Source organism: Flavobacteriales bacterium (assembly GCA_025210295.1).
GTDB lineage: Bacteria > Bacteroidota > Bacteroidia > Flavobacteriales_D > Parvicellaceae > S010-51.
Genome location: JAOASC010000042.1, coordinates 1 through 54,897, shown reverse-complemented (window position 1 = coordinate 54,897; position 54,897 = coordinate 1). Strand labels below are relative to the sequence as shown.

The following is a 54,897-nucleotide window of genomic DNA, read 5'->3' as shown; positions in this document are numbered from 1 at the left end:
TTGATTTATAATGACCTCTTTAGTCGAATTGTTAAAGCTAGCTGGTATAACAGTTCCATTATGTGTTACTGTAATTTGATTAGCAGATGTTACATTCAACACTTTAGCTTTTACTGTAAAGTTACTCATGCTAACAGTATAAGGCGAAACCATAGGATTAATAAAACTAACTACTGGTGGCAACATTGCTACTGGCTTTTTATACACAATAGTTGTTGACTTAGTATCTACTCCTGCAATATTTGTTGCTGTTATCGAGACAACATTTGACCCAAGATTTAAGTTCGCTGTAAAACTTATTTTCTTAGTACTTGTATTGTACACAAAGTTATTCAACAACATTCCATTTACTGTTACTTGAATTTGACTTGAACTGTTCACATTGTAAACCATTCCATTCACAACTGAGTTATTGACACTAACTGAGTAAGGGCTTGTAGCTGGGTAGCTAATGGTAACCACTGGTGGTGGAGTTTGCTCTAATTGTTTTCGAACAATTACAGTTGTTTTAGTATCCATTCCATAAGGGTTTGTCGCCTTTATTTCAACAACATTATTCCCATTTTGTAAATTAATTGAGGCATTCAAAACCTTTGTATTCACATTATAAGAAAATGCATTAGTAGCTACCCCATTTAATTTAAATTGAATTTGAGAAGCTCCATCCACATAAAGTACAGTTGCACCCAAATTATATGAGCTAGCAGTTGTTGTATACGGAGACGTATTCGGATTGGTTATTGTTACGATTGGAGGAGGTGTATTTTTAATTGGCTCATTAAAAACAATTGTTCTACTATTACTTTTTTCCCCACATTCATTTCTAGCTTCAATTTCAAAGACATTACTGCCCTCTACACAATTAACTGTAGCAACAAAAGCCTTGGTTGATGTATTAAATGTAAAGTTATTATTCATAACTCCATTGTGCTTAAACACTAACATATTCCTATTCGATACATTAAGAATTTTAGCTTTTATAGTTGTTGAAGCAACACTAATCACCTTACCATTATTCAATGGTTGAGTGTATGTAATTGTTGGCTTATTACAGATTTTGTTATAATTGATCGTCTTAGTATCTGTATCAGAACCATAAGCATTAGTTCCTGTAACTACAAATGTATTTGCACCAGGCGTTAGAATCACATTCACTTCTAGAACTTTAGAAGATGGACTATAATTAAAGCTGTTAACGATGACTCCATTATGCTTAAATACAATATCGTTTCGACCGTCGACATAATAAACTTTAGCTTTTACATTATAATTCATTGTATAAACGCTCCCGCCATTACTTGCTGGTCGTGTAATATTAACAAGTGGTTTATTCCCTTGTGGTACATCAGTAGATGGGTTTGTTGAATAATCATCCACATTTCCATTACTAGATGGATTGGGATTTCCTCCTTGATTAGGCAATGGTCGTTCTTCTGGTATATAAGAACCATTTCCTGTTCCATTTCCTCTAAACAAGTTCCATCTTAAATTAAAGTTGGTATAGTGATAACGATCATTTTTACCATCTATATATCCATCTAAATTATCGTTTAATCCAAATGTTACTTTATGTTCAACACCTAAAGAAAATTGTGGCGTCACTTGATACCCCAACCCAAGTCCTAAAGAGGGCATCACTAATGTTTGATTCCCTGAGAAAAACGCATTATCAGTTTCCCATTTTTTATCATTGAAAAAGCTTTTCAAGTTAAATGCAACAAGATCTTTATTAGCTGTTGAATCAACCAACGAATAATCATACCAATCAGCACCATCTTTGTAATTATGCTTGATAGAATGCGAGACTAGCCCTACACCTCCAAATCCGTATAGCAAGATTCCTGTTCGTTCTCTTAAACGATGTGCATTTACGACTAATTCTAATGACCCCTCTCCATATTCAAAGCGATAATTTTTATAGCCAACCCCATCTGGATGATTTGAAAACAAAGTAGAGTCATATGATGGTACAGTACTCCATCCTGAAGTTTGTCCTGCCAACAATCTCCCTCTCAAATCAAAAGACAACAACCTTCCCTCTTTTTCGTAGATAGATCGACCTAATGTAAGCCCACCACTAAAGCCAGGATAATTTACAAAATCCAATTCTTTTTCTTGCCAAGTTCCCCCAGCATTTAATCCAAAATTCCACTTCGTATCTCGGTCATAATCAACTCGATTTCGTTGCCCAAATAGAGCAGAAAAAGAAGCGGTTAATAAAAGTGTTAAAAAGTAATGTTTCGTTTTCATAAGCAATCGTTTTGGTGGTTTAACACGCTTAGGAAAGATTCCCAAATCTATAAAGTCTTTCAACATTGAATTACTCAATTAAAATCAATTTTATTTTTCTTTCAACTTTAGACTATTTCATCATTAAAATCTCTTAATAACATGAATCATGCCACAGCAAAAAATTATACCTCGACAAAGGTAAACTATTAGGAGTATTAAGAAAGTTTTTTTATAAAAAATGAAATTCTATTCTTTTTCAAATGAATTCTAAAATATTTCGGTATTTTAACTCCGTGATTTTCAATAAATCCATTACTTTTGCAACAACAACTAAATCTTACTATAAAAATGAAGTTTGGAGTAATTACTTTCCCAGGATCTAACTGTGACAAAGACATGGTTTATGTTTTAAGAGAAAAAATGGGATTAGAGGTAGAAGAATTATGGCATAAAGATCACGATTTAAAAGGGTGTGATGCCATTGTATTACCAGGTGGTTTTTCTTATGGTGATTACTTAAGATCTGGTGCCATTGCAAAGTTTTCTCCTGTAATGAAAGAGGTGATTCAACATGCTGATAAAGGAGGACATGTTTTAGGAGTATGTAATGGTTTTCAAATCTTGTGTGAGTCTGGACTATTAGAAGGAGCTCTATTACACAACAACAATCAGAAGTTCATTTGCAAAAACACCTATTTAAAGCCTGTTTCTAAGACTGCTAGTATTACAAAAGATTTAGATTTCAATAAGACTTATAAAATTCCAATTGCACATGGTGAAGGGCGTTTCTTCGCAAATGATGACACGCTAAAATCGCTAGAAGACAATGATCAAATACTTTTTCAATATTGTGATGAAAATGGAGAAGTAAATGCAGCGGCTAATCCTAACGGATCTTTATTGAATATTGCTGGAATTAGCAACAAAGGTAAAAATGTCTTTGGAATGATGCCACACCCAGAACGTGCTGCTGATCAAGAATTAAACAATATTGATGGTCAAAAAATATTTGAATCTTGGTTAGGACTAATCCAATAACTTTCCAAAAATACTAGTCTATAGTCACTATTGTTACATATTAGTTGAAAACTTATACTGATATTTGCATAGTAAATGTCAGTAAAGTAAATTTTACTCGACTAAAGAAATAAAAATAAAGACAATGGCAACTATACAGTTAACAACTCAAATGTTTAAAGATGAAGTGTTTGATTATACCACTTCAAAAGAATGGAACTTTAAAGGAGATACTCCTGCATTAATTGATTTTTATGCAGATTGGTGTGGACCTTGTAAAATGGTTGCTCCCATTTTAGAAGAGCTCTCTGATGAATATGCTGGTCAATTAAAAATTTACAAGGTAGACACTGAAGTAGAGCAAGAATTAGCAGCTGTATTCCAAATAAGAAGTATTCCTAGCATGTTATTTATTCCTGTTGGAAAACAGCCAATGATGCAAGCAGGAGCTTTACCAAAAGGAGCTTTAAAAGAAGCCATAGAGGGTGAATTACTCAAATAAATGATTAACTAATTTTTATTAAAAATGTCAAAGTTTAATGATTTGATCAATGGTGAACAGCCTGTATTGGTCGACTTTTCGGCAGAATGGTGTGGGCCATGTAAAGCTATGGCTCCAATCTTAAAGGACGTCAAAAAAGCTATGGACAGTAGCGTTAAGATAATTAAAGTTGATGTGGATAAAAACCCACAGGCCGCTCAAAAATTTCAAGTTAGAGGCGTTCCTACATTAATTCTTTTTAAAGCTGGTAAATTATTATGGCGACAATCAGGAGTTGTTCCTGCGAATCAACTCACTAGCATCATTCAAAACAACATCTAACATGTCTGGTATTCCTATATATAAAAATGTCCAATTTTGGATTTTACCATCATTAACATTGGGATTAATGCCTTTTTTCCCTGAACCACACCTTTGGGGAAAAATAAAATGGATTGCTGGAGGTGGTGCTTTCTCAGGAGAGCATCCAATGGGACCTATGGATTGGTTTGATGTTGTTTTGCATGGAACTCCTTGGGTCTTTTTAATCATTGCATTAATCTTTAAAGCAATAGACCTTGTCAAAAAGTAAACTTATCACTCAACTTTTTCCAGAATTAGCAAAGCAACCTTTATTAAAAGAACGAATTGCTGAGCTATGTGAAATTCAACACCTTCCTAAAGGGACTGTCTTTTTAAAAGAAGGGGCTTATATTAAAGTTATTCCTTTGTTAATTTCTGGGCTAGTTAAGGTTTACAAAGAAGATGAAGAGGGACATGAAGTTTTACTTTATTACATTCAGCCTGGTGAAAGCTGTATCATGTCGCTAACAGCTAGTCTAAACAATGAGTCTAGCAAAGTTAAAGGGGTTATAGAAGAAGATAGCGAAGCTTTGTTATTACCTGCCTCTCAGGTTTCAACGTTGGGTAAAGAATTTCCACTATGGAACGAATTTGTCTACAACTTGTACAACACGCGGTTTGACGAACTCCTTTCCTTTGTCAAGCTTATTACGTTCTCTAACAAAGACAAGTTATTGTTGGAATACTTGCATAAAGAATCAAGTGTAAAAAACACCTATTCTCTAGCGATAACCCATCAAAAAATTGCTAATGAGCTGGGAACATCTAGAGAAGTTATTTCTCGACTTCTCAAAAAACTAGAACAAGAAGGCATTGTTCAATTAGGTTCTGGAAAGATTAACCTCCTTAAGTAATTGATCTAATCAACACTGCTCCTTTCATAAATAAGCGACTTCCTTTTGATCAATAAACTGGTAATCATCTATCTTTGATAGCTTATGAAGCCAATACTTAAAAACCATTCTTTACAACCTTTCAATACTTTTGGGTTGGAAGCTCATGCGAAGTTTTTTACCTCGTTTCATTCTATTGACGATTTACAAGAACTTCGTTTAACTCCTGAATACCAAAAAGAACTGAAGTTAATTTTAGGAGGAGGGAGTAACATTCTTCTGACTCAAGATCAAAATGCTTTTGCTTTACTGAATCAAATTAAGGGAATTGCCATCGAAGAAGAGGATGCCAAAAGTTATGTAATCACTGGTGGAGGTGGAGAGAACTGGCATGACTTTGTTTTACATTGTATCCAAAAGGGTTATGCAGGAATAGAAAACATGAGTTTGATTCCTGGAAGTGTTGGAGCAAGTCCTATGCAAAATATAGGAGCATACGGGACAGAAATAAAAGATGTATTTGAATGGCTTGAAGCTTTTCATATTGAAACAGGAGAAGTGCATAAATTTTATAAAAATGATTGTGACTTTGGATATCGAGAAAGCGTGTTTAAAAACAAACACCAAGGGGAATATATCATTACAAAAGTTGCTTATCGATTACAAAAAGAGCCAACAATCAACACTTCGTACGGGGCAATTAATCAACAATTGGAGTCAATGGAAATCAACAACCCTACGATAAAAGATGTGAGCGATGCTGTCATTGCTATTCGTCAATCAAAACTTCCTGACCCTAATGAAATAGGCAACAGTGGAAGCTTTTTTAAAAATCCTATTATCAATAATCAAATAGTGGAGCTGTTAAAAGCTAACCACCCTAATATCCCAATATACCCAGTTGATTCTGCCCATTCAAAAGTTGCTGCTGGTTGGTTAATAGATCAAGCTGGTTGGAAAGGGAAAACAATTGATGAACGCTATGGCGTACACAAAAAGCAAGCACTTGTTTTAGTCAACTATGGTGGTGCTACTGGAAAAGAAATTTATAACCTTAGTGAGGAAATCATCCAATCTATTCAAGCAAAATTTAACATCACACTAGAAAGAGAAGTGAATATTCTTTAGGGTTAACCAATACATTAGGATTTGAAAACCTAGTATAAATATCAAGCTGCCAACATCTCTATTGGCAATTATTTAGACATATTAAAACCAAAAGGGGTATCAATAAAAAACTAAAAAACAGCAAATAAGCCTCCCTTTTTTATCGTTTTCTTCGTTTTTTAAGCTATATTTCGAGTATAGAAAACGTACCAAATGAAAGCATTAAAAATAAGCGCACTACTTCTTATAGTTTCTCTTCTGATTGGCTGTTCGGAATCAACACCAAAAACAGATAATTTATTTCAATTTAGAGACTACATTGCCCAAACAACTTCAGGCAGACAGTCTATTGCTAACCCTATTATAGTAGAACTAAGCAAAAACGTAGATGATTGGGAGATAAACACGGAACTATCTAATTCTTTGCTTTCTATTACACCATCAATTTCAGGAACGTTAACTGCTCATAACAGCAGAACACTTGTTTTTCAACCTTCTGAACATTTACAACCTAACACTGAATATACTGTTACACTTCAGTTAGGAGAAATTATGGAAGTTGAAGAAGCTTTTAAGACTTACAGTTTTAGCTTTAAAACTATTGAACCCAACTTTTCTATTATCACCAATAACATTCAATCGTATAGTAAAGAGTGGCAATACTTAGAAGGTAGTTTAACCGCTGCTGACATCGTTGATTTAGAAGCAGTCGAAAACATTTTAACTGCTCAACAAAAAGGAAATCAGATTAGCGTAAAATGGGAAGAGCTAAATCCTCAAGAATTCCTTTTTACAGTAGATAGTATTGTGCGGTATGAAGAAGACTCTGACTTAGAACTAACCTGGACTGGGTCACACATGAATATTGACAACGAGGGGACTCATCAGGTAACCATTCCTGGAAAAAGTAATTTTTCTATTATCAAAGTAGATGTTGTTCAACATCCTGACCAACATTTAATTCTCAACTTTTCTGACCCTCTAAAAAAAGATCAAAACTTTGATGGTTTAGTTACCATTGAGAATGTAAGATCTCTTCGATATGTTGTAGATGGAAATATTTTATCGGTATATCCTTCAGAAAGGATTACTGGTTCGGCCAACATTTTTGTACATCAAGGAATAGAGAGTTTTGATGGCTATAAATTAAAAAAGACACGGGAAGAACTGGTCGCTTTTGAACAAATAAAACCTGCTGTACGATTGATTAAAAACGGTGTGATACTGCCAAACTCTGATCATCTAAAATTTAATTTTGAAGCCGTTAACCTAAGAGCGGTTGATGTACGTATTATCAAAATATATGAGGATAATATTTTGCAATTTTTACAAAGCAACTCTTTAAGCAGTCAAAACAATGTTAAAAGGGTGGGTAGAAGAATTGCCAAAAAAACGATTGAGTTAATCAAAAACCCTAAAAGCAACACAGGAAAGTGGAGGACTTACGCCTTAGATTTAAAAGATCTTATAAAGACTGATCCAGGCGCAATTTATCGACTTGAATTTAGCTTTAAGCAAGCATACTCTTTATACAATTGCGATGGAACCACATCCGAAGACTCAGAAGAAGAATACGATGATTATTACTATGAAGATGACTACTATTACGAAGATGATGACTACACTCAATCTGCTGAAGATGAAGATGAAAAGGAAGAGCAATATTGGGATAATATTATTTATAGTTATCGAAATAATTATTATCGTTGGAGAGACCGCAACAACCCTTGTAAAGAAGCGTATTACAACAATGAACGTAACTTTACAACAGCTAATGTCTTAGCTTCTGACATTGGCTTAATTGCTAAAAGAGGAAATAATAAATCGTATTATTTTGTTGCTACTGATCTTTTAACTGCACAACCTTTATCTGGAGCAAAAATAACAGTGTACAACTATCAACAGCAACCCATCGAAACCTTAACTACTAATGGTGATGGAATTGCAATTTATGATGGTAAAAAGCACCTTTCTTTTGCTATTGCACAACAAGGAAACAGCAAGACCTACTTAAAACTTTCAGATGGCGAAGCGCTTCCTTTGAGCAATTTTAATGTTTCTGGGCAACGTTTACAAAAGGGAATTAAAGGATACATTTACGGTGAACGTGGAGTATGGAGACCAGGTGACACTATTCACTTGGCTTTTGTATTAAATGATATGGAAAATCCTCTTCCTGAAAATCACCCTGTAAAACTAAAATTAACAGATGTAAATGGCCAATTAGCTTATCAAAAAGTGACCAAAGATCATGTTGATGGTTTTTACCGTTTTGATATTCCTACCCAACAAGATGACGCAACAGGAAACTGGTCTGCTACTGTAAGTGTTGGAGGGGCCAATTTTTACAAAAATGTAAAAGTGGAAACAATAAAGCCTAATCGTTTAAAATTGGCAATAGATTTTGAACAAGAGGTTTTAAATGCGAATGACTATATCAATGGAAAACTAAGTGCAAAATGGCTCCATGGAGCTATTGCCAAAAACCTTAAAGCAGAAATTAACATCAATTTTTCTGAGAACAGCCAAGGTTTTGAAAAATTCCCTAAATATATTTTTAACGACCCTATATGTAATTTCTATTCTGATGAAAAAACGTTTTTTACAGGAACTTTAAACGATTTAGGAGAAGCTAGTTTTTCAAAATATCTTCCACAAAATAGTAAAGCGCCAGGAATGTTAAAAGCCTCTTTCCTCACTAAAGTTTATGAGCAAGGCGGTAGTTTTTCTATTGACGTTATTACCAAAGATTTCGCACCTTTCTCTAGTTTTGTTGGACTTAAAAAACCAGCATCAAAAGCCTATGGTTCTTATTATACAGACGAGAATGTTACTTTCCAATTAGCAACTGTTGATACCAAAGGAAATCCAATCGCTAGAAACAACTTAGAAGTAGAGGTCTATAAAGTAGAATGGCGATGGTGGTGGAGTTCAAGTTACGACAACCTTGCTCAATATGTTGGAAGCAGTAATCATAGACCTTTCCAATCTACTAAAGTCTCTACTAACAATAAAGGTCAAGCTTCTTTTAGTGTGAATATTCCTGAAGATGAAAGTGGACGTTACTTAATCCGAATTAAAGACCCTGTTAGTGGTCATGCCACAGGAATAACAACTTACTTCTATAGAGATTGGTGGAGAAACAATTCTGATGAAAATCAAGAAACTGCGAGTATGTTAATCTTCACGGCAGACAAAGACAACTACAATGTAGGTGAAACAGCTAAAATTACTTTCCCATCTAGTAGCAATGGTAATGCGCTTATTAGCATTGAAAATGGAAGTTCTGTACTAAAAACGCAATGGATTAAAACAGCAAAAGGAGAAACAACATTTGAACTTCCTATAACTGAAGAAATGGCTCCAAATGTTTTTGTGAATATTTCTTTATTGCAACCACACAGCTCTACTGCCAATGATCTTCCATTACGTCTATATGGTGTTATTCCTTTATTGGTTGAAAATCCTGATACCAAATTGCATCCAATTATCAAAATGAAAAAAGAGCTTCAACCTGAAAAATCTTTTGATATTACAGTTTCTGAAAAAGATGGAAAAGCGATGACTTATACTATTGCTGTGGTAGATGAAGGATTATTGGACTTAACGCGTTTTAAAACACCAAATGCATGGGATGAGTTTTACAAAAGAGAAGCATTAGGAGTAACAACTTGGGATGTATTTGATGATGTAATTGGAGCGTATAGTGGAAGTGTGGACCAAGTTTACGGTATTGGTGGAGATGGTGATTTAGATAAAAACAAAGCTAAAAAAGCAGATCGTTTTAAACCTGTCGCTATGGTTAAAGGACCTTTTAAATTGGCTGCAGGAGCTAGTCAAACAAGAGAGTTTATGATGCCTAAATATGTTGGGTCGGTAAGAACCATGGTTATTGTTGGAGATAGAGCTACTGAAGCGTATGGAAACGCGGAAGAAACCACGCCTGTAAAAACACCATTAATGGTATTGGCTTCATTACCTCGTAAATTAAGTCCTGGGGAACAAGTTACCTTACCTGTTTCTGTATTTGCTATGGACAAAAAAGTAAAGAGTGCTTCTGTTTCTTTAAAAATGAGTAAAGGAATCCAAATTGTTGGGGAACAAACCAAGACACTTTCTTTCTCTCAACCTGATGAAAAGATGGTCTATTTTAATTTAGATGTTTCTAAAGCTGAAGGCATTGCAAAAATAGAAGTCATTGCGAGTGGAAGTGGGGAGAAATCATCGTATGAAGTTGAAATTGATGTAGAAAACACCAATCCTGAATCTAGTGTATTTAAAGATGTTGTATTAGAAAATAGCGGTTCTAAAACGGTTGACTTTAGCACATTTGGTGTTGCAGGAAGTAATAAAGCCGAAATTGAATTCTCTACATTACCACCTATGAACTTTACCAAAAGAATGCAGTACTTAATTCAATATCCTCATGGATGTGTTGAACAAACAACTTCTAGCGTATTTCCGCAGTTATTCTTAGCCGATATTTTTGATTTAACTATTCAAAAGAAACAAGAAATACACAAGAATGTTCAAGCAGGAATTGATCGCTTAGGACGTTTCCAAACTGCTGATGGAGGAATGGGCTATTGGATTGGCGATCGTAACCCTAACGATTGGGGAACAAGTTACGCTGGACACTTTTTATTAGAAGCTGAGAAAAAAGGTTATGCGCTTCCTTTAACGTTTAAAAACAACTGGATTAAATACCAACAAAAACAAGCTAGAGCTTGGCGTCCAAGTTACCAGCATTACAACAGTGATTTAGCTCAGGCTTACCGCTTATACACCTTAGCTTTAGCTGGTAAACCTGATTTATCTTCTATGAACCGATTAAAAGAATTTACAGAGATTTCTAATGAGGCCAAGTGGCGATTAGCTGCTGCTTATGCAATTGCTCGTCAAAGTGATGCTGCTCAGCAAATAGGAAGAACAGCTAATATTCACTTTAAACCATCCAACTACAGCTATTATACTTATGGTTCTGTTGATCGAAATAGAGCAATGGCTTTAGAAACAATGGTCTTAACCAACAACAAACAAAAACGTGAACTTGCCGAATACATTGCTAAGGACTTATCTTCTGATAGTTGGATGAGCACCCAAACAACTGCCTACAGCTTGTTAGCTATGGCGAAAATGGTAGAAAAAGGGGGAGGAAAATCATTGGCTATTTCTTACAGTACTAATGGTGGAAAATCAGTTAAGATTACAACTAAAAATGCAATTGCTGTTCGAGACTTAGCCATTCATGAAGGAGCAAACGCTATTACAATCAACAACAGTAAAGACAATACTGTTTATGCGCGTATCATTACTTCTGGAATTCTTCCATTAGGTGAGGAATTAGCTGAATCAAGAGGTTTTGATGTTAGTATTCATTATGAAGATAAAGATGGTAATGCAATTGCTGTAGATGAATTAACTCAAGGAACAACGGTTATTGCTAACGTAACGATTACTAATTTGAAGTATGAATATGTAAGGGATATTGCCTTAACGCAAACGTTCCCATCTGGTTGGGAAATCATCAATACTAGATTCACTGATTATGGCAGTAGCGCTGGACAAAATAACAGTGTTGCCTATACAGATATCCGAGATGATCGCGTACATTATTACTTTGATTTAGGTAGCAAAAAGTCGAAAACATTTAAAATTCAGTTGAATGCTTCTTACCTCGGTAAATATTATTTATCTGGTGTACAAGCTGAAGCAATGTACGACAACGACTTCTTCGTTAGAACTAAAGGTCAATGGGTAGAAGTTGTAAAATAATTGATCGTTAATATAATTGATAAGCCTCAATGAGTTTAATGCTTATTGAGGCTTTTTATTGAGCTATCTTACAACAATTTCTTTTTACTCGGAATAGCGATAAATTCTTTTAGATAGTAAGGTTCAAAATAGGCGACATCTTCAAAATCTTTATCTAAATACTTCTGATAAGAAATAGCTTCCATTCCTCTTGCACTGGTTTCAATACCTCCTAAAACTTTAATATTGGGCTGTTTAAAGGTTTCAGCAAGCTTATTGGCTCCATCACCAAAAAGATAAACAGGTTCGGAATATTCAGTAAAAGAGTTTTCGTCGATAATCTTGGCTTCTATTGGCGTTATTACTTGTAAATCGGCTTGCATTTTTTGAGTAAACACCTCCATTCTTCTAGCATCGATCATGGGGTATAATATGACATTTTGCTTGACAGCACTTAACTGAACAAAACGCGCTCCCAATACTGTTAACGAATCTACTGCTAACAATGGTATTTTTAAAGCATAGCACAATCCTTTTGCACTTGAAACTCCAATTCTTAACCCTGTATATGAACCTGGCCCTTTGCTAACGCAAACAGCATCTAAATCTTGAAGACTATATGCTGATTCTGCTATTAACTCCTCTATAAAAACAGTCAATTTTTCTGAATGGATATACTGAACCCCTAATGCTTCTTTTACTCCAATTGTTTTACCTTCTTTTGCTAATGCAACTGAACAGACTTTAGTTGCTGTTTCTATATTTAAAATTAACGCCATATTAGTCGTTTAACTCGTATATTTATCAATATATATTTCTATCGAAATTCACTCGAACTGACAGAATATATCGTAAAAAAACTTCAATAATAATTAATCTTCAAACACCTTTTTCTTTAGTTCAAAATGTTGACCTAAATACACTTTTTTAACTTGTTCATCCACTGCTAGTTCTTCAGCTGTTCCAGACTTTAATATCGCTCCTTCGAACATCAAATAAGCTCTATCAACAATCGACAATGTTTCTTGTACATTATGGTCAGTAATTAATATCCCTATATTCTTTTTTCTAAGTTTTAACACAATACTTTGAATATCCTCTACTGCAATAGGATCTACTCCAGCGAAAGGTTCATCTAACAATACAAAATTTGGATTTACGGCCAATCCTCTAGCAATCTCTGTACGTCGTTTTTCTCCTCCTGAAAGTTTTTCTCCTAAGTTTTTTCTTACGTGACCTAAACTAAATTCTTCTATTAATTCCTCCAAACGTTCTTTTTGTTGTTTTTTGGTTAGGTCAGTCATTTGAAGAATTGACAGAATATTATCTTCTACACTTAATTTTCTAAAAACAGAAACCTCTTGCGGCAAGTATCCAATTCCCATTTTTGCACGCTTATACATCGGAACTTTGGTAATCTCTGTATCGTCTAAAAAAACTTTTCCGGTATCTGGTTTAACCAACCCTACAATCATATAAAAAGAAGTGGTTTTACCTGCTCCATTTGGGCCGAGAAGACCAATAATCTCTCCTTGATTAACTTCAACTGTTATTCCTTTTACAACTTGTCGTCCTTTATAGGCTTTTTTAATTTCTTCTGTTCTTAATTTCATAATACAAGTTTCTTTAAAAAGTGAATTGTAGTTTACTTCTTATCCCAAGTCGATTAACCTTTATTCCATTGAATTCATTATCCAAATAATTCAATCGCCACATTAAGTCAACCCTCATGACTTTAAAGATATTTTCAACACCTGCAAAAGCTTCTAAGTAAGGTTTTGTTTGTAAGGTCGAAGTATAAGCTGGTAAATCCATTTCCATTAAGCTGGCATTATTTAATTTACCCCAGATTCCTTTTACTCCTCCTACTTCTCTCCACTTTAACTTTCTAAGCAATGGAACTTTATTAAAAATTAGTCCATTCAAGTGATGTTCAATATTTCCACTTACATATTCATCACTCACAAACTCTAGAATATTCATCATGTTGTAAGCCATATTATTTGCAACAAAACTTTCATTTCCTTGATGCACCTCTAACAAAGGATAAGGTGCTGCGCCAAAAACTTTACCGATTTCACCAGAGTAATTTAGTACTCCTAAAAATCCTAATCTTAGCTTATGCTTATAGCCTAAAATCAATTTATGATATTCATAATCACTTTTAAGCACGCCTTTCATTCCATAGGTATAGTTTAATGTAAATGTTGGGTGTTTAGTTCCTAAACTTATTCGGTCAAATTCTCCTGCCAAAAACTCTTCATTACGTGCAAAACGGGTATACAATGTAACTTCTGACGTTGTAATATCTTTTATTTGATTGACCTCACCTGTTTGCGGGTTTGTCTTCTGAAAGTTAATAATACCTAGCGGTTCTATTCTGTTGTTTCTTAATAATAGTGTAGTAGAAAACCCTTTCAACCATTCACGTTCATAGCTTACTCTATAATCTTCATTAAAGACCAAACGGTTAATTGGATTACGAACAATAAACGTGGTAATAGCGTTTGAACTGTTAAATGCGTTTGAACTTAATCCAATTTGTTCGATATCATTTTTATACACCAGGCGCATCATTTGCCGGGGTTTTTTGGTAATAAAAAAACGTGTTCCTACTCCGTATTTAATCTTTTCATCTCTTAATCCATAAGCCACAAAACCTGAAAGCTCAATCATTTTACTGAAATTATTACTTGTTCTTACGCCTAATCGCAATCTTGAACCTTCCACTTCATTATAACTGTACATACTTGAGTAAGGACCAATTTCAAAGTTACCTATGACTTTATAGCCCGAAACCAGGGTTTGAATAATATCTACATAGGTTGTAATAATTGGGAGGTTAGACAACGTATCTATCATCTGATAAATCCCTTTTTGATTGTCTGTTAAAGAATCATGACGGTGTGTATCCCAATATTTTTCAGAGCGGTCATCAGCACTATCCAATAAGGTTATACGCTCTAACCCTTCATAAAAATTGTCTTCTTTAACTTCATTCACTACTATATTTTTATAGCTTGCATGCTTTTGACCATAAAACCCCATTTGTTTATCTGCGATAACAAAATCAATAAACAGATCATCGTCTTTAAGCATCCAAGCTTCATTATTGACTTTTGTATACAACTGTTTAAACTGGAGATCTTTTACAAAGTTTATATTGGCATCTGGTGAAATTTTCCCTTGTATTTTTTTAATGGCGTATGTTGTATCGTTAATCCACATGGTACCCTCTAGTGTCATTTCCCTTTTTCGACGTGGGACAAACTGGATTTCGTAGCACCAATTATTATCTATAAACAAACTATCTATCAAGTAATAACGATAGGATAACAATCCTTGATTGGCTATGGGGCTGATAAAGTTTTTACCAAAAATTGAAACAAAATTTTCGTACAAGTTTACTTGCTGATACATATCCCCTGTAAACTGAGCAACACTTTGATTGCTAACTCCAGATACTCGAGAGGCCTTGATGTATTCTTTTTCTGCTTTAGGTTTTCTTCGGTAATATAAATCGGAAATACTTTCAGTGATAAAAACAGGTAAATAATCTTTTTCTTTGGTCGTATCAATATTGTCAAAAATAAAATCGAATTTTTTAAACATTTTTCGATTCTTAAACTTTTCAGACATATTGTTAATATCAAATTCTAGCTTATTATAAACTTCGTATTGATAGGCATCTAACTTCTCTCTATTGTTTGCTTCTTTATACTGGATAACATTTCTTAGTATTGGGTGGGCTGGATTACCGGTAGGGTTGATTACAACTTCTGGCAGTGCTTCTATTGCAGACTCTAGGCGAAACACTACTTCTTGTTTGGTATCTTTTTTTATCTTGATTTTAGCGGTTTTATATCCAACAAAGGATGCTGCTAAAGTATCAGAAGCATAATATGTATCAATACTAAAATGACCCGAAAAATCTGTTGTTGTACCAATTTTTGTTCCAACAAAATAAACGTTAACAAAAGGGAGGGTATCTCCGTTTTCAGCATCTAGAACAATTCCTGACACCTCAGTCTTTTGAGCATACAATACTGCAGTTAGTAAGCACAACTGAAGTAAAATCAAGTATTTCAAACGAGTATTCAAGTTATTTTGATTGTTTTTCGACACGTCTAGCTACTAATATCCCAATTTCATACATAATAAGGATTGGAAAGGTTACGATAACCTGGCTAATGATATCTGGTGGGGTAATTATTGCTGATAAAATTAAGATTCCTATCAGCGCATGTTTTCTATAGGTCTTTAAGAGTTTTGATCCTATCACGCCTATACGCGTAAGGATATAAATGACAATGGGCAATTCAAAGAACACTCCACTAAATAAAGTTGTTGTGGTAATTAAAGATAAATAGCTATTAATGGTAATAATATTCTTCACTTCATCTGTCATTTGAAAGCTACCAAAAAACTGCACTGTTAATGGACTAACAACGTAATAGCCAAATAGAACTCCAAAGAAAAATAATAAAGAACTCCAAAAAACAATTCCTTTAGAAACTTTTAACTCTGATTCTTTTAATGCTGGCTTAAAAAATTGCCATAACTGATAAAAAGTAAAAGGAAAGGTTATAATAATTCCCCCTACAATTGCGAAATACATATTGGTTGAAAACTGGGCTGTCATTTCTGTTGACTGCCATTGTATAGGGATATCTACACCACACAAGGTATCTCCCATTCCTACTAAGTTAGATAACCAGCAGAAAAAGCGATAAGTTGGAAAATTAGAATCGGCCATTTTGATATAAACAGCACTAACTATTGGCTTGGTAAATATAAACAGTAAAATAGCTACTGCAACTATACCTATTGCTGACTTTACCAAACGCCACCTTAGCTCTTCCAAGTGTCCTAAGAAGGACATTTCTTTATCATTTTCTAACTCCTCCATTTGATTTCATGTTCTACTGTAGTAACTAGAACCTTATTTCAATAATTTTGTCACTAACAAAACTAAACAAAAATGCTCTAACCAAAAGGCTAGAGCATTAGATTTATATAAAACTTATTGTTGATTATCGTGCTTCGTTTACCGAATAAATTACTTTTAGAGCGTCTTGCTCACGCAATTCGTCTTGTACACCTTTCACAACTCTCATTTCTGTTTCAACATCTACTTTAAAGTTATTATAGGCTCTTGAATTCCAGATTTCTTTATTCCCTTCTCTTTTATCTTTCAGGTATGTTCTGATATAAGACATATTCGGAACAAATTGATCATCTAAGAATACCCTTGTAGATGTTCCTTTATTTTTATCTAATGGTTTTCCTATCCAATAGTTAAAAATAAGGTTATCTGCTTTTTGCAACTTTGTTACTGCTGAAGCTGTCGCTTTTTTTACAATAATTGGTCTTTCTGGCTCCTTACTTGTAGTGGTTACCATAAAGAAAAACAGTAACATAAATACAATATCAGGAAGAGACGCTGTTGAAATAGCAGGTTCTTTACGCTTTTTACCTTTCGAAAATTTTGACATAATCTACTATTTTTTATTGTGTATTAACATTCTTAGCTTTCATTATCTTCTTAGGATAAACAGTTCGCAAAGCTTTTAACTTCTCTCTATCCTCTTCGTTGGCCTCATTTAACTTATCATACGGAATGTTAAACTTCTCTCTACTTAGCTCATCTCTTAACTCATTTAGACCTAACATAATTTGATCCAATACTTTTAAGTAAGTTTCGAATTTTGTAGAGTTATCCAACTGAATCGTTACCATTCCTTCTTTAGCCAACTCATCATACTCTCCAACCAATTCAATGGTCTTCAATTTCCCTTCCATCTTTTCAAGCTCGTCGTCGTATTGATCTTCTCCTTGAGCAATATATGCTTTTAGTTTAGCAATACTATCCTTTACACCAGCTTGAGTGATTCTTGTTAAAGTAGGCCAATTTGCTGAAGATTTAGGGTGTACATAAAACTCACGTACTTTCTCTTTTATATCTTCAATTTCAGCAAGTTCTCTTTCCAATAAGATCTGATCCTTTCTATTGGCTACAATTTCCAATACATCTTTAGGCATCACCTTTGGAGGAATTTGATTCTCAGGAACACGCTGAGGCAAACGTTCTTCTAGAACTTTTTCCCTTAATAATGTTTGCGTTACAATGAAAAAGATTAGCAACAAAAATGCTATATCTGCCATTGAACTCGCATTTATTTCTTCGATTTCTCTTGCCATTCTTCTCTAATTATTTAACGATTTTCATCACTGCTCCTGCTATCCATGCTAAAATGGCTACACCAATTAGCAATACAGATGTAGTATATGCAGCACTTACCATTTTCCAATTTCCTTCAGTAAACATTTTTACATAAGCAGGATCGTCGGCAGCTCTTACATTTTCCATAGCAACGTACGCTTCAGGAACTTCTGAACCAGTACTAGCATAAATTGCATACAATAAAATTAGGAACGCAACTGTACTGATAATTCCCACCAAATACTTTTTAAAGTCTCCTGCAACTGAAAGTAATGTTCCTAATAATAACACCACGACTACTGCTCCTAACAGGTAGAATGTAAAGTTCATAATTGAATCAACACTCTCTTGTACTTCTTTTTCTCTTTGTTCTTTTATCTTAAGCCCTTCTTCTAAGATAAAACGGTCTAATTCTGCTTGTGTCAACTCATCGCTTTTTCCTTGCTCAATCGCAACTTCTTGTCCAAGCTTTTGAATATCTTGATCGTCGTATGCAGAAGGGTTACCTCCTTGAACAATACCTACTGTCATAACAGAACCAATAAGTATGATGATTGCAACGACAACCTTTAGACCTATGTTAAAAATATTATTATTCATCTTTTATCTATTTAATTAATAAAAACAATTATTGAACGAATTAACCCACTTAAGGCTAATTACTTCTTAGATAAATCGTGTTTTACTAATAAATCAATTAACGAAATAGAAGCATCTTCCATTTGGTTAACTAAAGCATCAATTTTTGATACGATGTAGTTGTAAAAGATTTGAAGGATAATCGCTACGATCAAACCTGATACTGTTGTAATTAAGGCTACTTTAATACCTCCTGCTAAATCAGATGGATTAACTTCTCCTTGTGCACTTTGAATTTTATCAAACGTTTGAATCATCCCGATTACCGTTCCCATAAATCCAAGCATTGGTGCAAGTGCGATAAATAGTCCAATCCATGACAACCCTTTTTCTAACAATCCCATTTGAACACTTCCGTAAGAAACAACTGCTTTTTCAGCCATCTCAACTCCTTCAGAAGAACGTTCTAATCCTTGGTAAAAGATACTTGCTACTGGACCTCTTGTATTTCTACAAACTTCCTTAGCTTCTTCAACACCTCCAGAAGCTAAAGCTCCTTCGATTTTTTGTAATAATTTTGTTGAGTTTGTTGTTGCCAAGTTTAAGTAAATAATTCTCTCGATAGCAAATGCCAATCCTAGAATTAAACAAATTAAAACAAATGCCATAAACTCAGGTCCACCCTCAATAAACTTTTGTTTAATCATTTGTGTAATCGGAACTGCTTTTTCTTCTACTTCCGCTGCTTTTTCTGCTGCATCTTGAGCTAATGCTACTGAAACATTTGTAATCGAAAATACCCCTACGGCTAAAAATCCAAATAGTTTTTTCATCGTTTTAATTTTTGTTCTCTCCTGCGTTTTTAAACGCCTGATTTTTGTTTTTATTATTACTTTACTAATTAAAATTTCCTGTAAAAATAAGGCTTAACCCTTATCTTGTTTTTTACAGTGAGCCAAAATACGAAAAATATTTAAATCAACTGTGCAAGAAATAAGGAAAGGTTGATTTTTATTTATTAACGGTTAAACGCTTGGAGTTGTAAAAAAGAAATTCTGCAATAAGCTGTAAGTCATGATAGATGACGTTGACAAGATTGACAGGGGAATAAATTATTGAAACCAGCAATGCAAAAGTATTTTTAGAACTCATCACTTTTTTCGAAAGAGCCTCTATTAAAAAACTTATTGTTTGACGCTTATCTACTTCTTAAGCAACGGTTATTTCACCACAAAATGAGCGCAATAAGGCGGTTTTTATTTGATTGCTATCAGTCATTTCTCCTAAAACCACCATCATTTTGGTTATTGCTGCCTCTATCGTCATATCACCACCTCCAATTACGCCTATTTTTTCTAAGCCCTCACTGGTTTCATAACGCCCTTGAATGACCTCTCCCATTTTACATTGCGTAATATTCAAAATTGTTATCTTTTTTCTAATTGCTCGTAGCAACTCATCCAAAAACCATTGCTTACTCAATGCATTTCCTGAACCAAAAGTTTGCAACACGACCCCTCTTAAATTAGGCGTATTAAAGAAATGCCTTACAAACTCTTGTGAGATACCTGGAAACAAAGTTAAAATCGCCACATTTGTATCGAAGTTACGATAGATTTGAAGCGCAGCTTCTCTTGACTTTAAAATTTTATTCTCGTTATAATCAATCTTTATTCCTGCATTTGCCAAAATTGGATAATCAAACGAAGCAAATGCTTCAAAATGCTCAGCGTTTAATTTTGTTGTTCGATTTCCTCTGTACAGTTTATATTCGAAGTAAACAGAAACTTCTGGAACAATAGGTTTTCCATTTTTTTTCGCTCCTGCAATCTCTATTGCGGTAACCAAATTTTCTTTTCCATCTGTTCGAATTACCCCAATAGGTAGTTGAGACCCTGTAAAAACAACAGGTTTATTCAAGTTCCTGAGCATAAAACTCAAAGCACTTGCAGAATACGCCATAGTATCTGAACCATGCAATACAACGAAACCATCATAACTCTCGTAATTTTCCTCTATAAGACCAGCAATCTTAACCCAAGTTTCTGGTGTTACATTAGAGGAGTCGATGGGTTCCTTAAAAAATAAGGTTTCCAGTTGATAGGGGATTTTTTTCAATTCAGGAACCTCTTCTGATATTTGATTAAAATCAAAAGGCTTGAGTGCTCCCGTTTCTACATCGGTAATCATCCCAATGGTTCCCCCTGTATAAATAATCAATATTTTAGTTTGGTTTGGCATTGTTTACTCCACCAATGATTTTTTCTTTCTTTTAAAGATTTCAAAATCACTTGCATTCTCTCCTAAAAATCGCTTATTAAACAAGATGATAACTACAATACCGATTGAAATTGCAGAGTCGGCAATATTAAAAACTGGAGGAAACACTTCCTCTCCTGCTAACCCGAATGGCATCCATGATGGGTAATAAAACTCTGCATGTATCATATCGACTACACAACCTTGAAGAATTCCAGCATAACCTTGAAAATTAGCTTGAGCTACTCCTGCATAACCAGACCAATCCTGTAACATAGGGTCCCATACTGTTCCTTTATCAAATAAGTAACCGTATAAAACACCATCAATAATATTCCCCAAAGCTCCAGCAAAGATTAAAGAAATAGACAACACTAATCCTTTATGCGCCTTGTTTTCTATTAAGTTTCTAATGATTAATCCCAAACCAACAATGGCAAGAACTCTAAATACACCGAGTACAATCTTTCCCCAGTCTCCTCCAAATGCCATTCCAAATGCCATTCCAGGGTTTTCTATAAAGTGAAACTTAATAAAACCAAAACTCCCCACAACTTCATGTAGCAAAGCATGTGTTTTGATCCAAATCTTGACAAACTGGTCAATAAATATGACTGAAATTATTGTTATTAAAGCTGTACGCACAATCTTTTATTAAAAATCAAAATGCTTAGCTAACTGTTTTTCTGTTTTGTAAAACATAAAAAAAACGCCACTAAGCACTATTACTATTGAAACAAGTGCACCCACCATATCCTCTTGCTTAGGAATAAATAGGCTCGTTATTCCCAACACAAAATAAACAAGCCCTAAAACGACCATTATTTTAGAAGAATAACGTTGTGAATAATCCCAAGCTTCCTGAGACTGCATAGATCTAGAAGTTCTATATCCATACAACCCATTTATTTTTTTGGGTGGAAACTTGATTAGAAAAATACTGATCGCCAAAAACACGACCCCTACAATTGTAAGAATAATAAAGATGACGTTTTGGTACTTTTCTAGCTCCATTTTCTTTTACCCTTGTGCTTTCTTAGCTTCTATACTTAATGTAGCGTGCGGAACTAACTTTAAACGCTCTTTTCTAATTAAATTACCCGTAACACGACATACACCATACGTCTTGTTTTCAATTCTAATCAATGCATTCTCTAAGTTCTTCACAAACTTTTCTTGTCTTACAGCTAATTGAGCCATCTCTTCTCTCATCATTGTTTCAGACCCATCCTCCATCATATTGAATGTTCTACTGGTATCGTCTGTCCCGTGATCTCCTTCATGAGACAATGACTCTCTTAACAAAACTAAATCCTCGTTCGCCTCTTTTAATTTACCCTCAATTAATTCTCTAAATTCTTGTAAATCTTCGTCGCTGTATCTATTAATTTTATTTTCTGACATGTTAAATTGGTTTTGTAATCTATGTTATTATATTTTTTCTAATGTTAATGCTGCATTTACACCTTTTTCGACTTCAAAAACTAAAGCATCTTCTTTAATTTTCTCGACCAAGTTTAAAGATTTTGCTAGAGTTTCAGAACAAATATAGTCTAAATTCTTTTCTACAGCTTTATTTATTTCTTTATTCGATTTGATCTCTAATTTAATTTTATCTGTAACTTCTAAGCCACTTTCTTTTCTTAGGTTTTGAATTCTATTGACAAACTCTCTAGCAATCCCTTCTTCTTTTAAACTTTCGGTTATAGTAACATCTAACGCAACGGTAAGGTTGCCTTCTGTTGTCACTAACCATCCAGGAATATCATCGGTTGAAATTTCAAAATCTTCAATTGTCAACTCTACTTCAAGCCCATCAATTTCTCCTTTCCAGCCATTAGCACTTTCTACAGCAACGATATCTTCTTGCTCCCATTGGTTAACCATAGCAATAATTGCTTTCATTTGTTTTCCATACTTTTTACCAATGGTTTTAAAATTAGGTTTAATTTTTTTGACCAATACCCCTGTTGTATCTTTTAACAGCTCTAATTCTTTAACATTTACTTCAGAAAGGATTAAATCTGCCACAGAATTTATTCTACTTTCAAAGGAATGATCTAAAATCGGAACCATTATTTTTTGAAGTGGTTGTCTTACTTTGATTTTCTCCTTTGCTCGGATACTTAATACCATTGACGATACACGTTGAGCTACATCCATTCTTTCTTCTAGCTCTTGATCTATCAATGCTGTATGAACAACTGGGAAATTGGCTAAATGTACAGAGCTCACCTGATGCTTTTTACTTACATCATTTAATTCCGAGAATAATTTATCTGCATAAAAAGGTGCAATTGGCGATGCAAGAACAGCCACAGTCTCTAAACAAGTATACAAAGTTTGATATGCTGAAATTTTATCTTCGGAATAATCTCCTTTCCAAAAACGTCTTCTACATAATCTTACATACCAATTACTCAATTGATCTGTCACAAAATCTTGTATTAACCTTCCTGCTTTGGTTGGCTCGTATGTTTCGAATGCTTGATCCACATCACGAACCAAAGAATTTAATTTCGAAATGATCCAACGGTCTATTTCTGGTTGTTTTTCTTTTGTTATCTGTGGTTCACTGTAATCAAAACCGTCGATATTTGCATATAGCGCAAAGAATCCATAGGTATTGTATAGTGTTCCAAATAATTTACGTTGTACCTCAACAATTCCATCAACATCAAACTTTAAGTTATCCCATGGTTGTGCATTGGTAATCATATACCAACGGGTAGCATCTGGACCATATTGACTTAATGTTTTAAAAGGGTCTACTCCATTACCTAAACGTTTAGACATTTTTTGTCCCTTTTTATCTAAGACCAACCCATTAGAAATCACATTTTTATAGGCTACCTTATCAAACACCATAGTTGATATCGCATGTTGCGTATAGAACCATCCGCGTGTTTGATCAACTCCCTCAGCAATAAAGTCTGCAGTACCAAAACCTTTATCTTCAATCAACTCTTTATTCTCGAAAGGATAGTGATGCTGAGCAATAGGCATCGAACCAGAATCAAACCAAACATCAATGAGGTCTGCCTCTCTTTTCATTGGTACCCCATTAGCAGAAACTAAGGTAATCGCATCTACATAATTTTTGTGTAAATCAAACGTATTATAGTTCTCTTCACTCATATTAGAAGGATCAAATTGAGCAAAAGGGTTTTCCGTCATTAATCCAGCTGCTATTGACTTTTCGACTTCTTCTTTTAATTCTTTAACTGAACCTATACAGATCGATTCACTCCCGTCTTCTGTTCTCCATACTGGTATAGGAATTCCCCAATATCGTGAACGTGATAAGTTCCAATCATTTGCATTTTCTAGCCAATTACCAAAACGTCCCTCTCCAGTTGACTTTGGCTTCCAATTAATGGTTTTATTCAACGCTACCATTCTGTTTTTCACCTCAGAAATCTTGATAAACCAACTATCCAATGGATAATACAAGACTGGCTTATCTGTTCTCCAACAGTGTGGGTAACTGTGTTCGTACTTCTCTACTTTAAATGCCTTATTAGCTTCTTTTAATTGAATCGCTATTTCAACATCAACAGATTTTTCTGGCGCTTCTCCCTCTTCGTAATATTCATTTTTAACATATTTCCCTGCCAATTCTTTCATTTCTGGTCTAAATCGACCTTGCAAATCCACCAAAGGAACTAAATTTTGCTGCTCATCCATCACTAACATTGGAGGAACACCGGCTTCTTTAGCAACTAAAGCATCATCTGCTCCGAAAGTTGGGGCAATATGTACAATACCTGTCCCATCTTCTGTTGTTACAAAGCTACCTGTAATGACTTGAAATGCTTTTTCTGGCGTTTCATGTGGCAATGCATAAGGCAAGAGTTGTTCATAGGCTATCCCCTCTAAATCTGTGCCAACAAACTCTTGAATAAGCTCATAAGGAATTTTTTTATCTCCATGTTGATAGCTTTCAATCGACACCTCTTCATTGGCCTTTATATATTTACCAGACAACTGTTTACCAACCAACGGTTTGGCCAACACTAAGTTTACAGCATCGCCAGTATATTGGTTAAAAGTTTTAACCAATACATATTCTATTTTTGGTCCAACACACAATGCGGTATTTGATGGCAAAGTCCAAGGGGTAGTTGTCCAAGCTAAGAAATAAGTATTTTCTGGTAAGACATTATTTTCTTTAGCTTTAAACTGAGCTACAATGGTTGTATCTTTTACATCTTTATAGCATCCTGGTTGATTAATTTCATGGGAACTCAAACCTGTTCCTGCCTTGGGAGAATAGGGCTGTATAGTGTAACCTTTATACATTAAATCCTTATTGTAGATTTGCTGTAACAACCACCATACAGACTCCATGTATTTGTTATCATAAGTAATATATGGGTTTTCCATATCTACCCAATACCCCATTTTTTCTGTAAGATCATTCCAAACATCGGTATAACGCATTACTGCTTCTCGACAAGCCTTGTTATAATCATCTACTGAAATCTTAACACCAATATCCTCTTTGGTTATCCCTAATTCTTTTTCAACTTTTAATTCTACTGGCAGTCCATGTGTATCCCAACCAGCTTTTCGGTTAACGCGATACCCTTTCAATGTTTTATAACGACAGAAAATATCTTTTACTGTTCGCCCTATCACATGATGAATACCTGGTAATCCATTTGCAGAAGGTGGCCCCTCAAAAAACACAAATGGTTTGTTTTCATCTTTGGAAAGAATACTCTCTTGAAACGTATTTTCTCTTTTCCATTTTTCTAAAACTTCTTCTGCTACGTTAGGTAAATTCAACCCTGTATTTTCAGTATATTTCGTGCTCATTCTGCTATTCTGTATGATTCTACTCAAGATTTCACACGAAAGTAATCAAAAAATAACTGAGAGCAAATAAGAAAAGAAAGATTGTGACCTTATTAACTTTCTTATCATAAAATCTTTATTTCTAGATTAAAAGACCACAATTAAAAACAGACCTTTTCTACTCTGAAAAGATTAACGATAGTTCATTGTCGTTTGGAACATCATACTCTTTACAGCTGCTTTTTTTATACTGATAACAACTAGAAGGAATGCTTACCCAATATGCATCGCCAAACAACTTAAAGAAATAACGATTATCGACATATTTTTGGAACTCTTCTACGACTTCATAATGACTTTCATAAGCTAATGTTGAATCTATTTTTCTCAACGAATCATTGGTAAACAACATTTCTTTATACGACAGCAAAAACAATGAATCTTTACAGAAAACAAGCTTCTTAGGCTCTCCGCTCTTCCCCTCCCATACGGCATCCAGCTCTTCCACAATCACTTTATATGAATAACTATGGGTTGTTCCGTAATTATGCTTCGTAAACATCCCTATCTGTGTATTCTCAGTATTCGTTTTTTCTACCGACAACAATATACCGTTAGGCAGTTCTTTATTGGTAACATAGGTTTTTGAAACCGTTTCGGTTGCACAGCTATGTACAAAAACTACAAATAATGCACTTAAAAAAACAACCCGAATTAAATACATTAGATCTCAACCCTATTTAAAACTTCTTCTAAGCAAATTTTAAACCACTCTGTATAATTTTGAGGGTTATTCTCTACATCCTTTACAAGTTCTGGAACTGGCACATACTGATAACTTTCCACTTCTTCTGGATTGGGAACAATAGCCCCTTCATATTGACCAATAAAAACATGATCTAACTCATGCTCTGTAAGGTTATTATCCAACGCACTTTTATAAATAAAATGAAACGCTTTTTTGATTTCACAATCAAACCCCATTTCTTCTTCCAGCCTCCTATGAGCTGCAGCAATCGTGTCTTCCCCATCTCTTGGATGACTACAACAAGCATTGGTCCACAACCCTCCTGAATGATACTTAGAAAATGCTCGTTGTTGCAATAACATTTCTCCTTTAGAATTGAATAAAAAAACTGAAAATGCACGATGTAAAAGCCCCTTCTCATGCGCTTCCATCTTTTCCATCAAACCCAACTGATTATCATCTCTATCTACTAAAACTACCAATTCCATCTTTAGTTTATTCTTTTATGATTTTTGAAGTAATTACTGCTCCTCTTTCACTCGATGACTTTATAAAATAAACCCCACTTGGATAGTTAGCAACATCTATTTGAACAGCCGAGACAAAAGACCCCGCAACAACAATTTGTCCAACAGCATTGTAAATTGTATACGTATGAACTCCAACTTCGTCCGAAACAAGATTTAATTGTTCATCAACTGGGTTAGGGTAAATAATTATACCTTTTCCTTTCTCTTCATTAATGGCTGAGGTTGAGCTTACAGTAAACTCTGTTAATTCATTGGCTCCAAACTCCCCTCCTTGAGAGATGATTGTATTATTATCTGTCTTCAATTCATAGCTCCCACTTCCAAAAAAGCAACAGATTCCATCTGCTTCACTATCGAATATTTCAAACTCATAACACTCATTAACCGAAACATTAAAAGTGTCTAAATAATGTGCATTATCATTGGTATATGGCCCGCCTGTTTGAATGACAGTTCCATTGGCATTCCTAAACTCCCAAGTTGTTTCGTTGGAATAATTATCGGTTAATACATCTAAATAAACTTTAGTTGTTCCAAAACTATTAGCTGATAGCGTATAAGTGCTAGAAACAGTATCGTTATTTGAATTTTCATCAATCCCACCGTTAGGTGAACTTACAGTCGCGACAATAGTATAATCATTATTCCCTGAACTTAAGCTTCCTAAAGAAATATCTTCTGTTTGTCCCTGAGCTAAACTACCTGCCCAATTAATCGTTGAACTTGCTCCACCATTAAACGTCCAAACAATAGTTGCACTGGTTAAAGTCGTTGTCCCAGCATTTCTTAATTTGATAGATGGTGTAAGGCTTGTTTGTGCGCACTCTTCTTCTGGGAACAACACCGAAACGCCAGCATCTAACGCATAGACTTGTAAAGGTGGATAGGCATCCAATATACTTACATTGGAATTTGATGGGTCTAACCAATCTTTTAGCCTTTCGCTAGCTGATGCTCCATCCCAAGAAACACCAAATCTTCCGTAATAATCATGTAGGTCATTATCGACCACTCCACTACAAGCAGCTCCACCACCATACAACTGACCTATTACTCTACCATCTTGGTCAAACAGCGGCGATCCTGAAGAACCTCCCTCAGTTACCCCCATTTCCCATCCATCTCCAGCACTAGTTATTTCCCACGTCTGAGCTCCTGCATTGGCTGCTTTTATTGGTCCAGTATCATCTCTACAAACTTTCATAATATCTCCAGCTGGATGGTGTATCCCAACAACATAAGTCGGAAAATTATCTGTTTTATCCCATCCTGCCCATGTTAAATCCCAGCTTGTTGGAATTGGAGAATTAATTTCAACTAAACAAAAGTCGGTATTTGCACTTTTTGCCCTTAATGTTGCTCCTGAAATTGTTTTTGTTGTAGGCCCATTTGAACTTTGTGTTGTTGTAGCACACACAGGATTTGGACTAATCCACTCAAACCTAAATGACCATAAAGAAGGGTCACTGTAACAGTGATTTGCTGTTAAAAAGTATGGTTTTCCATCATTTGCTGTATTATTGACTAGTGCTCCTGAGCAAAAACTAGATCCACCAGAAAGCAACAATCCTACTGATTTTTTGTTTAAATCTTTATGTGCAGCCCAATCGTTTCCAATAGAACAATCGACATCTAAGTTACAGTTTCCTGAACTGTTTAAATTTTTCTGAGCTTTAAAACTTGCTGCATTTCGGTAACCATGGGTGATTGCTCCTATATGAAGCTCAACTTCCTCACTTACCGTATGGGGCTGGTAATATTCTATAATCATATTATCAGCCTCTAACAACCACGTTCCAAATCGGCGACTTTCTTGATTTTGTTTTGCTGTATATTCACCTAGAACATGTTGGTAGTCTTCATCATAAATTGACAAGGCTGCTCCCTCAGGAATATAAAACCTATCAAATTCAACATTTAAGGACAACGCTCCTTTGGATTCAAACTTAACTCTCCAGACCTGATCTCCATTTTCCAACTCTTCCCAACTTCCATCACTTAAACGGTAATCAACCTCATGTTTATATCCAAACCTCCATGGCATTGGCAACTGATCATTCACCACATCTTCAGCTTTCAACGCTTCCAGATCTATACTAGGCAATTGATAGGTAGGAATACCTTCGCTTTTAAGGACTCTCCAACCTCTTGGTTCTACATTGTTTGACACTTGAGAATACACTACTACACCTATTAAATTAATAAGCATAATTAATACAATTTGTTTCATGTTGGCTCTATTTATTTATTCGGTTAAGAGAAGACTTACGATTAGCTACCTCCCAGGCTGTATAGAACACCAATTTAGTAGTTTTTTCTATCTTTTCAAAATCTATCTTATCTACATCATCTGTAGGTTTATGGTAATCAATATGGGTACCACTAAAATAAAAGATCACAGGAATATCGTTTTTGGCAAAATTATAATGATCAGAACGGTAATAAAAACGATTAGGATCCGCCTCGTCATTATAGGTATAATCGAGTTCCAATTTAACCCTATCTTTGTTCATCTTTTCATTGATATCATGCAAATCTGAACTAATTTTATCTGAACCTATTAAATACACATAATTATTATTGGTATGGTGATCATCTACTCTACCAATCATATCGATATTCAAATTCACCACTGTATTTTCAAGAGGATAAACTGGATTTTCTGTATAATACTGTGAACCAAGTAGTCCTTTTTCTTCTCCAGAAACGGTCATAAACAAAATACTTCTCCTTGGGCTATGCCCCTTAGCTTTTGCTTCAGAAAAAGCCTTTGCCAACGCTAACACAGCCACGGTTCCTGAGCCATCATCATCTGCTCCATTACAAACTTCACCAGCATCATACCCTAAATGATCATAATGTGCTGTGACCACTACCACCTCATCCTTTAGATCTGTTCCCTCTATAAACCCTAGCACATTTTCGGAAGATAAAATTTGATCTATAGCTAAGTTTAACGATACTTTCTCTGGCAATAACATTGGATAGTTCTCTTCTACTATTTTAAACTTATTTTGAGCTACTGCAGGTGAGATAAATAAATTTGGAATCGAAGTTATCTTTTTTTGGTTTCCTTTATTATGTAATTCCATTCGAGGGTTTTGAACATAATATTTAATTCGCTCTACTCGATCTTCAAAATCATTTTTAATTGTAAACAATGCTACCGCTCCATGACTTTCAGCGACTGCAATTTTCTTTCTCCAGTTATTCCAATCCCCTTTCAACTGAACGCCCTCTGGTACTCCTTCTTTTATGACAACAACTTTCCCTTGAACATCAATATCTTTATAATCAGAGTAATTCTCTCCAACAACTCCATAGTTTAAATACACCAACTCCAAATCTTTCATATTGGTATCTGCAAATGACCCAATGTAAAAGAAATCTTCTAAAAAACTGAGTTGATGCTCACCTACTGTTATCTCCACTTTTGAGGGATCCTTAACAACAACTGGAAAACTTTGTTGGTACGAGTCGATTGCACCTGGGGCTAACCCGATACTTTTAAAATAATTGGTAATGTATTCCGCGGCTTTTTTTTGGCCTGGCATTGCCGTTTCTCTTCCCTCATACTCGTCAGAAGCTAAAACAGTTAAATGCTCTTTAAGTTCTTGTGAAGAAATTGTTTTTGCATAAAAATCTGCTTCTTTATACCCAACTGTTTCTACAACACCTTTTTTAGTTATTCCACAACTAAGCATTGACGCTCCCAAACACAAAGCAATGATTTTTCTCATAGACACACCTTAAGAAATCCCTCTCATTATCCCCTTTGTAGAAGACTTAATAAAATCAATAATTTTACTTTTTTCATCTGAATCAGGAAGCTCAGCATCAGCAATTTTGATCCCCGAAGAAACATTACTGTTTTGAACATAAAGAATTCGGTAAGTATCTTCGATATTCTTAACCTGATCATCTGTAAACCCTCTTCTTCTTAGCCCTATTGAATTGACCCCAATATATGACAAAGGCTCTCTTGCTGCTTTGACATAAGGAGGAATATTTTTTCTAACATTAGTACTCCCTGCTACGAACGCATGATCTCCAATATTTACAAATTGTTGAACACCTACCATCCCCTCAATCACGACATTATCTCCAACAACAATATGCCCTGCCAACTGTGTACTGTTGGCGATGATTACATTATTCCCAACAATACAATCGTGCGCAACATGAACATAAGCCATTAACAAACAATTATCTCCTACTACTGTTTTTTCACGATCTGCTGTCCCTTTATGAATCGTAACACATTCTCTAATAACTGTATTATCACCAATATGGGTCGTTGTATACTCCCCTTTATACTTTAGATCTTGTGAAACAGCTGAAATAACAGCACCTGGATAAATTTTACAATTCTTCCCGATTCTGGCTCCATCCATAATAACTACGTTTGGACCAATCCATGTTCCATCACCAATCTCTACATCTCCATATATTGTTGCAAAAGGCTCTATTGTAACATTTTCACCTATTTTGGCATCAGGATGAACAAATCTAAGTGCTTCTTTATTCATGTGTTTATTTTTATTATTTACTACCAGCATTTAGGGAGCAACTGATAGTTCTTTATTGTATTTAGAATTAAATCTTATTTATCTTTAACTACTTGCGCTAACATTTCTGCTTCCATGCAAACCTCTCCATTTACATAGGCTTTACCTCCCATTTCGACCAAACCTCTTCTTATTGGAGAAAGTAAGAACAATTCAAAAACTACAGTATCTCCAGGTATCACTTTTTTCTTAAACTTAACCTTATCTATTTTCATAAAATAAGTTGAATATTTTTCGGGCTCATCTACCTTACTCAACGAAAAAATTCCCCCAACTTGTGCCATAGCCTCTATTTGAAGAACACCAGGCATTACAGGATTGTTAGGAAAATGCCCAGTAAATTGAGGTTCATTCATGGTAATATTCTTAACCCCTACAATTCTATTTTCATCCATTTCCATAATCTTATCCACTAATAAAAACGGATAACGATGTGGCAACATCTTTTCGATGTCATTGATATTATAGATTGGTGTTTTAGCTAAATCAAATTCTCTTGGCTGTTTTGCCTGTTTTTTGATAATTCCTTTAATAATTTTAGCTAGCGAAACATTTCCTGAATGCCCAGGTCTTGCTGCTAAAATATGACCTTTAATAGGTTTTCCTACTAACGCCAAATCTCCCATAATATCTAACAGCTTATGACGAGCTGGTTCATTCAAAAATTTAAGTTCAATATTATTGAGTGTATTCCCTTTTATTTTAATATCCAAATCTTCTTTTCCAAGTAACTTAGCTAATTCATCTAACTCTGATTGTGGAACATTTTCTCTTTCGACAAGGACGATTGCATTATCAATATCCCCTCCTTTAATTAAACCTGCACGCGCTAGTGTTTCCAACTCTCTTAAGAAAACAAAAGTTCTACAAGGAGCAATATTATCTTTAAACTCAGAAATCTCATACATTGAAGCGTGTTGAGTTCCTAAGACTGGCGAGTTATAATCAACCATAACCGTTAAGCGGAAGTCATCGTATGGTATTGCCAACATTTCAACCCCTTTTTCCAAATCTTCAAATGGTTGATTTTCTTTAAACTCAAAGAAATCTCTATCGGCATCTTGTTCTTCTAATCCAACTTGAACAATACCATCAACAAAAGCCTGAGAGCTTCCATCCATTATAGGCATTTCTGGACCATCAATCTTGATTAAAGCATTATCGACTTGCATTCCATATAAAGCGGCCAATAAATGTTCTGTAGTATGGATTCTTACCCCATTTTTTTCAAGGGTAGTTCCTCTTTGTGTATCAACAACCAAATCAGCATCTGCTGGAATAATAGGCTGTCCCTCTACGTCAACTCTTTGAAACTTATATCCATGATTAATTGGAGCTGGTTCAATTACTACATTTACTTTTGCGCCAGTATGCAATCCTACGCTACTATATGTAATTGATGATTTAAGTGTGTGTTGTTTAGTGTACATATATGGTAATGTATTATTCTTCGTCTTGTATTTTGTTTTCTAACTCAATAATTTGTGCTCTTAACTTTGGCAATCCTCTAAAGAGGACATAACTCCTTTTATAATCACCTATAGAAAAAGCTGGAGAACCTTGTACAATCTCTCCTTTTTTAACAATACTTTGTCCTATTCCTGATTGAGCGGCAATTTTAACCTCATCTGCGATTTGAATATGCCCTACTATTCCAACCTGACCTCCAATCATCATATTTTTCCCTAGCTTCGCTGAACCTGCTATTCCAGTTTGTGCCGCAATCACTGTATTTTCTCCAATCTCTACATTATGAGCGACTTGTATCAAGTTATCTAATTTTACTCCTTTTTTGATAATAGTGCTTCCCATTGTTGCTCTATCTATGGTAGAATTAGAACCTATTTCTACATAGTCTTCGAGTATAACATTTCCTATCTGGGGTACTTTTTGGTAATTATTAGCAGCACTTGGAGCAAACCCAAATCCATCAGAGCCTAATATCACCCCTGAATGTAAAGTACAAGCTTTACCAATCACACAGTTATGGTATACTTTTGCTCCAGAATAAATAACCGAGTCATCTCCTATTGTTGTTCCATCTCCAATATAAGCATGAGGGTATACTTTTACATGATTACCTAATACTACATTCTCTCCAATATAAGCAAATGCTCCAACATAACATCCCTCTCCCATTGTTACCGTTTCGCTAATATATGATGGTTGTTCAACACCTGACTTCTGTTGATTCATTTGATCATAATATCCCAACAATGTAGATAAAGCTTGATAAGCATCTTCGACTCTTATCAAAGTCAACCCTTGAGGCAATGTTTTTACGGGTTCAAAACTTTTATTCACTAAAGCTATTGTTGCTTTAGTAGTATAGATAAAATCTTCGTATTTGGGATTTGCTAAGAAAGTAATGGTTCCTGCCTTACCTTCTTCTATTTTAGCCATTCCATTAACTTTGGCATTTTGATCTCCCTCTACTTCTCCCCCTAATAATCCTGCTATTTGTTCTGCTGTAAACTCCATTATCCTAGTATAATCTATTTTTCTACAGATGGTTGCTCAGTTGCTTTACTTTTTTTGTATTCTTGATTCAGCAGCTCTATTACCTTATCAGTAATATCTAACTCTGGATTAGCATATAGCATAGGACCGCCAACTCTGTAACTTAGGACATAGTCATAGCCCAATTCTTTTCCGATAACTTGCATAAAACGATCGGTTTCATAAACATAATCAGACATCACCTCTGCTTCTTTCTTTGCCAAAGACGCTGATAACTCTTGCTCTTTTTGTAGAATACTCTGCTCCAACAAACCTATCTCCTGAGCTTTTCGTTGTAACTCTTGTTGTCCCATAATTGGAGCTTGCTCTTCAAATGATTTTCTTTGCTTCTCATATTTGGAATACAACCCTTTCAACTTACGCTCTGCTGAGGTTTGTTTCTCTTGCAATTTCGCAGTCATTTCCCTAGAAAACTCATAATAAGTCGTAACAGTATCACTGTTTACAAATGCTACATTAAACTTTTTCACAACCTCAACATCTTCTTTAACCTCAAGGCTATCGGTTGCTAATGGATTTTTTACTTCAAGCTCTTTTTCTTGAACATTTTTTCCTCCTGCTAACTGCATTACAAACAAAATAATTACAGCTATAATTAAAACGACATTTGTTATCGTTAGTGTCTTTGTATTCATATTAAATTACCCAAGGTTTATATTTCTGAACGCCTCTGCAAAATCTTTACTCATTTCTACAAATCGCATGTATACTTTATCTAAAAACTCCTTAGAAACTAGTTTTTCCATATCATCCATCCCCATAACATCAGCTTGACTAAGTCGATAAACTTGCTCATACTGATCGAGGACGATCTTAACAATGTACTTATTTTCTCTTAAAAAGATGCTTACATCCAGTTTCGGATGATCTATCTTTGTAACTGTTCTCATAATGACTGCAAATGTAATAATTTATATGTAGTTATACTAGGGCAAGTAAAACTCGTTATTTTTTTTATAGTTTTTTCAATTTATTACCTCTATTTTTGAAAAAAAACATTGAGCTATTCATTCATCTAACCACATACCATTAGCAGAACGTATGCGTCCGAAATCATTGGATGATTATTTTGGACAACAACACTTAGTAGGAAACAATAAGCCTTTAAGAAACGCTATAGAAAGTGGGAGCCTTCCATCGATGTTATTCTGGGGTCCTCCTGGTGTAGGGAAAACAACTTTAGCTCAAATCATTTCAGAAACCTTAGACCGACCTTTTTATACACTTTCTGCCATCAACAGTGGTGTAAAAGATATCAGAGAGGTCATTAACAAAGTGCAAAGCCAAGGGATGTTTGGTGGACAAAGTGCCGTCTTGTTCATTGATGAGATCCATCGCTTTAGTAAATCACAGCAGGATTCTCTTTTAAATGCAGTTGAAAAAGGAATCATTACGTTGATTGGCGCAACAACTGAGAACCCCTCTTTTGAAGTAATATCTGCCCTTCTATCGAGGTGTCAAACCTACATTCTTGAACACCATTCAAAAGAAGACCTTGAAGCCTTATTAAACAAAGCTTTAACTGAAGATTCTTTGCTAAAAAAAGAACGGGTTGAACTTGTCGAAACTGAAGCTCTTCTGAGAATCTCTGGGGGAGATGCCAGAAAATTACTCAATAGTCTAGAGATTGCTATCAACGCACTTCCTGTTCACAATAGAAAAATCACCAATCAATTTGTACTTGAGAATGTACAACAAAGTTTGACCAATTATGATAAAAATGGCGAGCAGCATTACGACATTGTTTCTGCCATGATCAAATCTATTAGAGGTAGCGACCCCAATGCTGCTCTATACTGGATGGCAAGAATGATTGAGGGGGGCGAAGAGCCTAAATTTATTGCTAGACGCTTATTAATACTTGCTTCTGAAGACATTGGAAATGCTAACCCAACAGCTCTAGTAATGGCCAATACTTGCTTTGACGCCGTTAGCAAAATAGGATGGCCTGAAAGCCGTATTATTCTTTCGCAATGCATTATATACTTGGCAAGCTCACCAAAGAGTAATGCCTCCTACATGGCCATTAACAATGCACAACAATTGGTAAAAAGCACTGGAGATTTGCCTGTACCACTTCATTTAAGAAATGCACCAACAAAATTAATGAAAGACATTGGATATGGGGAAAACTACCAGTATTCTCACGAAAACACATCCACACTTCATACTCAAGAGTTTTTACCAGACACAATAGCCAACACAAAACTCTATACACCTAGTGCCAACAAAAGAGAACAAGACTTAAAAAAATACTTAAACTGGGTTTGGAAAGGAAAATATGGGTATTAACCCTCACTCTCTTCCTCTTCCATTACATCTTGTAAATCTGTACTTGTCAACCCTTTCAACCCTTCTGCTAACTTCCTAAAATACTTTGCTAACGAAGTTTCTTCCAAAGGAATATCTACAGGTATTTTCATTGAAATAGGAATCATCGCATCAACAGGCATAGGCCCATTAAAACTAATTTTAGCGGTTTGTTTAATAGGAATCCTAACAGGAACCATTACATCAACAGGAATACTCATCTCTATACCAATAGGCAAAGTATCTACAATCAACATATCGATAGGAATTGTACTTTTTACAGGTAAAGGCTCTTCAAAATCGACCAATAAACTTTGGTTGAGTGGAATTTTAGATTTAATAGGAACTGACGGTCCTTTATCTTTTCCAAAAATCGTCATTTTCATTTTTTGATCCAATGGAATCGTATCATCTACCAAAATAGTAATTTGATCTTTTACCCAAATTAAAGTATCTAAAGCGATATAATCTTTTACCCCCATTCGAATTGGAACCATCATTTCCTCTGAAACAGGTATCATGGCTGTAAATGGAATCTCTGTCGAGATAAACATATCAATATTTACTGTCAAATCATCTGTAACAGATATGGCTGAATTCAAAGGAATATCTTCATTTACTTCTACATCGGTAATAATATGTTGAACGGCCATTTCTTCCATAGTATTTCCAATACCATTCAACCTAAACTCCATAATTTTTAAGGCTGCAAGCAGCACTCCAATTAGTATAAAACTCACAACAAATGCTAATGTTAAAAATAGCATTATTCGCTTTTGAAACTTAGTTAGATTTTTAAACATAGAATACGAATATAAAGAAATATTAGAAAGAATTGATGTTCTTGTAGATTTTACCTCTAATTTCCGCTACCAAGCATTTGGCTTTAACCTTTATAGAAATTCATTTCATCGATATACTTTAAAACGGGCTCAGGAAGTAAATAACGAACATCTTTCCCTTTTTTTATCGACTGCCGAATAAAACTAGCCGAAATATCCATAAAAGGCACATCTTGTAACACTGCTATTTGAGCACTTTTAACTTGTGGTGGTAATAAACTTTCCTCTTGTACCGTTTTATTTCTAGGATAAACAATGATTTTATGATTCTCGATAATTGTTTCAAAATTTTTCCATTTATGCAGCGAACGTAAATTATCCCCCCCCATAATCAAGGTAAATTCTTTGTTGGGGTATTTTTCGTGTAAATAAGCCAATGTTGTAGCTGTATATGATGGCTGTGGCAACTTAAACTCTATATCAGACGCTCTAAAATTTTCGTTATCATCTATTGCTTCTTTTACCAAATTCAACCGATGATAATCGGCCAACAGACTTGCTTTCTTTTTATGAGGATTATGTGGTGAAACAACAAACCAGACCTCATCCAAAGGCGTATTATTAACGATGTGATTCGCAATAATTAAATGCCCAACATGTATGGGGTTAAACGTTCCGAAATAAAGGCCTATTCTCTTTGAAAACATTTTATTTTCTCCCCAAAGCAATTGATTAACGTCTATCGCAAAAGAATCTGCCATATTTTATTTTTCTAGAAAGGATGTCAAAACTTTTTCAGCCTCAGCAAATGCAACTTCTAAGTTATCGTTCAACAATACGTAATCAAAACTATGAGCGGTCTTCAATTCTTGTTCAGCTTTACCTATTCTTCTTGCAATAGAAGCTTCTGTTTCCGTTTCTCTAGTTCGCAATCTTTTTTCTAGATGAGCAATTGAGGGAGGTTTTACAAAAATGGCTAGTGCATTATCTCCAAAATACTTTTTCAAATTAAGTCCTCCTACTACGTCTACATCAAAAATAACCGTCTTGCCTTCTGACCAAATACGTTCTACTTCCGACTTTAACGTTCCATAAAAATTATCCTTGTATACCTCTTCCCATTCTACAAACTCATCATTTGCAATTTTAGCTTTAAAGTCTTCAATAGACAAAAAATGGTAATCTTTACCTTTTCTTTCATTATGTCTTCGAGGACGACTGCATGCTGATATTGAAAACTCTAACGCTTCAAACGTTTTTAACAAATGATGAACGATAGTTGTTTTGCCCGCCCCAGAAGGAGCAGAAAATATTACCGCTTTGTGATTTAAACTCTCCATTATTTACAAAACGTTTAAAATTTGTTCTTTAATTTTTTCTAAAGCATCTTTCATTAAAACCACAATTTTTTGCATTTCTGCGTGGTTAGCTTTAGAACCTAAAGTATTAATCTCTCTTCCTATTTCTTGAGTAATAAACCCTAATTTTTTCCCTTTACCTAGCTCCTCTCCATTTGCCGTTTTTAGAAAATGCTCACAGTGAGCTTTTAAACGAACTTTTTCCTCTGAGATATCTAATTTTTCAATATAATAAATCAACTCTTGGTGGTATCTATTTTCATCGATATTTGGTTTATCAACAAGGGCCTCCAAATTCTTTTTAATACGCTCTTTCACAATTTCTATTCGCTCCTGTTCGTAAGGCTCGACTTTAGTCAACAACTCTGTTATTTTGTGAATATTTGAAAAGATATCATTTTGTAGAGAAACTCCCTCTTCTTTTCTAAATGCAAGAAATTGCTCAATTGCACTTGAGACTAATTCAATATAGCTTTGCGCATTTTCTTTTGATAATGCCTCTTTCTCTGAACGCATTACTTCTGGCATCTTCATCACAATAGATAAAAAATCTATTTTGTCTTTATTGCTCAACTCTGCTTCATTAACAACTTCTAATAAGTCTTGATAATAACGCTGTACAAGTCCTTTGTTTACAAAGTGTTTTTGTTCGGTTTCGAGCGTTGTATAATTTACATTGACTTCTATTTTCCCTCTGATTAATTCCTTAGCCAACAAAGAACGTATTTCCATTTCTTTTTCTCTGAAAAAACTAGGCGTTCTGAGGTTACAGTCAAAAGTTTTACTGTTTACAGATTTTATTTCAACAGTTACTTTTTTTGTTCCGATATTGCTTTCTGCCTTACCGTAACCTGTCATTGAGTAAATCATATAAAAATTAATTTACACGCAAAAGTAAGGATTTTAACGCTAGTATCTGCTAGAGTTCGATATAAATATTTAGAAAACCCTACACACAAGCCTCAAGAATAGAGTTCAACAATCGTCTGATGTATTGAAGCTGCATCAATTCCCACCTCCTGGTAGAGATCTGACACACTACCATGGTCAACAAAAACATCTGAAATCCCTAAACGCTTTACCATCAATTTTGAATTAATAGTACTTAAATACTCTATAATTGCACTCCCCATTCCTCCCGCTAAAACACCATCTTCTACCACAACTAATGCTTGATAGTTTTCTGAAATATGCTTTAACAATAGAGTATCTATAGGTTTAATAAATCGAGCATCATAATGTGATGGGTAGACAGCCCCCTCGTTTAGCATTGCTATTGCTTTTGAAACTTCCTGCGCCATTTTTCCTACAGAAATTACAGCAACACCTTTCCCTTTTACCAATTGTTCTCCCTTTCCTTTTATTAAAGGTTGGGGCTCTTGTAAAACTTCTAACTCCCCTTTTCCTCTCGGGTAACGAATGACAATAGGTTGTTGGGCATGCTCAACAGCCCAATGCAATGCGTTAATTAGCTCTTGCTGATCTCTTGGAGAAAGAATAACTAAATTGGGAACACTCCTTAAAAAAGAAATATCTAACACCCCATGGTGTGTTGTTCCATCTTCACCAACCAAACCTGCACGGTCTACGCAAAAAATAACCGGCAAATTCTGAATGGCAACATCGTGAATTAATTGATCGTAAGCTCGTTGAAGAAATGTAGAATAAATGACACAAAACGGGACCTTTCCATTAGCAGCTAACCCTGCTGCAAAAGTAACTGCGTGTTGCTCTGCTATACCGACGTCAAAAAAACGTTCAGGAAACTGCTTTTTAAAAAAATGCAAAGAAGAACCACTGGTCATCGCAGGTGTTATTGCAACAATATCCTTATTTAACTTTCCTAGCTTAACCAATTCTTCCCCAAAAACATCTTGATATTTCTTTGCTTTAGTTGTTTCACCTTTAAAGCGCTCCCCTGTTTCTGGATGAAATTTTCCTGGTGCATGCCAAGTAGCTGGATCTCCCTCTTCAGCTGGAGCATAACCTTTTCCTTTCACTGTTTTACAATGTAAAACCCTTACTCCTGTATGTGCTTTTTGAGCTAATAAAGCCTCATGAATCGCGGAATAATCATTTCCATCAACCTGACCAAAATAACTTATTCCTAAGTTGGTAAAAACATTCCCCTTTTCATCAATCCCTTTCAAGTGCTTCTCTAAAGCTCCTACATTTTCATCAATAGATTGTTGGTTATCATTGACAATAATCAACACATTCGCCCCTGTCTCAACAGCATTATTCAAAGCCTCATAAGCCATACCTGCTGTTAGTGCTCCATCTCCAATTACGGCTATATGTTGACGATCTAATTGTCCATCTAACTTAGAGGCTATTGCCATGCCCAAAACAGCACTTATTGAAGTCGAGGAATGTCCCGTTCCAAAATCATCAAAATGACTTTCTGATCGTTTAGGAAAACCTGAAAGTCCTTTATACATTCTCAATGAAGCAAAAGCATCTTTCCTTCCCGTTAACATTTTGTGTGCATAAGCCTGATGACCAACATCCCAGACTAATTGATCGTTTGGCGTATCAAAAATTTGATGTATTGCCACTGTTAGCTCCACAACACCTAAGCTAGCGCTGAAGTGGCCTGGTGTTTGGGACAACTGCTCTATAATTAACGCCCTAATCTCTGCACAAACATCAACGCATTCAGCAACAGACAAAGGTTTTAGATCTTTAGGCTCGTTTATTTTGTTTAATATATTCGTCTTTGTTTTCAAGAGCCTACAAAGATAGTCTTACTTTAGATTATTCTATCGTCTTTTGAAAAATTAATCAACACTAAACAACTAATCCTAAAAAAAGGAAGAAAAAAAAATATTCTTCCTTCCTTTTTTTATCAAAATAAAACCTACTCTTTAATTAATGGAATAGATGCTACAACCTCAAAATTAGCATTCAAGATTTTAACAATATACCCTCCAGATTTCAACTGGGTTAAATCCAATTTAGCAGTACAACTTCCATAACAATTAATATTCTCCGAAGATATAAGTTGACCATTAAGCGCATAAACTGAAACAAGACCATCGATCCTTTCATTCTTCGAATTGAGCTCCAACTTTGCAACAGCTTTTGTTGGATTAGGATATAATCGAAAATCGACATTAACCTCCCTATTATTAACAGATGAGAAAGTTGCCTCGGCTTGTTGGTAACCTTGAAGTAAAATAAAGCTCCCTGTAGAATGGGCTTCAACAAGTGACTCCCCAACGGTTGATGAAAGGATCACTCCTCGTCCTTCAATTGTACTTCCTGCATTACCTATCGCATATCGCTCGACATATTGCGCTTTTATGACTAAAGCTCCCAAAGCCATAAAACAGAATAATAGCTCTTTCATATTTAGTTTTTATAAACAATGAATGAAAAATTCTTATCTGCAGCAGCTCCTGAAATATCTTTTGTCAAAACAATCATATTTCCACCACTACTACTCACACTAATAAAACCTGCTACACTCGAGACAATTGATAGAGAAACAGAGTAATTAGGGTAAAAGAAACTTTCTCCTACAATACTGATACTGTAGTTACCTATACTATTTTTTGTTACACTAAAGTTGCCCGTTCCAGAATTAATTGTCCCACTATCATCAACATTCCCATAAGCAATAGGAATTAAGTTAGCACTCCCGGTATTCGATCTATTTACTTCATCATTTACAATAAGGGAGCTATCTGTTTTTATTTGCTTTTTTGAATAAACCGAACCATCTGTATTAACAGAAAACTTAAGCCCTCCTTTATTACACTCTATAAATTGTGAGTTATTAGGGGTCTCTACTCCTGTTTCCAAATTCAGAATATCGTTTCCTACAAACATAGTATCCACCCTAAAATCCATCATTTCTCCCGCAGAAAGTCTCTCCGTCCTAACTGTAAACACTTGAGCATGTGCACTAGAATCACCTATAACTACCGATTTTCCCATCGTATAGTAATCTCCATTCGAATTCTTCGTTTTCCAAATTGAATTTTTTACCTGCTCCGCTGTTTTAGCATGTAGAGCATAAGGTACGCTCATCAATTGAGATGACCCCACATCATTACCGTCAACGTTCACAGTTAAAAAGTATTCATCAACAGACCAATCAATAGATGCAAAAATGCCACTTGTTGCTACACCATGGCCAATAACCGCTGAAAATCCACCATAAGCGTTAGTTACTAATGCTTGAGTCTCACGATATACTACTGTCCCCCCTACAGAAGATTGGCTGACACTAAAAATAACATCAACATTTTGATTGACCATCAGGCTCCCAGAAACATCCCTTAGAACTGCTTGATAGTTGATTCCCTCTGGAGTTTGTGCAACAAGCTTAGTATAAAAAAACACTCCACTTAATACTATAACCAATTTTAATATTGTTTTCATAATTCTTATTTTTTATTGTTTAATTATTTTCTTTGTTAATTGTTGATCATTAATTTGAACTAAATAAACTCCTGGTATTAAATTCGAAACATCGATATACGACACATTTACGTCAATATTTTGAAGTACTACGCTCCCTCTTAAATCAACAATAGAAATTTTATAGACATCTGTTTCAGCATCAACAACAAGTCTATCTTTAACTGGATTAGGGTAGACATTAAAGGCTGCCAACTCATTTTGCTTTATACCAACAGTGTATAAATTTAAATATGGATAACCATTATTAAAACTTTCATTTATCGTCCATACACTATTAAAGTCCCAGTTCGTATAGGTTGATTGTTGTTTCATGTTTGAGGTTGACTCTCCGGTAGCTCCATCAGAAACAGACATTCCACTAGTCATATTATCCCAATAACAATCTGTAACAACTCCTCGATAACTTTGAGGCGCTGAAGTGTTATTATCTCCTACAAAACCTCCTATATCTGTAAAAGAGGTGTGGGGAGCAGAAACGTATCCAGTAGCATAGCAATTGACTAGCTCTCCCTGAAAGTTATTACTTCCTGCAAAACCTCCTAAATAAACATGTCCAGCCCCAGTCGCTGTTACAGCACCTCTACTATAACAATTCTGAATTATTCCCGTTCCTACATTTTCGCCAACAAAACCTCCAACTGTAGCTTTACCTATAACATTGGCAAACACATAACTTTTTGCTATTGTCCCTTCATTATACCCTACAAAACCTCCAACTTCGGTATCTTCACTACTCACAGTTCCTAATGAATAACATAAAGTAATTGTACCCAAATTGTTATACCCTACAAAACCTCCAGACTTCGTTGACGACTGCCCTGTTAATGTAACCAACCCTGTACTATAAGACTCACTTATTGAAGTTTGGTAATTATAACCTATAAAACCTCCAACGTCTTGTTTATCGCTAGAAACATTTACCGAAGTATAAGAATTTTCAATTGCACTATTGCCTGAATAACCAACCAACCCTCCTACATCATCATTTCCAGCAACTACACCAGAAGAATTAGAGTTACTCACTAAAGACCCAGACTTTAATTCCCCAACAAGACCACCAACATAATTATTCACGCTAGGGATATTTACTGTTGCCAAACAATTGTTAATTGTAGTTGCTATTGCACTTCCCACTAGCCCTCCTACTTTTTCTCCTCCATTAACGGTTCCATTAACAGAACAGTTATTGATTGTTGTATTTTGAGCTCTCCCAACTAATAGACCAGCACTAAAATTATCTGATTCAACATGACAATTTTCCAGGTTTAAATTTTGGATAGTGGCATTATTTGTTGTAGAAAACAAACCTACTTGTGTACCTGGCACCTGACTATTGACATATAGACCTGAAATAGAGTAACCTCTACCATCAAAAACCCCATCAAAATTGCTTAAAAATCCCGACCCTATAGGTTTAAAGCCTAAAACATCGTTGTAATAACTCCAACTACTTGTTGCTGAAGCATTGATATCATTATCTAGTTCAAAACTTGAAGACCATGAGCTTCCATTCTCTGAAATCCACCTTAGATGCTCTAAAGTTGAAACATTTCGAAAGCCATTCCCATCAGTATCAGTAGGCTCAATCTGTGCATTCATAGATACCCCTATAAATGCTACACTTAAAAATGTAGTTATTTTTTTCATAAAATTTTAATATTAGTTATTCGTTTTTCTTCACTTATTTCGACTCCACGATTTTAAAGTTTGGCAACTCAAAGTAGTGCTCATCTATTGATTTATTAAACTCCGCAGAAACAGCTATCTTAGTCGTTTTCACCCCCATTATAGAAGCCTCAATTTTCAACACCACTCCTTTATACAACCATTGCTTAGTCCCCATCAACGACCAGATCTCACACTTAAACCCTAAAATATCTTCTTCTCCTATTTTTTCTCCCCCCATTGATGTAAACATCTCTTTTCCAAATTGATTAGCATCGCCATTACCAACAGATTGAATAGACTCCATTGCGAAATCATTTTGAGACCTGATTTCTTTTTTTTCAAAATCAACATAGAATGCTTTACCATGATCTAATTTGCTTAGGTTGTGTATTGTTTCCTCTTGAGAAGATGCTTTACCAAAAAGCTTCGTAACCGTCGTTCTTGACTCTTTCTCTTCAACCAATTCAACAGCCCCCCAATCTTTAAAATATAGCGTCCCTGTTCCTGCCCCTTTTACCGTAGCACCAAACACTTTTCCCTCAATAATAGATTCATATTGAACACTACCTGATTTGATTTCATATCTTTTTAAGGTAGAATCTTTTACGTTTTGGGGTAAACTCCCCAACATAATCTCACTACCATAACAACCAAAAACCCCTAATAGAGCAACTAAAATTCCTATACTTTTTTTCATCTCAATATCTTTATGTCTGTTAATATTTAACTGTCATAAAGGTAGTTTTGGGTAAGCTTAGTTGTTTCACCCTAAAGGGTGATATTGAGTAAAAACAAGGGATTTAAGCGTTTTTTATAATGCTTTTGCTTTATTAGCAGCTTCAATTCGATTTCTCACATCTAATTTTATAAACAAATTTTTGACATGAGTTTTAATGGTATTTATAGAGACAAACATTTCCGCCGCAATTTCAGTATTTGTTAATCCTTTAGAAATAAGAATTAAAACTTCTTCCTCTCTTTCAGTAAGGTTAAATTTTTTGATTTTTAAGGACAACAATTCATTCTGAGACAATTCATTTTCTTGCAATTCCTCTTCAGCTTGATGTAATTGATGAATATAATCGGCAATATCTCTTTGCATTTGCTTAATTAACAAAACAGAATGTTTGTTTTTTAAATAGATAACATACAGAGAAATGGACAAAATAATAAACAAAGCAACTACGATAAAAGCAGTAATCCAGCCCCTCCTAACCATTATCTTTTTACGCAGTTCAAGCATTTGAATTTTATTATCTTTCTCCTGTACATCATACCTTATATTTAGCTGCTCAACTCTTTCTTTCTGTTTTTCTCCTGCCAATTCAGATTCCAATTGATTTTTATGAATGAGTAAATTAAATGCTTTCTCATAATCCCCTTGTTTGACCAAAGACTCTATTAAGATTAGCATTCCTTCTATTTCAATTTCTTTATACGATTCTTGTTGAGCTAATGCAATCGTTTTTTGAGCAAAAGCATCCGCTTCAACGTAGTTCCCTTTTTTTAGTAACAATTCCGCTTTAAAACGATTGATTAAATTAATCGTTCTATTATTATGATTCAATTCACTCTTTAGCAAAGCATTACTCAGCAATGAGTCTGCTTTTTCTAATTCTCCCATTCTAATATAAACATTAGCAATGTTTGCTTCAATAGCAGATATAGTTAAGAAATTAGAATCCAACACAGCTGCTTTATAAGCCTTATGATAATAGACTAAAGCAGAGTCCAATTCACCATCAAACTCTTCGAAAAGAGAAGCTATATTATTGTATTTAGAAGCACTTAAATCTTTTCTTCCTAAATCTAAAACAACCTCCAGCCCTTTTTTATAGTACATTAGAGATTTATCTTTCTCTTTAAGCTGTTGATAAACAATCCCTAAATTATTATAGATATAAGATGTTTTTAGTTCCAGTTTTAGCCGTTTAAAAATGGATAATGCTTCGAAGTAATATGCTATTGAAGCAGTGTAATCTCCTGTAACTTCGTTTAGTACACCAATATTAGTCAGTTGCTCTGCATAAAGTTCCTCTTCCTCCTGCTCTTTATAGATATCAGCAGCATATTTAAAATAATATTGACTTAAATAGAGCTTAGACTTAGCATAGAATAGATTCCCCAATTTAACTGAAACACCCGCTTTATCTTGAGGGAAACGATTCAAAAGCTCCTCCGAAACAAGCATTAACGAATCATTATTCTCCGAATTATTCCTCTTCAATTCACCCAAGTAAAATGAGAGTTCTTTATTTCCTTTTATTTCACCCCTATTCTCTCCACAAGAATAAACCAACAACACTAAACTAAAAGTATAAAAAAACAACCTCATAAGCCTGATTCAAAACTTCTTTAAACTCAGCAAAATTAATCATTAAGAACTGATTATATCTTCAGACAAACAAGATATATATCAGGTTTTACACTGTAAATTATCACTATATCATTAAGGAACGTCCTCCGAATTCGAATTTTGTTTGTTAAAACTTATTAACCTTTTTTAACAGCGGGGGTTGAAACAAAAAAGCTTGGACTCCGTTATCTTTACATCGATAATAATTTTGATTCAAAATAGAACGAATTATGAATAATACAATAAAATTTATAGGAGCAGGGATTATTGGTGGTGTTTTTAGTTTTGGGTTAGCCAATATTTTTGAAACCTCACCTCAAAAGAAACTTACTGAGCACTTGGAAAAAGAGCCTACAACTACTTTTACTGCGGCTCCAGTAAGCTACAACAACCTTATTCCAAACGACGTCAAAGATTTTACATTTGCCGCAGAAAAAACAGTGAACTCAGTTGTACATATTAAAACTGAGTATAACCAAACGTATTCGAATGATCCTTATTTAGATTTCTTTTGGGGACCTAGAGGAAGTCGAGGATCAAGGCCTATGATTGCTACAGGTTCAGGAGTTATTATCTCTAAAGACGGATACATTGTCACGAATAATCATGTGATTGAAGATGCTGATAAGGTTGAAGTATCAATGAATGATGAACGAACTTTTACTGCAAAAGTCATTGGAACAGATCCAAGCACTGATTTAGCATTAATAAAAATTGAAGGAGAAAAAGATTTTCCATTTACAACTTTTGCTAATTCAGACAATGTAAAGGTTGGAGAGTGGGTTTTAGCTGTTGGAAACCCATTTAATTTGACCTCTACTGTTACTGCGGGAATAGTTAGTGCTAAAGCAAGGAATATCAACCTACTTCGAGGAAACTCAAGAGAAGAGGTTTTTCCTCTCGAATCATTTATACAGACAGATGCAGCAGTTAACCCAGGAAACAGTGGAGGTGCTTTAGTCAATCCTAATGGAGAACTTGTGGGAATTAACACTGCCATTGCCTCAAAAACGGGATCATACACAGGGTACTCTTTTGCAGTTCCTTCTAATATCGCTAAAAAAGTAACAGAAGACTTGTTAACTTATGGAATTGTTCAACGTGCTTTTATTGGAGTTAGCATCGAGAACGTAAACCAAAAATTAGTCGATGAATTGGGACTAAAAGATCTAAAAGGAGTAATGGTTAATGGAATTGCTGAAGATGGAGCAGCACAACTAGCAGGGATTCAAGAAAATGACATCATCCTAAAGGTTGGTAACGTTGAAGTCAACAATGTACCTCAATTGCAAGAACAAATTGGTAAATTTAGACCTGGAGACAAAGTCAACTTAACCGTTCGAAGAAATGACACGGAGTCTGTTTACACGCTTGAATTAAGAAACAAAGAGGGAAAAACAAATGTTATCAAAAAAGAAGAAGAAAACAAATACGCTTCATTAGGAGCTTCTTTTAGAAGACTCACTGCTGGAGAGCTAAAAGACTTGAAAATTAAACATGGGGTTAAAGTTGCCAACATTAAACCAGGAAAATTAAGAAGCGCAGGTATAACTGAAGGGTTCATCATTACTCACCTTGATCAAAAACCTGTCAAAAGGCCTGAAGAAGTTGTTGCATTTTTTAACCATCAAAAAGGCGGGGTACTAGTCGAAGGGATCTATCCAAACGGAATGAAAGGTTATTTTGGTTTTGGATTATAAAACCGCTTAACCTATAAATACCTGATTTTAAACAATTTTAATGAACATTGCTCAACAATAACCTAAATATAGTCTAAAAACACTTGACATGGACTTTGTTTTAGCTTATTTTTGCACTCCAAATTAATTTAACTCAACATTAAGTTAATTTTAAAAATACATAAAGTAGATTATGAGACAACTTAAAATAACCAAATCTATTACCAATAGAGAAAGCCAATCTCTAGATAAATACTTACAAGAAATTGGCCGTGAGGATCTGATTACTGCGGAAGAAGAAGTAGAGTTAGCTCAAAGAATAAAACAAGGAGATCAAGCTGCATTAGAAAAATTAACTAAAGCCAATTTAAGATTCGTTGTTTCTGTATCAAAACAATATCAAAACCAAGGGTTAACATTACCTGATTTAATTAATGAAGGAAATTTAGGATTAATCAAAGCTGCTCAACGTTTTGATGAAACGAGAGGTTTTAAATTCATCTCTTACGCCGTATGGTGGATTCGTCAGTCTATTCTACAAGCTTTAGCTGAACAATCTAGAATTGTACGTTTACCTTTAAACCAAGTTGGTTCACTAAACAAGATCAACAAAGCTTTTTCTAGATTAGAACAAGAGTACGAACGTCCTCCAAGTGCTGATGAATTAGCAAAAGCTCTTGACCTTCCAGAAGACAAGGTAAAAGACACGATGAAAGTTAGTGGAAGGCACATCTCAGTAGATGCTCCTTTCGTAGACGGAGAAGACAATTCATTATTAGATGTATTAGTTAATAATGACTCTCCTAATGCTGATAGAGAGTTGATGATGGAATCTTTACAAAGAGAAATTGAACGTTCTTTGTCCACTTTAACAGAAAGAGAGAAAGACGTCATACAACTGTTCTTTGGTATAGGAATGCAACACGGTCTAACGCTTGAAGAAATTGGAGCTAAATTTGACCTAACAAGAGAACGTGTTCGTCAAATAAAGGAAAAAGCTATTCGCAGGCTTAGACACACCTCTAGAAGTAAATTATTAAAAGCATATTTAGGATAATAAACATTGAATCGCCTTGAATTTTCGGGGCGATTTTTTTATTTTTAAACAACACATAATTAAATGGAAAACTTAGCAACAAAATCAGGATACCGAGAAGGTTTAAATGATTATGTAAAACAAAAGCAAGCTGCTGTAGACTTAGTAAACTCAGTAGGAAATTTAATGTTCAACAAAGGGGTTGAATTAGTACTATTCAGAAATCATTTAGTTGATATCAGCTTGTCTGAAGTCATTAATTTATTTTCAAACTATGCCAATAAGGTTTTAAAAACTCCTATTGATGTTCATACTGCCGCTGAAGTAGCTGCTGCAATGATTAAAGTAGATTTAGCACCTTCTAAAATCGATTTAGGAAAATTAACCGCTGAGTATGTTGCTGAAAAATCTAGCTACTCTTCGATCAATGATTTCTTATCGAAAAAATTAGAAAGCTTTATTGGTCAAGACAAACATACATTCGAACCTAAAGATGTTGTTTTATATGGATTTGGAAGAATTGGACGTTTAGTCGTAAGGGAACTAATTAAACAAGCAGGTAAAGGACAACAACTTTTATTAAAAGCAATTGTTTTAAGAACAGTAACAGATGAGCAAATTATCAAAAGAGCTGCTTTATTAAGAAACGATTCTGTACATGGAGCTTTTAAAGGGACAGTTATTGAAGATTTAGAAAACAAAGCGTTAATCATTAATGGGCAAAAAGTCCAATTAATTGAAGCAAAGTCTCCTACATCTGTGCCTTATGGACAATACGGAATCAATAATGCTTTATTAATTGATAGTACTGGAGTATTTAATACAAAAGATGCTTTAGCTCAACATTTAGAAAATGAGGAAATAGCAAAAGTATTATTAACTGCTCCTGGTAAGGAAATCCCTAACATTGTTTACGGAATTAACCAAGATGAATTTGACATTGAAGAACACGACATTTTCTCTGCTGCTTCATGTACAACCAATGCTATAAGCCCTGTTTTAAAAGTTATTGAAGATAATTTTGAAATAGAAAAAGGACATATCGAAACAGTTCATGCATACACCAACGACCAAAACTTATTGGACAATATGCACAAGAAACCACGTAGAGGTCGTTCTGCTGCCATCAATATGGTTATCACATCTACTGGTGCAGGTAAAGCTGTTACAAAAGTTGTTCCTTCGTTATTAGGAAAGTTAACTGCCAATGCCGTTCGTGTACCTACACCTAATGGATCTTTAGCAATTATGCACCTAAACTTAAAAAAGGAAACTTCACTAGAAGAAGTTAACAGTACAATTAAGGAAGCTGCGCTATCAGGTCGTTTGGTTAACCAAATCAACTATCAGGTTAATGAAGAATTGGTAAGTAATGATATTATCGGAAACACTTGTCCGTCTGTTTTTGACAGTAATGCTACAATCGTTTCTGAAGATGGAAAAAGCACAACATTATATACTTGGTACGATAATGAATTTGGATACACTAAACAAGTTATCCGTTTAGCTAAGCACATTGCCAAAGTAAGAAGATTAATCTACTATTAATAGTTTAATTTAAACTAGAATCTATTATTTTTGAATCCGCTAGTAAATTGATACTAGCGGATTTTTTATATTACAGTACAATGAGCAAAGAACTAAAAGAAGCATTAGATAAGGATGGAAAGAAAGCCAGTCCTGTTTTAGCAGAAGAAATAAAAAACTACCTTATCGATATTGATGGAACCATTACGGATGATGTTCCCAACGAACAACCTGAACGAATGGAGACCTGTGAACCATACCCAGATGCTCTAGAAATATTAAACAAATGGTATGACGAGGGTCACATCATTACTTTTTTCACATCGCGTACTGAAGCACACAGAGCAGTCACTGAAAAATGGTTAAAAAAGCATGGCTTTAAATATCATGGCTGCCTATTTGGAAAACCAAGAGGAGGAAACTACCACTGGATAGACAACCACATGGTAAAAGCTACTCGATTCAAAGGGCACTTTACCGATTTAATTACTATGGAAAAAACCATTGAAGTTTTTGACGACAAATAATTCAACACCTTTATTTAATCTCTAGCTGCATTGAAACGAATAGGCTTACTTTCCGATACGCACAGTCACTTTGACCCACGCTTTATAAAATATTTTATGGAGTGTGATGAGATTTGGCATGCAGGTGATATTGGAGATATTGCTGTAATGGATCAACTCAAGAAAATTGCTCCTGTACGTGCAGTTTATGGAAACATTGACAATCATATAGTAAGGGCTGAATATCCAGAACACAATCGATTTACACTTGAAGGTGTAACGGTATGGATAACTCATATAGGAGGAAAACCATACGCTTATGATTATAGACTAAGAGAAGAAATAAACAAAAACCCTCCAAAAATATTTATTTGTGGACATTCTCACATTTGTAAAGTTCAACTCGATAAAAAATTAAAGATGCTCTATATGAACCCTGGGGCAGCAGGAATTCATGGGTTTCATAAAATCAGAACAATGTTAAGGTTTACACTCGACAATGGAGACATTAAGGACTTAGAAGTAATTGAACTGGGGAAACGAGCTTAAATTTTAACTCTTGACATAAAAAAGACAAATAGTTAACGAAGAAATAACATTCAGTCTTAAATCTATTCTTACCTTTGCGCCCAATTTTGAAACCAAGCGTAATGAATTCTACAAAAACAACGAAGACAAAACTAGCTCTATTTGCCTCAGGAACAGGAAGTAACATCTTTAACATTATTACTCATTTTAACAATTCTGAGTCAATAGAAGTTGCTTTAGTATTATCGAATAAAGCTTCAGCTGGAGCATTAAATCATGCACAAAATGCTAATATTCAATCACAGCATTTTAATCGTTATGATTTTTTTGAATCAGACCATGTTCTTGAACTATTAAAAGCTAACAACATTGACTATGTAATATTAGCTGGTTTCCTTTGGAAAGTACCCCAAAATATTTTAGATCATTTTGAAAATAAAATCTTAAATGTTCACCCTTCTTTACTACCAAAGTATGGAGGTAAAGGCATGTATGGACACCACGTTCACAATGCCGTTTTGCTTCATAAAGAAAAAGAAACGGGAATCACGATTCATGTTGTCAATGATAAATATGACGATGGGGCTATTATAGCTCAAGCAAAGTGTAATGTTGTAAAAGATGAAACATTGGAAACACTTCAAAAAAAAATTAGCCAACTCGAAAAAGAGAATTTTCCAATAACAATAGAACAGTTTATAAAAAACAACTAATGTTTTCTGAATTAGGTTTTAGTACAAAAGAAATTGGTGTAGCATCAATGGTTCTTTTTGCGGTAATAGATATTGTAGGGTCTATTCCAATTATCATTAAAATTAAAAAAAATGCGGGTGAAATTAGCCCACTAAAAGCATCTCTTGTTGCATTTTCAATCATGGTTGCCTTTTTATTTCTTGGAGAAAGCCTTCTGGGAGTAATTGGTATTGGTACAAATGAGTTTGCTGTAGCAGGTTCTTTTGTGCTTTTCTTTATGGCATTAGAAATGGTTTTGGGAGTGGAATTATTTAAACATACAACTCCAAACGGAAACAAAAAATCTAAGGTAGCGTCTATTGTCCCCTTAGCCTTTCCTTTGATCGCCGGTGCTGGAACAATGACCTCTATTATTTCTTTACGAGCAGAATTCCACCAACTTAATATTTTTCTTGCGATACTGATTAATATGATTCTAGTATATATCGTTTTGATTATGACCAAACGTATTGAACGCGTATTAGGAGAAGGTGGAATTGCAGTGCTTGAAAAAGTATTTGGAATTATATTACTAGCAATTGCTATTAAACTTTTTAGTAGTAATGCTAAAGTTTTGTTTCAGTAAGACTTTTCTGTGACCAAAATACCATAAAAGTGGTATTGCTCATTTTCAACTTCAACTTTATATTTGCACTCCTTATTTAAATTTAATCTAAATAAAAATAGAATGCAAATAAAAAAAGTAATGCTAATTGCATTAGGAGGAAGTCTAATGTTAGCGACAAGTTGTAAAAAGAAAGGATGTACAGATGCAAACGCCACAAACTATAGCGAAGAAGCTAAAAAAGATGATGGGTCTTGTGAGTATGCAACACCAGAAGAGGAAACATATGATATTCCATCTACTTATGTGTTCAACGATGCCAATGGGAATAGTACCGTTAGCTTCAACGGACAACAACAACGCTTAGAAATGTTAGGTGAACTGACAACTTACATGAAGACAGCTAACACTGCTGGAACTGCTGTAAGTGCTCAGACATTAAAAGATATGTACGCTAACAATGGATACACATGGGCAGATGCTAATTCTTTAGGAATGACGGGGTCATCTAAACAATTAAAGAGTAAAACAGCTAGCGGAGATGCTGGTGTTCAATCAGCTTTTGAAAGCTATATGGATGCTTTGGGTACGGTAAGTGCGACAACTGTAGCCAACCAAGAAAATGGAGCACCAGGAACAGCAGGTGTATGGCCAAATGACGGAGTAAAAGGACCTTACTTAATGTCTGCTGAGGGACAAGAGTATACGCAATTAATTGAAAAAGGATTAATGGGGGCTGTATTTACCAACCAAATGACAATGAATTACCTTGCAAACATTGCTTCAGATGATAACGCTACTGCTGTTGATGCTGCTAATGGCAAGTACTACACAGAAATGGAACACCACTGGGATGAAGCTTATGGTTATTTCACTTCTGAAATAGATTATCCTACAAATGGAACTGATCGTTTCTGGGGTAAATATGCCGATAAAAGAGAAGCTGTTTTAGGATCTAAAACTAAACTAGCTGAAGCTTTTAGAAAAGGTAGAGCTGCAATTTCAAATAAAGATTATGAAACCAGAGATGCTCAAGTAGCTATTATTAACATAGAAATGGAAAAATTAGCCGCTGGTACAGCTATCAACTATTTAAAGTCTACAAAAACAAACATTGCAAACCCAACTGCAAGAAACCATGCGCTTTCTGAAGCAGTTGCTTTCTTAGAAGGTATGAAATATGGATATAGAGCAAGTAACGGAGGTATGACAAGCTCTGAAATTAATGGTGTTTTAGGAACTATTGGAACGAACTTCAACAATGTTACTATTACCAACCTTGATGCTGCAATTAATACAGTTGCTAGTAAAACAGGATTAACGAGCTATGTAAGTAGTCTTTAATTTTTTTATTAATTACGCTTTAATAAAAAGAAACATTGGAATATTCCAATGTTTCTTTTTA

Annotated in this window: 49 protein-coding genes; 16 read left to right on the top strand and 33 right to left on the bottom strand. The window is 34.8% G+C overall.

The window, feature by feature from the left end; translation table 11 throughout:
- A partial coding sequence (locus N4A35_12615; GenBank protein ID MCT4582247.1) for a hypothetical protein occupies positions 1-2,250 on the bottom strand: 2,250 nt, incomplete at its 3' end.
- A gap of 330 nt (positions 2,251-2,580) precedes the next feature.
- On the opposite strand from N4A35_12615, the gene purQ reads away from it, so the two are divergent.
- From purQ to N4A35_12580, 7 genes are all read left to right on the top strand, one after another.
- On the top strand, positions 2,581-3,270 hold the full coding sequence (gene purQ / locus N4A35_12610; protein ID MCT4582246.1) for a phosphoribosylformylglycinamidine synthase I: 690 nt from the start codon (positions 2,581-2,583) through the stop codon (positions 3,268-3,270).
- Between the two features lie 124 nt (positions 3,271-3,394).
- Positions 3,395-3,751 carry a thioredoxin gene (trxA, locus tag N4A35_12605; protein MCT4582245.1) on the top strand — a complete coding sequence of 119 codons (357 nt, stop codon included), beginning with the start codon at positions 3,395-3,397 and terminating at the stop codon, positions 3,749-3,751.
- Between the two features lie 24 nt (positions 3,752-3,775).
- The gene (trxA, locus tag N4A35_12600) at positions 3,776-4,072 is read left to right on the top strand and encodes a thioredoxin (GenBank protein MCT4582244.1); all 297 of its coding nucleotides are present in this window, start codon (positions 3,776-3,778) and stop codon (positions 4,070-4,072) included.
- Between the two features lies 1 nt (position 4,073).
- On the top strand, positions 4,074-4,322 hold the full coding sequence (locus N4A35_12595) for a hypothetical protein (GenBank protein ID MCT4582243.1): 249 nt from the start codon (positions 4,074-4,076) through the stop codon (positions 4,320-4,322).
- Positions 4,309-4,947 (top strand): Crp/Fnr family transcriptional regulator, encoded by a 639-nt coding sequence (locus N4A35_12590; protein ID MCT4582242.1) that lies wholly within the window; start codon positions 4,309-4,311, stop codon positions 4,945-4,947. Before N4A35_12595 ends, N4A35_12590 begins: the two co-directional genes overlap by 14 nt.
- An 84-nt stretch (positions 4,948-5,031) precedes the next feature.
- On the top strand, positions 5,032-6,054 hold the full coding sequence (murB, locus tag N4A35_12585) for a UDP-N-acetylmuramate dehydrogenase (protein MCT4582241.1): 1,023 nt from the start codon (positions 5,032-5,034) through the stop codon (positions 6,052-6,054).
- A 192-nt stretch (positions 6,055-6,246) separates the two neighbouring features.
- The gene (locus N4A35_12580; GenBank protein ID MCT4582240.1) at positions 6,247-11,808 is read left to right on the top strand and encodes an MG2 domain-containing protein; all 5,562 of its coding nucleotides are present in this window, start codon (positions 6,247-6,249) and stop codon (positions 11,806-11,808) included.
- Between the two features lie 68 nt (positions 11,809-11,876).
- Here the strand turns inward: N4A35_12580 and tsaB are convergent, their stop codons facing one another.
- From tsaB to N4A35_12470, 22 genes are all read right to left on the bottom strand, one after another.
- The gene (gene tsaB, locus N4A35_12575) at positions 11,877-12,566 is read right to left on the bottom strand and encodes a tRNA (adenosine(37)-N6)-threonylcarbamoyltransferase complex dimerization subunit type 1 TsaB (GenBank protein ID MCT4582239.1); all 690 of its coding nucleotides are present in this window, start codon (positions 12,564-12,566) and stop codon (positions 11,877-11,879) included.
- 93 nt (positions 12,567-12,659) lie between these two features.
- On the bottom strand, positions 12,660-13,400 hold the full coding sequence (lptB, locus tag N4A35_12570; GenBank protein MCT4582238.1) for an LPS export ABC transporter ATP-binding protein: 741 nt from the start codon (positions 13,398-13,400) through the stop codon (positions 12,660-12,662).
- 13 nt (positions 13,401-13,413) lie between these two features.
- Positions 13,414-15,876, bottom strand: a complete 2,463-nt coding sequence (locus N4A35_12565; protein ID MCT4582237.1) for a DUF5686 and carboxypeptidase regulatory-like domain-containing protein — start codon at positions 15,874-15,876, stop codon at positions 13,414-13,416.
- Between the two features lie 13 nt (positions 15,877-15,889).
- Entirely contained in the window at positions 15,890-16,696 is an 807-nt protein-coding gene (tatC, locus tag N4A35_12560; GenBank protein MCT4582236.1) for a twin-arginine translocase subunit TatC, read from the bottom strand.
- Positions 16,697-16,820: 124 nt separating this feature from the next.
- Positions 16,821-17,282 (bottom strand): biopolymer transporter ExbD, encoded by a 462-nt coding sequence (locus N4A35_12555; protein MCT4582235.1) that lies wholly within the window; start codon positions 17,280-17,282, stop codon positions 16,821-16,823.
- A gap of 13 nt (positions 17,283-17,295) precedes the next feature.
- Positions 17,296-17,988 (bottom strand): biopolymer transporter ExbD, encoded by a 693-nt coding sequence (locus N4A35_12550; GenBank protein MCT4582234.1) that lies wholly within the window; start codon positions 17,986-17,988, stop codon positions 17,296-17,298.
- A gap of 10 nt (positions 17,989-17,998) precedes the next feature.
- Positions 17,999-18,610 carry a hypothetical protein gene (locus N4A35_12545; GenBank protein ID MCT4582233.1) on the bottom strand — a complete coding sequence of 204 codons (612 nt, stop codon included), beginning with the start codon at positions 18,608-18,610 and terminating at the stop codon, positions 17,999-18,001.
- A 59-nt stretch (positions 18,611-18,669) separates the two neighbouring features.
- The gene (locus N4A35_12540) at positions 18,670-19,422 is read right to left on the bottom strand and encodes a MotA/TolQ/ExbB proton channel family protein (GenBank protein ID MCT4582232.1); all 753 of its coding nucleotides are present in this window, start codon (positions 19,420-19,422) and stop codon (positions 18,670-18,672) included.
- A 376-nt stretch (positions 19,423-19,798) separates the two neighbouring features.
- Complete coding sequence (locus N4A35_12535) at positions 19,799-20,830, bottom strand: asparaginase (protein ID MCT4582231.1); 1,032 nt, start codon at positions 20,828-20,830, stop codon at positions 19,799-19,801.
- A 3-nt stretch (positions 20,831-20,833) separates the two neighbouring features.
- Entirely contained in the window at positions 20,834-21,493 is a 660-nt protein-coding gene (locus N4A35_12530) for a signal peptidase II (GenBank protein MCT4582230.1), read from the bottom strand.
- A gap of 9 nt (positions 21,494-21,502) precedes the next feature.
- Positions 21,503-21,862 (bottom strand): SdpI family protein, encoded by a 360-nt coding sequence (locus N4A35_12525; protein MCT4582229.1) that lies wholly within the window; start codon positions 21,860-21,862, stop codon positions 21,503-21,505.
- A 6-nt stretch (positions 21,863-21,868) separates the two neighbouring features.
- Entirely contained in the window at positions 21,869-22,252 is a 384-nt protein-coding gene (locus tag N4A35_12520; GenBank protein ID MCT4582228.1) for a TraR/DksA family transcriptional regulator, read from the bottom strand.
- Positions 22,253-22,279: 27 nt separating this feature from the next.
- Complete coding sequence (gene ileS, locus N4A35_12515; GenBank protein MCT4582227.1) at positions 22,280-25,669, bottom strand: isoleucine--tRNA ligase; 3,390 nt, start codon at positions 25,667-25,669, stop codon at positions 22,280-22,282.
- A 157-nt stretch (positions 25,670-25,826) separates the two neighbouring features.
- Positions 25,827-26,372 carry a hypothetical protein gene (locus tag N4A35_12510; protein MCT4582226.1) on the bottom strand — a complete coding sequence of 182 codons (546 nt, stop codon included), beginning with the start codon at positions 26,370-26,372 and terminating at the stop codon, positions 25,827-25,829.
- Positions 26,372-26,884, bottom strand: a complete 513-nt coding sequence (idi, locus tag N4A35_12505; protein MCT4582225.1) for an isopentenyl-diphosphate Delta-isomerase — start codon at positions 26,882-26,884, stop codon at positions 26,372-26,374. Before idi ends, N4A35_12510 begins: the two co-directional genes overlap by 1 nt.
- 7 nt (positions 26,885-26,891) lie before the next feature.
- Entirely contained in the window at positions 26,892-29,156 is a 2,265-nt protein-coding gene (locus N4A35_12500; GenBank protein ID MCT4582224.1) for a T9SS type A sorting domain-containing protein, read from the bottom strand.
- Between the two features lie 7 nt (positions 29,157-29,163).
- Positions 29,164-30,666 carry a M28 family peptidase gene (locus N4A35_12495; protein MCT4582223.1) on the bottom strand — a complete coding sequence of 501 codons (1,503 nt, stop codon included), beginning with the start codon at positions 30,664-30,666 and terminating at the stop codon, positions 29,164-29,166.
- A 9-nt stretch (positions 30,667-30,675) separates the two neighbouring features.
- The gene (lpxA, locus tag N4A35_12490; protein ID MCT4582222.1) at positions 30,676-31,455 is read right to left on the bottom strand and encodes an acyl-ACP--UDP-N-acetylglucosamine O-acyltransferase; all 780 of its coding nucleotides are present in this window, start codon (positions 31,453-31,455) and stop codon (positions 30,676-30,678) included.
- Between the two features lie 74 nt (positions 31,456-31,529).
- Positions 31,530-32,924: a bifunctional UDP-3-O-[3-hydroxymyristoyl] N-acetylglucosamine deacetylase/3-hydroxyacyl-ACP dehydratase gene (locus N4A35_12485; GenBank protein MCT4582221.1), complete on the bottom strand. Its 1,395-nt coding sequence runs from the start codon at positions 32,922-32,924 to the stop codon at positions 31,530-31,532.
- Positions 32,925-32,937: 13 nt separating this feature from the next.
- Complete coding sequence (lpxD, locus tag N4A35_12480; GenBank protein ID MCT4582220.1) at positions 32,938-33,975, bottom strand: UDP-3-O-(3-hydroxymyristoyl)glucosamine N-acyltransferase; 1,038 nt, start codon at positions 33,973-33,975, stop codon at positions 32,938-32,940.
- Positions 33,976-33,989: 14 nt separating this feature from the next.
- Positions 33,990-34,649: an OmpH family outer membrane protein gene (locus tag N4A35_12475; protein MCT4582219.1), complete on the bottom strand. Its 660-nt coding sequence runs from the start codon at positions 34,647-34,649 to the stop codon at positions 33,990-33,992.
- Between the two features lie 6 nt (positions 34,650-34,655).
- Positions 34,656-34,904: a hypothetical protein gene (locus N4A35_12470; protein MCT4582218.1), complete on the bottom strand. Its 249-nt coding sequence runs from the start codon at positions 34,902-34,904 to the stop codon at positions 34,656-34,658.
- A 151-nt stretch (positions 34,905-35,055) separates the two neighbouring features.
- On the opposite strand from N4A35_12470, the gene N4A35_12465 reads away from it, so the two are divergent.
- A complete protein-coding gene (locus N4A35_12465) occupies positions 35,056-36,306 on the top strand; it encodes a replication-associated recombination protein A (protein MCT4582217.1) in 1,251 nt (416 codons plus the stop codon).
- Here the strand turns inward: N4A35_12465 and N4A35_12460 are convergent.
- From N4A35_12460 to N4A35_12415, 10 genes are all read right to left on the bottom strand, one after another.
- Positions 36,303-37,091, bottom strand: a complete 789-nt coding sequence (locus tag N4A35_12460; GenBank protein ID MCT4582216.1) for a hypothetical protein — start codon at positions 37,089-37,091, stop codon at positions 36,303-36,305. The genes N4A35_12465 and N4A35_12460 overlap by 4 nt on opposite strands.
- Before the next feature lie 119 nt (positions 37,092-37,210).
- The gene (nadD, locus tag N4A35_12455; GenBank protein MCT4582215.1) at positions 37,211-37,813 is read right to left on the bottom strand and encodes a nicotinate (nicotinamide) nucleotide adenylyltransferase; all 603 of its coding nucleotides are present in this window, start codon (positions 37,811-37,813) and stop codon (positions 37,211-37,213) included.
- Positions 37,814-37,870: 57 nt separating this feature from the next.
- On the bottom strand, positions 37,871-38,446 hold the full coding sequence (gmk, locus tag N4A35_12450) for a guanylate kinase (protein ID MCT4582214.1): 576 nt from the start codon (positions 38,444-38,446) through the stop codon (positions 37,871-37,873).
- A 3-nt stretch (positions 38,447-38,449) separates the two neighbouring features.
- Entirely contained in the window at positions 38,450-39,322 is an 873-nt protein-coding gene (locus N4A35_12445; GenBank protein MCT4582213.1) for a YicC family protein, read from the bottom strand.
- Between the two features lie 104 nt (positions 39,323-39,426).
- On the bottom strand, positions 39,427-41,193 hold the full coding sequence (locus N4A35_12440; GenBank protein ID MCT4582212.1) for a 1-deoxy-D-xylulose-5-phosphate synthase: 1,767 nt from the start codon (positions 41,191-41,193) through the stop codon (positions 39,427-39,429).
- A gap of 131 nt (positions 41,194-41,324) precedes the next feature.
- On the bottom strand, positions 41,325-41,816 hold the full coding sequence (locus N4A35_12435; protein MCT4582211.1) for a T9SS type A sorting domain-containing protein: 492 nt from the start codon (positions 41,814-41,816) through the stop codon (positions 41,325-41,327).
- Positions 41,817-41,818: 2 nt separating this feature from the next.
- On the bottom strand, positions 41,819-42,853 hold the full coding sequence (locus N4A35_12430) for a hypothetical protein (protein MCT4582210.1): 1,035 nt from the start codon (positions 42,851-42,853) through the stop codon (positions 41,819-41,821).
- A gap of 12 nt (positions 42,854-42,865) precedes the next feature.
- On the bottom strand, positions 42,866-44,542 hold the full coding sequence (locus tag N4A35_12425) for a T9SS type A sorting domain-containing protein (GenBank protein ID MCT4582209.1): 1,677 nt from the start codon (positions 44,540-44,542) through the stop codon (positions 42,866-42,868).
- A 34-nt stretch (positions 44,543-44,576) separates the two neighbouring features.
- Positions 44,577-45,260, bottom strand: coding sequence for a hypothetical protein (locus N4A35_12420; protein MCT4582208.1), 684 nt, complete (start codon positions 45,258-45,260; stop codon positions 44,577-44,579).
- A gap of 114 nt (positions 45,261-45,374) precedes the next feature.
- Entirely contained in the window at positions 45,375-46,898 is a 1,524-nt protein-coding gene (locus N4A35_12415) for a tetratricopeptide repeat protein (GenBank protein ID MCT4582207.1), read from the bottom strand.
- 251 nt (positions 46,899-47,149) lie between these two features.
- Here N4A35_12415 and N4A35_12410 point away from each other — a divergent pair, with 251 nt between their 5' ends.
- The 8 genes from N4A35_12410 to N4A35_12375 all read left to right on the top strand — a co-directional run bounded on the left by N4A35_12410 (position 47,150) and on the right by N4A35_12375 (position 54,836).
- The gene (locus N4A35_12410) at positions 47,150-48,619 is read left to right on the top strand and encodes a trypsin-like peptidase domain-containing protein (protein ID MCT4582206.1); all 1,470 of its coding nucleotides are present in this window, start codon (positions 47,150-47,152) and stop codon (positions 48,617-48,619) included.
- 172 nt (positions 48,620-48,791) lie between these two features.
- Positions 48,792-49,655: an RNA polymerase sigma factor RpoD/SigA gene (locus tag N4A35_12405; GenBank protein MCT4582205.1), complete on the top strand. Its 864-nt coding sequence runs from the start codon at positions 48,792-48,794 to the stop codon at positions 49,653-49,655.
- 63 nt (positions 49,656-49,718) lie between these two features.
- Entirely contained in the window at positions 49,719-51,182 is a 1,464-nt protein-coding gene (locus N4A35_12400) for a glyceraldehyde-3-phosphate dehydrogenase (GenBank protein MCT4582204.1), read from the top strand.
- Positions 51,183-51,262: 80 nt separating this feature from the next.
- The gene (locus tag N4A35_12395) at positions 51,263-51,688 is read left to right on the top strand and encodes a phosphoheptose isomerase (protein ID MCT4582203.1); all 426 of its coding nucleotides are present in this window, start codon (positions 51,263-51,265) and stop codon (positions 51,686-51,688) included.
- A gap of 30 nt (positions 51,689-51,718) precedes the next feature.
- Positions 51,719-52,216 carry a metallophosphatase family protein gene (locus N4A35_12390; GenBank protein ID MCT4582202.1) on the top strand — a complete coding sequence of 166 codons (498 nt, stop codon included), beginning with the start codon at positions 51,719-51,721 and terminating at the stop codon, positions 52,214-52,216.
- 101 nt (positions 52,217-52,317) lie between these two features.
- The gene (locus N4A35_12385) at positions 52,318-52,908 is read left to right on the top strand and encodes a phosphoribosylglycinamide formyltransferase (protein MCT4582201.1); all 591 of its coding nucleotides are present in this window, start codon (positions 52,318-52,320) and stop codon (positions 52,906-52,908) included.
- Entirely contained in the window at positions 52,908-53,513 is a 606-nt protein-coding gene (locus N4A35_12380) for a MarC family protein (GenBank protein MCT4582200.1), read from the top strand. Before N4A35_12385 ends, N4A35_12380 begins: the two co-directional genes overlap by 1 nt.
- A gap of 102 nt (positions 53,514-53,615) precedes the next feature.
- A complete protein-coding gene (locus tag N4A35_12375; protein ID MCT4582199.1) occupies positions 53,616-54,836 on the top strand; it encodes a DUF4856 domain-containing protein in 1,221 nt (406 codons plus the stop codon).
- Positions 54,837-54,897: the final 61 nt, after the last annotated feature.

Coding starts and splice junctions, on each gene's coding strand:
- N4A35_12555 (MCT4582235.1), bottom strand. CDS start 17,282: ATGTCAAAATTTTCGAAAGGTAAAAAGCGTAAAGAACCTGCTATTTCA.
- N4A35_12580 (MCT4582240.1), top strand. CDS start 6,247: ATGAAAGCATTAAAAATAAGCGCACTACTTCTTATAGTTTCTCTTCTG.
- N4A35_12400 (MCT4582204.1), top strand. CDS start 49,719: ATGGAAAACTTAGCAACAAAATCAGGATACCGAGAAGGTTTAAATGAT.
- N4A35_12430 (MCT4582210.1), bottom strand. CDS start 42,853: ATGAAAACAATATTAAAATTGGTTATAGTATTAAGTGGAGTGTTTTTT.
- idi (MCT4582225.1), bottom strand. CDS start 26,884: ATGGAATTGGTAGTTTTAGTAGATAGAGATGATAATCAGTTGGGTTTG.
- N4A35_12500 (MCT4582224.1), bottom strand. CDS start 29,156: ATGAAACAAATTGTATTAATTATGCTTATTAATTTAATAGGTGTAGTA.
- N4A35_12535 (MCT4582231.1), bottom strand. CDS start 20,830: ATGCCAAACCAAACTAAAATATTGATTATTTATACAGGGGGAACCATT.
- N4A35_12410 (MCT4582206.1), top strand. CDS start 47,150: ATGAATAATACAATAAAATTTATAGGAGCAGGGATTATTGGTGGTGTT.
- N4A35_12465 (MCT4582217.1), top strand. CDS start 35,056: ATGCGTCCGAAATCATTGGATGATTATTTTGGACAACAACACTTAGTA.
- N4A35_12375 (MCT4582199.1), top strand. CDS start 53,616: ATGCAAATAAAAAAAGTAATGCTAATTGCATTAGGAGGAAGTCTAATG.
- N4A35_12415 (MCT4582207.1), bottom strand. CDS start 46,898: ATGAGGTTGTTTTTTTATACTTTTAGTTTAGTGTTGTTGGTTTATTCT.
- lpxD (MCT4582220.1), bottom strand. CDS start 33,975: ATGGAGTTTACAGCAGAACAAATAGCAGGATTATTAGGGGGAGAAGTA.
- trxA (MCT4582244.1), top strand. CDS start 3,776: ATGTCAAAGTTTAATGATTTGATCAATGGTGAACAGCCTGTATTGGTC.
- gmk (MCT4582214.1), bottom strand. CDS start 38,446: ATGGAGAGTTTAAATCACAAAGCGGTAATATTTTCTGCTCCTTCTGGG.
- lptB (MCT4582238.1), bottom strand. CDS start 13,400: ATGAAATTAAGAACAGAAGAAATTAAAAAAGCCTATAAAGGACGACAA.
- lpxA (MCT4582222.1), bottom strand. CDS start 31,455: ATGAATAAAGAAGCACTTAGATTTGTTCATCCTGATGCCAAAATAGGT.
- N4A35_12445 (MCT4582213.1), bottom strand. CDS start 39,322: ATGACAGGTTACGGTAAGGCAGAAAGCAATATCGGAACAAAAAAAGTA.
- N4A35_12550 (MCT4582234.1), bottom strand. CDS start 17,988: ATGGCAAGAGAAATCGAAGAAATAAATGCGAGTTCAATGGCAGATATA.
- N4A35_12385 (MCT4582201.1), top strand. CDS start 52,318: ATGAATTCTACAAAAACAACGAAGACAAAACTAGCTCTATTTGCCTCA.
- N4A35_12395 (MCT4582203.1), top strand. CDS start 51,263: ATGAGCAAAGAACTAAAAGAAGCATTAGATAAGGATGGAAAGAAAGCC.
- nadD (MCT4582215.1), bottom strand. CDS start 37,813: ATGTTTTCAAAGAGAATAGGCCTTTATTTCGGAACGTTTAACCCCATA.
- N4A35_12545 (MCT4582233.1), bottom strand. CDS start 18,610: ATGAATAATAATATTTTTAACATAGGTCTAAAGGTTGTCGTTGCAATC.
- trxA (MCT4582245.1), top strand. CDS start 3,395: ATGGCAACTATACAGTTAACAACTCAAATGTTTAAAGATGAAGTGTTT.
- N4A35_12520 (MCT4582228.1), bottom strand. CDS start 22,252: ATGTCAGAAAATAAAATTAATAGATACAGCGACGAAGATTTACAAGAA.
- N4A35_12475 (MCT4582219.1), bottom strand. CDS start 34,649: ATGAATACAAAGACACTAACGATAACAAATGTCGTTTTAATTATAGCT.
- N4A35_12425 (MCT4582209.1), bottom strand. CDS start 44,542: ATGAAAAAAATAACTACATTTTTAAGTGTAGCATTTATAGGGGTATCT.
- murB (MCT4582241.1), top strand. CDS start 5,032: ATGAAGCCAATACTTAAAAACCATTCTTTACAACCTTTCAATACTTTT.
- N4A35_12495 (MCT4582223.1), bottom strand. CDS start 30,666: ATGAGAAAAATCATTGCTTTGTGTTTGGGAGCGTCAATGCTTAGTTGT.
- ileS (MCT4582227.1), bottom strand. CDS start 25,669: ATGAGCACGAAATATACTGAAAATACAGGGTTGAATTTACCTAACGTA.
- N4A35_12470 (MCT4582218.1), bottom strand. CDS start 34,904: ATGAGAACAGTTACAAAGATAGATCATCCGAAACTGGATGTAAGCATC.
- N4A35_12595 (MCT4582243.1), top strand. CDS start 4,074: ATGTCTGGTATTCCTATATATAAAAATGTCCAATTTTGGATTTTACCA.
- N4A35_12405 (MCT4582205.1), top strand. CDS start 48,792: ATGAGACAACTTAAAATAACCAAATCTATTACCAATAGAGAAAGCCAA.
- N4A35_12380 (MCT4582200.1), top strand. CDS start 52,908: ATGTTTTCTGAATTAGGTTTTAGTACAAAAGAAATTGGTGTAGCATCA.
- N4A35_12420 (MCT4582208.1), bottom strand. CDS start 45,260: ATGAAAAAAAGTATAGGAATTTTAGTTGCTCTATTAGGGGTTTTTGGT.
- purQ (MCT4582246.1), top strand. CDS start 2,581: ATGAAGTTTGGAGTAATTACTTTCCCAGGATCTAACTGTGACAAAGAC.
- N4A35_12525 (MCT4582229.1), bottom strand. CDS start 21,862: ATGGAGCTAGAAAAGTACCAAAACGTCATCTTTATTATTCTTACAATT.
- N4A35_12485 (MCT4582221.1), bottom strand. CDS start 32,924: ATGTACACTAAACAACACACACTTAAATCATCAATTACATATAGTAGC.
- N4A35_12460 (MCT4582216.1), bottom strand. CDS start 37,091: ATGCTATTTTTAACATTAGCATTTGTTGTGAGTTTTATACTAATTGGA.
- N4A35_12435 (MCT4582211.1), bottom strand. CDS start 41,816: ATGAAAGAGCTATTATTCTGTTTTATGGCTTTGGGAGCTTTAGTCATA.
- tatC (MCT4582236.1), bottom strand. CDS start 16,696: ATGGAGGAGTTAGAAAATGATAAAGAAATGTCCTTCTTAGGACACTTG.
- tsaB (MCT4582239.1), bottom strand. CDS start 12,566: ATGGCGTTAATTTTAAATATAGAAACAGCAACTAAAGTCTGTTCAGTT.
- N4A35_12510 (MCT4582226.1), bottom strand. CDS start 26,372: ATGTATTTAATTCGGGTTGTTTTTTTAAGTGCATTATTTGTAGTTTTT.
- N4A35_12540 (MCT4582232.1), bottom strand. CDS start 19,422: ATGAAAAAACTATTTGGATTTTTAGCCGTAGGGGTATTTTCGATTACA.